This window comes from Pseudomonas sp. (assembly GCF_048269965.1).
Classification (GTDB): domain Bacteria; phylum Pseudomonadota; class Gammaproteobacteria; order Pseudomonadales; family Pseudomonadaceae; genus Aquipseudomonas.
Genome location: NZ_JBLWTV010000014.1, coordinates 1 through 54,297, shown reverse-complemented (window position 1 = coordinate 54,297; position 54,297 = coordinate 1). Strand labels below are relative to the sequence as shown.

The 54,297-nt window shown below is 63.0% G+C and carries 54 protein-coding genes, 2 pseudogenes and 1 riboswitch (1 of these 57 only partly in view); of the genes and pseudogenes, 23 read left to right on the top strand and 33 right to left on the bottom strand.

What is annotated here, in order from left to right; all coding sequences use genetic code 11:
* Positions 1-290, bottom strand: the 5' portion of a protein-coding gene (locus ACN0X6_RS16500) for a MerR family transcriptional regulator (RefSeq protein WP_417705543.1). 61 nt of this gene lie to the left of the window's left edge; only the first 290 of its 351 coding nucleotides appear in the window; the start codon lies at positions 288-290; its stop codon lies off the left edge, out of view.
* An 82-nt stretch (positions 291-372) separates the two neighbouring features.
* Here ACN0X6_RS16500 and ACN0X6_RS16495 point away from each other — a divergent pair, with 82 nt between their 5' ends.
* Both ACN0X6_RS16495 and ACN0X6_RS16490 read left to right on the top strand, forming a co-directional pair.
* Positions 373-789 (top strand): hypothetical protein, encoded by a 417-nt coding sequence (locus ACN0X6_RS16495; protein ID WP_417705542.1) that lies wholly within the window; start codon positions 373-375, stop codon positions 787-789.
* Between the two features lie 86 nt (positions 790-875).
* On the top strand, positions 876-1,340 hold the full coding sequence (locus ACN0X6_RS16490) for an REP-associated tyrosine transposase (RefSeq protein ID WP_417705540.1): 465 nt from the start codon (positions 876-878) through the stop codon (positions 1,338-1,340).
* Between the two features lie 77 nt (positions 1,341-1,417).
* Here the strand turns inward: ACN0X6_RS16490 and ACN0X6_RS16485 are convergent, their stop codons facing one another.
* The 9 genes from ACN0X6_RS16485 to ACN0X6_RS16445 all read right to left on the bottom strand — a co-directional run bounded on the left by ACN0X6_RS16485 (position 1,418) and on the right by ACN0X6_RS16445 (position 9,742).
* Positions 1,418-2,344, bottom strand: coding sequence for an ABC transporter permease (locus ACN0X6_RS16485; protein WP_417705538.1), 927 nt, complete (start codon positions 2,342-2,344; stop codon positions 1,418-1,420).
* A 95-nt stretch (positions 2,345-2,439) separates the two neighbouring features.
* On the bottom strand, positions 2,440-3,537 hold the full coding sequence (locus ACN0X6_RS16480; protein WP_417705536.1) for an ABC transporter permease: 1,098 nt from the start codon (positions 3,535-3,537) through the stop codon (positions 2,440-2,442).
* Positions 3,538-3,548: 11 nt separating this feature from the next.
* On the bottom strand, positions 3,549-5,096 hold the full coding sequence (locus ACN0X6_RS16475) for an ABC transporter ATP-binding protein (RefSeq protein ID WP_417705534.1): 1,548 nt from the start codon (positions 5,094-5,096) through the stop codon (positions 3,549-3,551).
* A gap of 250 nt (positions 5,097-5,346) precedes the next feature.
* The gene (locus tag ACN0X6_RS16470; RefSeq protein ID WP_417705532.1) at positions 5,347-5,907 is read right to left on the bottom strand and encodes an MFS transporter permease; all 561 of its coding nucleotides are present in this window, start codon (positions 5,905-5,907) and stop codon (positions 5,347-5,349) included.
* Between the two features lie 202 nt (positions 5,908-6,109).
* Positions 6,110-6,796 (bottom strand): SDR family oxidoreductase, encoded by a 687-nt coding sequence (locus ACN0X6_RS16465; protein ID WP_417705531.1) that lies wholly within the window; start codon positions 6,794-6,796, stop codon positions 6,110-6,112.
* A 45-nt stretch (positions 6,797-6,841) separates the two neighbouring features.
* Positions 6,842-7,411 (bottom strand): DUF922 domain-containing protein, encoded by a 570-nt coding sequence (locus ACN0X6_RS16460; protein ID WP_417705529.1) that lies wholly within the window; start codon positions 7,409-7,411, stop codon positions 6,842-6,844.
* Positions 7,408-7,992, bottom strand: a complete 585-nt coding sequence (locus tag ACN0X6_RS16455) for an IMPACT family protein (protein ID WP_417705527.1) — start codon at positions 7,990-7,992, stop codon at positions 7,408-7,410. The genes ACN0X6_RS16460 and ACN0X6_RS16455 overlap by 4 nt, the downstream gene beginning before the upstream one ends.
* Positions 7,992-8,654 (bottom strand): TetR/AcrR family transcriptional regulator, encoded by a 663-nt coding sequence (locus ACN0X6_RS16450; RefSeq protein WP_417705525.1) that lies wholly within the window; start codon positions 8,652-8,654, stop codon positions 7,992-7,994. The genes ACN0X6_RS16455 and ACN0X6_RS16450 overlap by 1 nt, the downstream gene beginning before the upstream one ends.
* A gap of 170 nt (positions 8,655-8,824) precedes the next feature.
* Positions 8,825-9,742: a LysR family transcriptional regulator gene (locus ACN0X6_RS16445; RefSeq protein ID WP_417705524.1), complete on the bottom strand. Its 918-nt coding sequence runs from the start codon at positions 9,740-9,742 to the stop codon at positions 8,825-8,827.
* A 182-nt stretch (positions 9,743-9,924) separates the two neighbouring features.
* Between ACN0X6_RS16445 and ACN0X6_RS16440 the strand changes: the two genes are divergently transcribed.
* Together ACN0X6_RS16440 and ACN0X6_RS16435 are read left to right on the top strand one after the other, a co-directional pair.
* The gene (locus ACN0X6_RS16440; RefSeq protein ID WP_417705522.1) at positions 9,925-11,271 is read left to right on the top strand and encodes an aspartate aminotransferase family protein; all 1,347 of its coding nucleotides are present in this window, start codon (positions 9,925-9,927) and stop codon (positions 11,269-11,271) included.
* Between the two features lie 110 nt (positions 11,272-11,381).
* Positions 11,382-12,878 (top strand): CoA-acylating methylmalonate-semialdehyde dehydrogenase, encoded by a 1,497-nt coding sequence (locus ACN0X6_RS16435; protein WP_417705520.1) that lies wholly within the window; start codon positions 11,382-11,384, stop codon positions 12,876-12,878.
* 122 nt (positions 12,879-13,000) lie between these two features.
* Here the strand turns inward: ACN0X6_RS16435 and ACN0X6_RS16430 are convergent, their stop codons facing one another.
* Positions 13,001-13,204, bottom strand: a complete 204-nt coding sequence (locus ACN0X6_RS16430; RefSeq protein ID WP_417705518.1) for a hypothetical protein — start codon at positions 13,202-13,204, stop codon at positions 13,001-13,003.
* 180 nt (positions 13,205-13,384) lie between these two features.
* On the opposite strand from ACN0X6_RS16430, the gene ACN0X6_RS16425 reads away from it, so the two are divergent.
* Positions 13,385-14,212: an arylamine N-acetyltransferase family protein gene (locus tag ACN0X6_RS16425; RefSeq protein ID WP_417705516.1), complete on the top strand. Its 828-nt coding sequence runs from the start codon at positions 13,385-13,387 to the stop codon at positions 14,210-14,212.
* A gap of 305 nt (positions 14,213-14,517) precedes the next feature.
* On the opposite strand, the gene ACN0X6_RS16420 is transcribed toward ACN0X6_RS16425, so the two are convergent.
* The 8 genes from ACN0X6_RS16420 to ACN0X6_RS16385 all read right to left on the bottom strand — a co-directional run bounded on the left by ACN0X6_RS16420 (position 14,518) and on the right by ACN0X6_RS16385 (position 22,288).
* A complete protein-coding gene (locus ACN0X6_RS16420; RefSeq protein ID WP_417705514.1) occupies positions 14,518-16,029 on the bottom strand; it encodes a SulP family inorganic anion transporter in 1,512 nt (503 codons plus the stop codon).
* 84 nt (positions 16,030-16,113) lie between these two features.
* Positions 16,114-16,845, bottom strand: coding sequence for a carbonic anhydrase (locus tag ACN0X6_RS16415; RefSeq protein WP_417705512.1), 732 nt, complete (start codon positions 16,843-16,845; stop codon positions 16,114-16,116).
* 305 nt (positions 16,846-17,150) lie between these two features.
* Positions 17,151-17,387, bottom strand: a complete 237-nt coding sequence (locus ACN0X6_RS16410) for a hypothetical protein (RefSeq protein WP_192980634.1) — start codon at positions 17,385-17,387, stop codon at positions 17,151-17,153.
* Positions 17,388-17,745: 358 nt separating this feature from the next.
* On the bottom strand, positions 17,746-18,450 hold the full coding sequence (locus ACN0X6_RS16405) for a lipopolysaccharide kinase InaA family protein (RefSeq protein WP_417705510.1): 705 nt from the start codon (positions 18,448-18,450) through the stop codon (positions 17,746-17,748).
* A gap of 285 nt (positions 18,451-18,735) precedes the next feature.
* The gene (gene groL, locus ACN0X6_RS16400) at positions 18,736-20,382 is read right to left on the bottom strand and encodes a chaperonin GroEL (RefSeq protein WP_417705508.1); all 1,647 of its coding nucleotides are present in this window, start codon (positions 20,380-20,382) and stop codon (positions 18,736-18,738) included.
* A gap of 49 nt (positions 20,383-20,431) precedes the next feature.
* Positions 20,432-20,725 (bottom strand): co-chaperone GroES, encoded by a 294-nt coding sequence (locus ACN0X6_RS16395; RefSeq protein ID WP_017675400.1) that lies wholly within the window; start codon positions 20,723-20,725, stop codon positions 20,432-20,434.
* Between the two features lie 313 nt (positions 20,726-21,038).
* Complete coding sequence (locus tag ACN0X6_RS16390) at positions 21,039-21,488, bottom strand: FxsA family protein (protein ID WP_417705506.1); 450 nt, start codon at positions 21,486-21,488, stop codon at positions 21,039-21,041.
* A 71-nt stretch (positions 21,489-21,559) separates the two neighbouring features.
* Positions 21,560-22,288: a HugZ family protein gene (locus tag ACN0X6_RS16385; RefSeq protein ID WP_417705505.1), complete on the bottom strand. Its 729-nt coding sequence runs from the start codon at positions 22,286-22,288 to the stop codon at positions 21,560-21,562.
* A gap of 266 nt (positions 22,289-22,554) precedes the next feature.
* Between ACN0X6_RS16385 and ACN0X6_RS16380 the strand changes: the two genes are divergently transcribed.
* A complete protein-coding gene (locus ACN0X6_RS16380) occupies positions 22,555-23,313 on the top strand; it encodes an SDR family oxidoreductase (RefSeq protein WP_417705503.1) in 759 nt (252 codons plus the stop codon).
* A 134-nt stretch (positions 23,314-23,447) separates the two neighbouring features.
* On the opposite strand, the gene ACN0X6_RS16375 is transcribed toward ACN0X6_RS16380, so the two are convergent.
* Positions 23,448-24,416 (bottom strand): polyprenyl synthetase family protein, encoded by a 969-nt coding sequence (locus tag ACN0X6_RS16375; RefSeq protein WP_417705501.1) that lies wholly within the window; start codon positions 24,414-24,416, stop codon positions 23,448-23,450.
* A 246-nt stretch (positions 24,417-24,662) separates the two neighbouring features.
* Here ACN0X6_RS16375 and rplU point away from each other — a divergent pair, with 246 nt between their 5' ends.
* From rplU to ACN0X6_RS16350, 5 genes are all read left to right on the top strand, one after another.
* Positions 24,663-24,974 carry a 50S ribosomal protein L21 gene (gene rplU, locus ACN0X6_RS16370; protein ID WP_004424548.1) on the top strand — a complete coding sequence of 104 codons (312 nt, stop codon included), beginning with the start codon at positions 24,663-24,665 and terminating at the stop codon, positions 24,972-24,974.
* A gap of 36 nt (positions 24,975-25,010) precedes the next feature.
* Positions 25,011-25,268 (top strand): 50S ribosomal protein L27, encoded by a 258-nt coding sequence (gene rpmA, locus ACN0X6_RS16365; protein ID WP_004424545.1) that lies wholly within the window; start codon positions 25,011-25,013, stop codon positions 25,266-25,268.
* A 140-nt stretch (positions 25,269-25,408) separates the two neighbouring features.
* Positions 25,409-26,629, top strand: coding sequence for an Obg family GTPase CgtA (gene cgtA, locus ACN0X6_RS16360; RefSeq protein ID WP_055986966.1), 1,221 nt, complete (start codon positions 25,409-25,411; stop codon positions 26,627-26,629).
* 80 nt (positions 26,630-26,709) lie between these two features.
* Positions 26,710-27,828, top strand: coding sequence for a glutamate 5-kinase (gene proB / locus ACN0X6_RS16355; protein ID WP_417705497.1), 1,119 nt, complete (start codon positions 26,710-26,712; stop codon positions 27,826-27,828).
* An 18-nt stretch (positions 27,829-27,846) separates the two neighbouring features.
* Complete coding sequence (locus ACN0X6_RS16350; RefSeq protein WP_417705495.1) at positions 27,847-28,308, top strand: CreA family protein; 462 nt, start codon at positions 27,847-27,849, stop codon at positions 28,306-28,308.
* A gap of 106 nt (positions 28,309-28,414) precedes the next feature.
* On the opposite strand, the gene mqo is transcribed toward ACN0X6_RS16350, so the two are convergent.
* Together mqo and ACN0X6_RS16340 are read right to left on the bottom strand one after the other, a co-directional pair.
* On the bottom strand, positions 28,415-29,914 hold the full coding sequence (gene mqo, locus ACN0X6_RS16345) for a malate dehydrogenase (quinone) (protein WP_417705493.1): 1,500 nt from the start codon (positions 29,912-29,914) through the stop codon (positions 28,415-28,417).
* A gap of 462 nt (positions 29,915-30,376) precedes the next feature.
* The gene (locus tag ACN0X6_RS16340; RefSeq protein ID WP_417705491.1) at positions 30,377-30,607 is read right to left on the bottom strand and encodes a hypothetical protein; all 231 of its coding nucleotides are present in this window, start codon (positions 30,605-30,607) and stop codon (positions 30,377-30,379) included.
* A gap of 166 nt (positions 30,608-30,773) precedes the next feature.
* Between ACN0X6_RS16340 and ACN0X6_RS16335 the strand changes: the two genes are divergently transcribed.
* Positions 30,774-31,358 carry a YajG family lipoprotein gene (locus ACN0X6_RS16335; RefSeq protein ID WP_417705489.1) on the top strand — a complete coding sequence of 195 codons (585 nt, stop codon included), beginning with the start codon at positions 30,774-30,776 and terminating at the stop codon, positions 31,356-31,358.
* 61 nt (positions 31,359-31,419) lie between these two features.
* Here the strand turns inward: ACN0X6_RS16335 and ACN0X6_RS16330 are convergent, their stop codons facing one another.
* Entirely contained in the window at positions 31,420-31,626 is a 207-nt protein-coding gene (locus tag ACN0X6_RS16330; RefSeq protein ID WP_004424534.1) for a hypothetical protein, read from the bottom strand.
* Positions 31,627-31,900: 274 nt separating this feature from the next.
* Here ACN0X6_RS16330 and ACN0X6_RS16325 point away from each other — a divergent pair, with 274 nt between their 5' ends.
* A complete protein-coding gene (locus ACN0X6_RS16325) occupies positions 31,901-32,176 on the top strand; it encodes a hypothetical protein (RefSeq protein ID WP_417705487.1) in 276 nt (91 codons plus the stop codon).
* A gap of 64 nt (positions 32,177-32,240) precedes the next feature.
* Here the strand turns inward: ACN0X6_RS16325 and ACN0X6_RS16320 are convergent, their stop codons facing one another.
* From ACN0X6_RS16320 to ACN0X6_RS16310, 3 genes and pseudogenes are all read right to left on the bottom strand, one after another.
* Positions 32,241-33,404: a 1-acyl-sn-glycerol-3-phosphate acyltransferase gene (locus ACN0X6_RS16320; RefSeq protein WP_417705485.1), complete on the bottom strand. Its 1,164-nt coding sequence runs from the start codon at positions 33,402-33,404 to the stop codon at positions 32,241-32,243.
* Positions 33,405-33,730: 326 nt separating this feature from the next.
* Positions 33,731-33,838: pseudogene (locus ACN0X6_RS16315) on the bottom strand (transposase); the annotation flags it as partial.
* A gap of 161 nt (positions 33,839-33,999) precedes the next feature.
* A complete protein-coding gene (locus ACN0X6_RS16310; RefSeq protein WP_417705483.1) occupies positions 34,000-34,719 on the bottom strand; it encodes a hypothetical protein in 720 nt (239 codons plus the stop codon).
* 240 nt (positions 34,720-34,959) lie between these two features.
* Here ACN0X6_RS16310 and ACN0X6_RS16305 point away from each other — a divergent pair, with 240 nt between their 5' ends.
* The 3 genes from ACN0X6_RS16305 to ACN0X6_RS16295 are packed head-to-tail and all read left to right on the top strand — an operon-like array spanning position 34,960 to position 36,047.
* Complete coding sequence (locus ACN0X6_RS16305; protein ID WP_417705481.1) at positions 34,960-35,142, top strand: CPXCG motif-containing cysteine-rich protein; 183 nt, start codon at positions 34,960-34,962, stop codon at positions 35,140-35,142.
* Positions 35,142-35,402 (top strand): putative signal transducing protein, encoded by a 261-nt coding sequence (locus ACN0X6_RS16300; RefSeq protein WP_160017232.1) that lies wholly within the window; start codon positions 35,142-35,144, stop codon positions 35,400-35,402. The genes ACN0X6_RS16305 and ACN0X6_RS16300 overlap by 1 nt, the downstream gene beginning before the upstream one ends.
* 27 nt (positions 35,403-35,429) lie before the next feature.
* The gene (locus tag ACN0X6_RS16295; protein ID WP_417705479.1) at positions 35,430-36,047 is read left to right on the top strand and encodes an SOS response-associated peptidase; all 618 of its coding nucleotides are present in this window, start codon (positions 35,430-35,432) and stop codon (positions 36,045-36,047) included.
* 93 nt (positions 36,048-36,140) lie between these two features.
* On the opposite strand, the gene ACN0X6_RS16290 is transcribed toward ACN0X6_RS16295, so the two are convergent.
* Positions 36,141-38,291: a methyl-accepting chemotaxis protein gene (locus tag ACN0X6_RS16290; RefSeq protein WP_417705477.1), complete on the bottom strand. Its 2,151-nt coding sequence runs from the start codon at positions 38,289-38,291 to the stop codon at positions 36,141-36,143.
* 191 nt (positions 38,292-38,482) lie between these two features.
* Here ACN0X6_RS16290 and ACN0X6_RS16285 point away from each other — a divergent pair, with 191 nt between their 5' ends.
* Positions 38,483-39,304, top strand: a complete 822-nt coding sequence (locus tag ACN0X6_RS16285; protein ID WP_417705475.1) for a M48 family metallopeptidase — start codon at positions 38,483-38,485, stop codon at positions 39,302-39,304.
* 53 nt (positions 39,305-39,357) lie between these two features.
* Here the strand turns inward: ACN0X6_RS16285 and ACN0X6_RS16280 are convergent, their stop codons facing one another.
* From ACN0X6_RS16280 to ACN0X6_RS16265, 4 genes are all read right to left on the bottom strand, one after another.
* Positions 39,358-39,801, bottom strand: a complete 444-nt coding sequence (locus ACN0X6_RS16280; RefSeq protein WP_417705472.1) for a ketosteroid isomerase-related protein — start codon at positions 39,799-39,801, stop codon at positions 39,358-39,360.
* 106 nt (positions 39,802-39,907) lie between these two features.
* Complete coding sequence (locus ACN0X6_RS16275; protein WP_417705689.1) at positions 39,908-40,489, bottom strand: TMEM165/GDT1 family protein; 582 nt, start codon at positions 40,487-40,489, stop codon at positions 39,908-39,910.
* 82 nt (positions 40,490-40,571) lie between these two features.
* A riboswitch (yybP-ykoY riboswitch) is annotated at positions 40,572-40,704 on the bottom strand.
* 37 nt (positions 40,705-40,741) lie between these two features.
* Complete coding sequence (locus tag ACN0X6_RS16270) at positions 40,742-41,737, bottom strand: methyltransferase (protein WP_417705470.1); 996 nt, start codon at positions 41,735-41,737, stop codon at positions 40,742-40,744.
* A gap of 120 nt (positions 41,738-41,857) precedes the next feature.
* The gene (locus ACN0X6_RS16265) at positions 41,858-42,823 is read right to left on the bottom strand and encodes a 2-hydroxyacid dehydrogenase (protein WP_417705468.1); all 966 of its coding nucleotides are present in this window, start codon (positions 42,821-42,823) and stop codon (positions 41,858-41,860) included.
* Positions 42,824-42,902: 79 nt separating this feature from the next.
* On the opposite strand from ACN0X6_RS16265, the gene ACN0X6_RS16260 reads away from it, so the two are divergent.
* Positions 42,903-43,532 (top strand): LysE family translocator, encoded by a 630-nt coding sequence (locus ACN0X6_RS16260; protein ID WP_417705467.1) that lies wholly within the window; start codon positions 42,903-42,905, stop codon positions 43,530-43,532.
* A 68-nt stretch (positions 43,533-43,600) separates the two neighbouring features.
* Here the strand turns inward: ACN0X6_RS16260 and ACN0X6_RS16255 are convergent, their stop codons facing one another.
* Positions 43,601-44,776, bottom strand: a complete 1,176-nt coding sequence (locus tag ACN0X6_RS16255; RefSeq protein WP_417705465.1) for a thiolase family protein — start codon at positions 44,774-44,776, stop codon at positions 43,601-43,603.
* Positions 44,777-44,966: 190 nt separating this feature from the next.
* Here ACN0X6_RS16255 and ACN0X6_RS16250 point away from each other — a divergent pair, with 190 nt between their 5' ends.
* From ACN0X6_RS16250 to ACN0X6_RS16230, 5 genes are all read left to right on the top strand, one after another.
* The gene (locus ACN0X6_RS16250; protein ID WP_417705463.1) at positions 44,967-46,649 is read left to right on the top strand and encodes a fatty acid--CoA ligase; all 1,683 of its coding nucleotides are present in this window, start codon (positions 44,967-44,969) and stop codon (positions 46,647-46,649) included.
* Between the two features lie 217 nt (positions 46,650-46,866).
* Positions 46,867-48,720 (top strand): DUF1302 domain-containing protein, encoded by a 1,854-nt coding sequence (locus tag ACN0X6_RS16245; RefSeq protein WP_417705461.1) that lies wholly within the window; start codon positions 46,867-46,869, stop codon positions 48,718-48,720.
* A 32-nt stretch (positions 48,721-48,752) separates the two neighbouring features.
* The gene (locus tag ACN0X6_RS16240) at positions 48,753-50,120 is read left to right on the top strand and encodes a DUF1329 domain-containing protein (protein WP_417705459.1); all 1,368 of its coding nucleotides are present in this window, start codon (positions 48,753-48,755) and stop codon (positions 50,118-50,120) included.
* Positions 50,121-50,270: 150 nt separating this feature from the next.
* Positions 50,271-53,009 (top strand): LuxR C-terminal-related transcriptional regulator, encoded by a 2,739-nt coding sequence (locus ACN0X6_RS16235; protein WP_417705457.1) that lies wholly within the window; start codon positions 50,271-50,273, stop codon positions 53,007-53,009.
* A 117-nt stretch (positions 53,010-53,126) separates the two neighbouring features.
* Complete coding sequence (locus ACN0X6_RS16230; RefSeq protein ID WP_417705455.1) at positions 53,127-54,068, top strand: alpha/beta fold hydrolase; 942 nt, start codon at positions 53,127-53,129, stop codon at positions 54,066-54,068.
* A gap of 104 nt (positions 54,069-54,172) precedes the next feature.
* On the opposite strand, the pseudogene ACN0X6_RS16225 reads toward ACN0X6_RS16230, so the two are convergent.
* A pseudogene (locus ACN0X6_RS16225) lies at positions 54,173-54,297 on the bottom strand (IS3 family transposase); the annotation flags it as partial.

Sequence of the window (54,297 nt, the reverse complement as noted above, 5' to 3'; positions counted from 1 at the left end):
AGTTCGTCGATGCGGCGCTCGATCAGCGCCAGCTTGTCCTGCAGCAGTTGGGTCACGGTCTGATCCGGGTCGCTGGCCTGCCACAGGCCGCCAACATGCTGGCTGATCTCGCCGAGGCTGAAGCCCAGGCGCTGCGCGGTCTTGATATAGGTGACCAGCTGCGCCATCTCGGCGGGGTAGTCGCGGTAACCGTTGGCGCTGCGCCGTGCGGCGATCAATCCGCGTTGCTCGTAGAAACGCAGGGTGTCGCGGCTTACTTCGCAGGCTTCGGCCAGTTCTCCGATTCGCATCTGTTCGCTCGGTGGGGTGTTGACCTTGGAGCATACTCCAGGCCTTAGCCTGGGTGCTCCTTCAATGACTGGAGCAACCCCCATGTGGACCCCCGAACACTATCGCCGCCTGGTACGGGCCAGTGGCTGGTACGACCTGCTGGTGGCCGTCCCTTTTGCCACGCCCTGGAGTTTCATGGCGCTGCACGGCCTGCTGCAAAGCCTGCACCACGGCCTCGGCCTGCCGGGCGCGCTACCGGCCTTCGAACCGATGCACATGTTGCTGGGCAACCTGATGGGCTCGATCATCTGCGTCTGGTCGGTGCTACGTATCCGCGATCCGCAAGCGGTGTTCGGCCGCTATGACGCGGCCGGTCGCCTGCTGTTCTCCACCTGGCAGATCTACGCCCTGATGCACGGCGCAACGCCACTGATCGCGATCTTCCTGGTCTTCGAACTGACCTGGGGCGTGGCGCAGTTGTGGCTGGTGAGATCGCCGCAGCAAGCTTTTCGCGGCTGAAGCCGCTCCTACGGGAGGTGCTGTAGGAGCGGCTTCAGCCGCGATCAACTGCTATACAGAACGGATCACGATCAGGAGGCAAAGGAATGTTTCGTTCAGACAAACCACATGCAGGCGCACTACGCCGTGGACGTTATTCCGAAACTGGTCGAGTCTACTTGCTGACAGCCGTACTGCATGGCCGTGAAGCGCTTCTCCAGGATTTCGCTCTCGGGCGGCTATTGGTCGCCGAGCTGCGCGAGGCTCATGAGATCGGCCTGGCGCACTCCCTGGCGTGGGTCGTGATGCCTGATCATCTGCATTGGATGGTGCAGTTGGAGAGCACGACGCTGAATGAGCTGATGCGCCGTGTAAAAGGCCGTAGCTCACGGCATATCAACCAGCGTTTGTCGCGAACAGGCCCGTTATGGCAGCACGGCTTCCATGACCGGGCTTTGCGCCAGGAAGAGGACTTACAGACTGTCGCACGATACGTGATTGCCAATCCTGTGCGGGCAGGCCTGGTGAAGCGGGTGGCGGAGTACCCGTTGTGGGATGCGATTTGGCTCTAGAGCGGATCGCGGCTGAAGCCGCTCCTACAAAAGGGTTGGCGTTCGCGTAGGAGCGGCTTCAGCCGCGATTGATTCGATTAATGCCCCGGCCGCCACGGCTGGCCCAGCGATACCGGCGCATACAGCCGGGTCTTGATCGCGTCGCGCGAGAGCAGCACCAGCACCACGATGGTGGCGACGTAGGGCAGCATGGCCAGCAGGTTCGACGGAATCGACAGGCCGATGCCCTGTGCCACCAGATGGAGGATGCTGGCCAGGCCGAACAGGTAGGCGCCGAGCAGCACGCGCAGCACGCGCCAGCTGGCGAATACCACCAGCGCCAGGGCGATCCAGCCGCGCCCGGCGGTCATGTTCTCTGCCCACATCGGCGTGTAGGCCAGCGACAGGTAACCACCGGCCAGGCCGGCCATGGCGCCGCCGAACAGTACCGCCAGAGTCCGCACGCGCAGCACCGGCAGGCCCATGGCGCTGGCGGCGTCCGGGTTCTCGCCGACGGCCTGGATGATCAGGCCGATGCGGCTTTTCAGCAGCCCCCAGGCCACCAGGGCGAACAGGGCGAAGGACAGGTAGATCAGCAGGTCCTGGGCGAACAGCATGCGCCCGATCAGCGGGATGTCAGACAGCAGCGGGATGACGATGGGCTCGAAGCCGGACAGCGGCTTGCCGACCCAGGCAGCGCCGACGAAGGTGGACAGGCCGACGCCGAAGATGGTCAGGGCCAGGCCGGTGGCCACCTGGTTGGCGTTGAAGCCCAGCGCCACGGCGGCGAACAGCAGCGACAACAGCATGCCGGCGGCGATGGCCAGCAATACGCCGAGCCACAGGCTTCCGGTGCTGAAGGCGACGATGAAGCCGATCACCGCGCCGAACAGCATCATGCCTTCCTGGCCGAGGTTGAGCACACCGCTCTTCTCGCACACCAGCTCGCCCAGGGCCACCAGCAGCAGCGGCGTGCCGGTGCGCACCATGGCGTAGAAGATATTGGTCAACAGATCGAGATCCATAGGGATTCCTTTGTATTCATGCTCTTTGTGGGAGGCGCTTCAGCGGCGAGCTTTTGTCGCGGCTAAAGTGGAATGCCGCCCAGCCACTCCCACCGTCAGGTTGTCGCTTCGGTGAGCTTCTCGCGCTTCACCCATTGCCACTTCAGCCGTGGCCGGTAGAGGATCAGCACGTCGCAGGCCAGCAGGTAGAACAGCATCATTCCCTGGAACAGCTGGGTGATCGCCTGCGGCAGGTTGAGGTTCATCTGCGCGTTCTCGCCGCCCAGGTACAGCAGCGCCATGAGCAGGCTGGCGGCGACGATGCCGAGCGGATTGAGACGGCCGAGAAAGGCCACGGTGATGGCCGCGTAGCCGTAGCCAGGCGAGACCTGCGGCACCAGTTGACCAATCGGCCCGGCCACTTCGCCGACACCGGCCATGCCGGCCAGGGCGCCGCTGACCAGCAGGGCGAACCACACCAGGCGCTTCTCGCGAAAGCCGACGAAACCGGCGGCGCGCTTGTCCAGGCCCAGTACCTTGATCTGAAAACCAAGAAAGCTCTTGTGCAGCAGCACCCACACCGCCACCAGGGCCAGCAGTGCCAGGTACAGGCCGCCATGCAGGCGCCCGTCCTCGCTGACCAGCGGCAGACGGCTGGCATCGCCGAACATGGCCGACTCGGGGAAGTTGAAACCAGCCGGATCCTTCAGCGGGCCATGCACGAAGAACAGCAGCAGGTTCAGCGCGATGTAGTTGAGCATGATGCTGGTGAGAATTTCGTTGGCGTTGAACTGCGTACGCAGCCAGGCGGTGAGCCCGGCCCAGGCAGCGCCGGCGCAGGTGCCGGCCAGCACCACCGCCGCCAGCGCCCAGCGGCTGTCCCAGTCGATCAGTTGCAGGGCCATGGCACTGCCGGCCAGCGCGCCGATCAGCAGCTGGCCTTCAGCGCCGATGTTCCAGATGCGCGCCTGGTAGGCCACCGCCAAGCCGAGCGCGCAGAGCAGAATCGGCAGCGCCTTGACCAGCAGTTCGGACACGCCGTACCAGTCGCTGACCGGGGCGATCAGCAGGGTGTGCAGGGTTTCCAGCGGGTCATGGCCGAGCAGGGTGAAAAGCAGCATGCCGCTGAGCAGGGTCAGTACGGCGGCCAGCAGCGGCGACAGCCAGAGCATGGGGCGCGATTGCTGGCCGCGCGGTTCCAGGGATAACAGCATGACGGGCTCCGTCAGCAGGCCGCAGCAGCGGCGGGTTGATCGAATTCACCGGCCATCCAGCGGCCGACTTCCACGGTATTGACCTGCGCGGTGTCGACCAGCGGCGACAACCGCCCGCTGCACAGCGCGCCAATGCGGTCGCTGATCTGGAACAGCTCGTCGAGGTCTTCGGAGATCACCAGGATCGCCGCGCCGGCATCGCGCAGGGCGATCAGCGCGCGGTGGATGGCGGCAGCGGCGCCGACGTCCACGCCCCAGGTCGGGTGCGCCGCCACCAGCAGTTTGGGCTGTTGCAGGATTTCCCGGCCGAGGATGAATTTCTGCAGGTTGCCGCCGGACAGGCTGCGCGCCGCCGTATCGGCATTCGGCGTCTTCACCGCGAAGCGGCGGATGATCTCCTCGGCCAGCGCACGTACCTTGCCACGCTGCACCAGGCCGCCCTTGACCAGGCCCTGGCCGAAGGCGGTGAGCAGGGCGTTGTCCACCAGGCTCATCTCCGGCACTGCGCCATGGCCGAGGCGCTCGGCGGGGACGAAGGCCAGGCCCAGCTGGCGCCGCGCATCGGGATGCAGATTGGCCACCGGCGCGGCATCCAGGCTCACTCGCTCACGCTCGCCACGCGGCAGGCGAGTTTCGCCGCTGAGCAGCGCGAGCAGCTCGTCCTGGCCATTGCCGGCCACCCCGGCGATGCCGACGACCTCGCCGCTGCGCACTTCCAGGCGAATGTGCTCGAGCGAGCAGCCAAAGGGGTCGGGGTTGTGCCAGCTGAGGTCATCGACGCGCAGCCGTGGCAGGCCGCCGCTGACTTTCGGGTAGCTGCTTTCCAGCCCCTCGGCGTTGCCGACCATCAGTCGCGCCAGCTGCAGATCGCTGCACTCGGCCGGTACGCAATGGCCGGATACGCGGCCGCTACGCAGCACCGTGGCGCTCTGGCACAGGGCACGCACCTCGCCGAGCTTGTGGCTGATAAAGAGGATGCTGCAGCCCTCTGCGGCCAGGCGGCGCAGGGTGACGAACAGCTCGTCGGCCTCCTGCGGGGTGAGCACCGAGGTCGGCTCATCGAGGATCAAGAGTTTGATGTCCTGCATCAGGCAGCGCACGATTTCCACCCGCTGGCGCTCGCCGATGGACAGGCTGTGCACCAGGCGAGTCGGCTCCAGCGCCATGCCGTAGCGCTGCGACACCTCGCGGATCTTCGCCTCCAGTTGCTTCGGCGTGCCGGCGTCGGCGCCCATGGCCAGGGCGATGTTCTCGGCGACGGTCAGGGTCTCGAACAGCGAGAAATGCTGGAACACCATGCCGATGCCCAGGCGCCGTGCCATGGCCGGGTCGCGCATCTTCAAGGCCTGGCCCTGCCAGCGAATCTCGCCGCTGCTGGGCTGAGTGACGCCGTAGATGATCTTCATCAGGGTGCTCTTGCCGGCACCGTTCTCGCCGAGCAGGGCGCGGATCTCGCCGGGGGCGATGGCCAGGTCGATACGATCGTTGGCCAGGCAGCCGGGGTATTGCTTGCTGATGGCGCTCAGCTGCAGGCGTGGGGCATCGGGTGAGGCAGACATGGAAGGCGCTCATGGCAATGACTGAGCGGGGCTAAAGCAAAAACCTGGCCAGGAGGTCAGAAAAGCTGGCGGCGGGCGTTTGCGTCTGCCGCCAGTCCTGGTTCATGCGCAGGATTGGTGCGACCCAACCCGTAGGGTGCGCCGTGCGCACCGCATTCGAGCGCACCGAGGTTGGCGACGATGCAACCCGGGAAAAGAGGCGCCATGTCTGAAGTGCCCGCTCGTTGGATACCCGGACGCGCTGGGGTTCTCAGACGAAGAATGCGCCCAGCAGGAACAGCCATAGCAAGGCGCCGGGGGCCATGCACAGCAGGTTGAGACCGCTGATAGAGGCGTTGCTCTGCCCATCGTCATCGCCGCTCGCCTGGTTGGCCTGTTGCTGGATCAGCGCCAGGGGCACGGCTGGCGCCATGATGATGGCGAACAGCATCAGCCATTCAAGACCGCCGCCTGGGCCATCGATCCGCGACAGGCGGTTGGTGACGATGGTTAGCAGCACGTAGGCCCAGGCGGTGCCCGAGTAACGCCAAGCCGCCCGACCCAGGCTCTGCTTGTGTTCGCTGATCAGCCTGCATAACGAATGGGTAAAAAATACCTGAAAGATCGAGCGCGCCGCTGGCCAGATCTTTTTCGGCAGCATTGCGCTGCGCTGGTTGTCCCACTGTTTGTAGAACCAATAGAAGGAGTACAGGCTGAAGGTGGTGAAGTACAGCAGGTAGAACTTCTTCAGTGAGGTGACGAAGAACGCGCTGCGGGCCTGAGATTGTGCGTCGAGCAGCTCGGCTTTGGGGGGCTGATACAGGTTGTCCATTGACCTAGTCCCGGATAGCGGTTGTGGGAGGCTCGCATCCTGCGAGTGTTCAGAGTGCGGCAGAGTATACGAATGTCAGGATGTTTTCGCTGTGCGTTGTGGCGCGAAATGGCGTGCTCACTCAGGCGAATCGCTCCCACGGCGAGCGTGAGAGCAATCGTGTTCGGCCCCCAGGTGGCAGGCCGATATCCAGTGCGGATACTTACCAGGGCAGCGGGTTGCCCTCGAAGTCCAGATAGCGCAGACCGGGTTGGCCGACGGCGGAGCTGACTTGTTCGACCATGCCCTTGCAGCTGCTGTCGATATCCAGCGGGGCGTCGGCGCCACCCATGTCGGTGCGTACCCAGCCCGGGTGCATCAGCAGCACGCCGAGGTGCGGATTGTCCTGAGTGCGCACGAAGCCCTGCACGAGGTGGTTGAGCGCGGCCTTGCTGGCGCCATATAGCGGCATGCCCAGGCCGGCACCCGCCTCGATGCTGCCGAGGATCGAGCTCATGAACACGATCAGCCCATGCTCGGCGGCCAGGTTCGGCAGCAGGCGCTCGGCCACGCGTAGCGGGGCGACGGCGTTGGTCAGGAACAGCTGACCCATTTCCTCGGCGCTGGCCTGTGCGGTGCTGTGGTGCGCGGGGCCGGCGACCCCGGCGTTGACGAAGATGACGTCGAACTGCTGGTCGCTCAGGCGCTTGGCCAACTGCTCGAGACTGTTCGGATCGGTCATTTCCAGTTGCTCCACGCGTACCCCGGGCAGCGCCTGCAGCGGTGCCTGCTGCGTGGCGCTACGCACGGTGGCGGTGACGCTCCAGCCCTGGGCGGCGAATTCACCGGCCAGACCAAGGCCGAGGCCACGTGAGGCTCCAATGATCAGAATGGATCGGGGCGCAGTCATTTCAAGCTCCATGGCGGCTAAGAAAGGCGGTCCAGCATAGCGCACTTATTCCGTCAGCCAGGCGCCCTGGCTGCGGCCGTGACCGGTTTGCCGGTCGTACTGTCGCTCCTGCTCTACATGGCGTTGCAGGATGGCGTTGGCGCGCTGGTTGGCCTGCTGTTGCAGCTCCGCGCAACTGGGGTACTCGGGCGCCTGCAGCAGGGCGGCGTCGATCTCGGCGGCGGCAGCCTGGCCGATGCGGTAATGGCCCAGCTCATGTTCGCGCAGTGCACCGAGGTACTGCTCGAAACGCTGGCGCTGCTGGGCGTCGCCGCCGCCGAGGCGGGGCAGGGTGATGGTGGCGTTCAACCGGGTACGGGTGAGGTCGATCTGGCAGCGGCCGTCACGTTGCTCGCGCCACCAGAAATTCCACTGCACCCGCCAGCGCGTGTAGGCGTGGTAGATCTGGCCGTTCTGGCGAATCGGCGAGGCCTGGTTGAGGGCGCGGCTGAGGGATTGGCCAGAGGCCACCTGCAGGTCGTAATACTGCTCCTGCAGGCGCTCCTGCACTTCGGCCGGGGCCGGTAGGGCCAGGCACAGCAACAGAGGCAGAAGGGTAATGATCGTCCGCTTCATGGTGCTCTCAGAGTCTCGCGGCCCCGGCTGATGTCGCCAAGAAGGCGCTCCAGCGCAGCGCGCTCGGCCGGCACGACGGCCAGTTGCAGGCGCGCGCCAGTGGCGTCGTAGTCCTCGCTTTCGATCAGGCTGTCGAACTCGTTCAGGCGCGCCTTGAACAGCGGCAGTTCGGCGAACTGCAAATGACAGGTGAAGGATTGGCGCAGTACCAGTTCGCGCCGCTCGCCGGCCTGCAGGCATTTGGCCGCGCTGCCACCATAGGCCCGAGCCAGGCCGCCGGTACCGAGCTGGATGCCGCCGTACCAGCGGATCACCAGCACCGCCACCTGATCGCAGTCCTGCCCCTCGATGGCGGCGAGGATCGGCCGCCCCGCCGTGCCGCCCGGTTCTCCGTCGTCGTTGAAGCGGTACTGGTTGCCGACCTTCCACGCCCAGCAGTTGTGCGAGGCGGCCAGGTCGCTGTGGCTGTCGATGAAGGTTTGCGCCTCGGCCGCGCTGGCAATCGGCGCGGCGAGGGCGATGAAGCGGCTCTTGCGAATCTCCTCGCGGTATTGGCAGGGACCGAGCAGGGTGAACGCCATCAGGCTTTGGCGGCAGGTGTCAGGCCGCAGCCCTTGAGGATGACCTGCACAAGCTGGTCGGATGCTTGCTCGAAGTCCTGCTTGGTCAGGCGCGAGCTCTGCTTCACGCGGCAGATCTGCGAGGCGAAGTCGGCATAGTGCTGGGTGCTGCTCCACAGCAGGAAGATCAGGTGAAGCGGGTCGACCGGGTCCATCTTGCCAGCGGCGATCCAGCCTTCGAACACGGCGGCACGGCCACGGAACCAGTCCAGGTAGTTCTGGTTGAAGTATTGCGACAGGCACTCGCCGCCGCTGATCACTTCCATGGCGAAGATGCGCGAAGCCTTCGGCTGGCGCCGGGAGAATTCCATCTTGGCGCGGATGTAACGCTCCAGCGCTTCGGCCGGGTCGTCATCGATGCTCAGATTGTTGAAGGTGCTGTCCCACAGTTCGAGGATGTTGCTCAGCACCGCCAGGTACAGCCCCAGCTTGTTGTTGAAGTAGTAGTGCAGATTGGCCTTGGGCAGGCCGACGTTCTGCGCGATGGTATTCATGCTGGTGCCCTTGAAGCCGTGCCGGGCGAACTCTTCCTCGGCAGCCTTGATGATGGCTTCTTCGTTCTTCTGGCGAATGCGCCCGGCGGGCTTGCCGCTGGCGCTGTGGGCGGGGACTTCGAAGGTCATGGGGTGATTCCGAACTGATCAGGGAGCCGAGCGATTGCACAGATACCCCAGCCTTGGCTGGGTGACAAGCATTACGGTGTGAAAAAGCCCGTTTGCGCCGGGCGCGTCACCCTGCACAGGCGATCTGCCCGCTTTTTCTCTCCGAGAAGGGGCACTTGCCAGTGCGCACCTCAGGCTTCGGCCAGGGCGTCGAGAAAGCTCTCCAGCACCAGATGTGCGCGGCGACCCTTGCGCGTGACCGCTGCCAGGTTGATGTCGTAGTAGCGCGTGGACGCCTTGAGCGCGCGCAGGCGCCCCTGCTGCACCCAGGCCTGGGCATAGTGGTCGGGCAGGTAGCCGATATAGCGCCCGGTGAGGATGAGAAAGGCCATGCCCTCGCGGTCCGAGGCGCTGGCGGTGCAGTTCAGCGCCTGGTAGTGGCTCTGCACCTCGGGCGGCACGCGAAAGGTCGGGGCGATGGCCTCCTGGGCGTTGAGTCTTTCGTCCTCGAGCTGCTGGTCATCGACGTAGAACAGCGGGTGGCCGACGGCGCAGTAGAGCAGTGAGCGCTCGTCGTACAGCGCCTGATATTCCAGGCCGGAGAGGGCACCGACCTGCGGCACCACGCCGATGTGCAGGCGGCCGTCGAGCACGCCCTGTTCCACTTCCGAGGGCGGCGTCATGCGGATGTGGATGCGCACGTCCGGCCCTTGCACCTTGAGGCGCGCCAGGGCATTGGTGATGCGCATGTGCGCGATGGTCACCAGGTTGTCGGTCAGGCCGATGTTCAGCTCGCCGCGCAGGTGCTGATGCAGGCCGTTGACCTCGGTGCGAAAGCTCTCCAGCGCCGCCAGCAGCTGCAGGGTGCTCTGGTACACCTCGCGGCCTTCCTCGGTCAGGGCGAAGCCGGCACGGCCACGCTGGCACAGGCGCAGACCGAGGCGCTGTTCGAGGTCGCTCATCTGCTGGCTGATGGCCGAGCGGCCGATGCCCAGCGCGCTTTCCGCCGCGGAAAAACCGCCGCATTCCACCACGCTGCGAAATAGCTTGAGCAGGCGGATTTCAAAGTCGCTGACCTGGGCCAGCGGATCGGGACGGCGGCTGCTCATCTGTTTAGTAGGCCTTGAACTGAAGATAAGAAGAGTGTTGTTTTACTGACTCTATGCCCGTGGCACCTTTGCTGGCAACAGACAGGATTTTGTAGGAGCGGCTTTAGCCGCGATTCGCACGCTGCCTATATGGTTCGTCGGATTACAAATCTTCCAAACGCCGCCAGCTCGAGGCCTTCCCAATGAACATGCCGCAGACCGCAACCCCGTCCCTGGCCAGCCAGCTCAAGCTGGATGCGCACTGGATGCCGTTCTCCGCCAACCGCAACTTCCAGCGCGACCCGCGCCTGATCGTGGCGGCCGAGGGCAACTGGCTGACCGACGACCAGGGTCGCAAGATCTACGACAGCCTGTCCGGTCTGTGGACCTGTGGCGCCGGTCACTCGCGCAAGGAAATTCAGGAGGCCGTGGCCAAGCAGCTGGGTACCCTCGACTATTCGCCGGGCTTCCAGTACGGCCATCCGCTGTCGTTCAAGCTGGCCGAGCAGGTCGCCGACCTGATGCCGGGTGAGCTCAACCACGTGTTCTTCACCGGTTCCGGCTCCGAGTGCGCCGACACCGCGGTGAAAATGGCCAAAGCCTACTGGCGCCTCAAGGGCCAGGCCTCCAAGACCCGCTTCATCGGCCGTGCTCGTGGCTACCACGGCGTCAACATCGCCGGTACCGCGCTGGGCGGCATCGGCGGCAATCGCAAGATGTACGGCCAACTGATGGACGCCGACCACCTGCCGCACACCCTGCAACCGGGCATGGCTTTTACCAAGGGCATGGCCGAGACCGGCGGCGTGGAGCTTGCCAACGAGCTGCTCAAGCTGATCGAACTGCACGACGCCTCCAACATCGCCGCGGTGATCGTCGAGCCGATGTCCGGTTCGGCCGGTGCTATCGTGCCGCCGGTGGGCTACCTGCAGCGCCTGCGCGAGATCTGCACGCAGCACAACATCCTGCTGATCTTCGACGAAGTGATCACCGGCTTCGGCCGCATGGGCAAGTGGAGCGGTGCGGAATTCTTCGGCGTGACCCCGGACCTGATGAACGTCGCCAAGCAGATCACCAACGGCGCCATCCCGCTGGGCGCGGTGATCGCCAGCAGCGAGATCTACAACACCTTCATGCAGCAGCCGTCGCCGGAGCACATGATCGAGTTCACCCACGGCTACACTTACTCGGCGCACCCGGTGGCCTGTGCCGCCGGTCTGGCCACCCTGGAGCTGCTCAAGCGCGAGAACCTGATCCAGCAGTCCGCCGAGCTGGCGCCGAAGTTCGAGGCTGCGCTGCATGGCCTGAAGGGCACCAGGCACATCGTCGACATCCGCAACTGCGGTCTGGCTGGCGCCCTGCAGATCGCCCCGCGTGATGGCGACGCGGTGATCCGTCCGTTCGAGGCCGGTATGGCCCTGTGGAAGGCGGGTTTCTACGTACGCTTCGGTGGCGACACCCTGCAGTTCGGCCCAACCTTCAACGCCAAGATGGAAGACCTCGACCGCGTGTTCAATGCCGTCGGCGACGTGCTGAACAGCTTGGACTAAGCGAACAGCGATCACTCGTAGGGTGGATGACGCTTTACCCATCCACCAATTAGCTAATCCCCAAGGTGGATGAAAACAGCATCATCCACCCTACGACTCTGGAGAGCCCCATGAGCCATATCCCGCACCTGATCAACGGCGAGCGCGTTGCCGGCAACGATCGCAGCGCCCCGGTTTACAACCCGTCCACCGGCGACTCCACCAGCGCCGTTGGCCTTGCCGACCGCGCCACCATGCAGCTGGCCATCGACGCCGCCAAGGCCGCTTTCCCGGCCTGGCGCAACACCCCGCCGGCCAAGCGCGCGCAGATCATGTTCCGCTTCAAGCAACTGCTGGAGCAGAACGAGAACGAGATCGCCGCGCTGATCAGCGCCGAGCACGGCAAGACTCTCGAAGACGCCGTCGGTGAACTCAAGCGCGGCATCGAGAACGTCGAGTTCGCCTGCGCCGCCCCGGAAATCCTCAAGGGCGAGTACAGCCGCAACGTCGGCCCGAACATCGACGCCTGGACCGACCTGCAGCCCATCGGCGTGGTCGCCGGCATCACCCCGTTCAACTTCCCGGCCATGGTGCCGCTGTGGATGTACCCGCTGGCCATCGTCTGCGGCAACTGCTTCATCCTCAAGCCGTCCGAGCGCGACCCCAGCTCCACCCTGTTCATCGCCGAGCTGCTGAATCAGGCCGGTCTGCCCAAGGGCGTGCTGAACGTGGTCAACGGTGACAAGGACGCAGTCGATGCGCTGATCGAAGCGCCCGAGGTCAAGGCCCTGAGCTTCGTCGGCTCGACGCCGATCGCCGAATACATCTACAGCGAAGGCACCAAGCGCGGCAAGCGCGTGCAGGCCCTGGGCGGCGCCAAGAACCACGCCGTGCTGATGCCCGACGCCGACCTGGACAACGCTGTCAGCGCGCTGATGGGCGCGGCCTACGGCTCCTGCGGCGAGCGCTGCATGGCCATCTCCGTGGCCGTGTGCGTGGGTGACCAGATCGCCGACGCGCTGGTGGACAAGATCGTCCCGCAGATCCAGGCGCTGAAGATCGGTGCCGGCACCTCCTGCGGCCTGGACATGGGCCCGCTGGTCACCGCCGCTGCGCGCGACAAGGTCAAGGGCTACATCGACGCCGGTGTCGCCCAGGGCGCCAAGCTGGTGGTCGATGGTCGTGGCCTGGTGGTGCCGGGTAATGAAAACGGCTACTTCGTCGGCGGCACCCTGTTCGACCAGGTGACCCCGGACATGACCATCTACACCGACGAAATCTTCGGCCCGGTGCTGTGCATCGTCCGCGTCGGCAGCCTGGAAGAAGCCATGCAACTGATCAACGATCACGAGTACGGCAACGGCACCTGCATCTTCACCCGTGACGGTGAGGCGGCGCGCCTGTTCTGCGACGAGATCGAAGTGGGCATGGTCGGCGTCAACGTGCCGCTGCCGGTGCCGGTCAGCTACCACAGCTTCGGCGGCTGGAAGCGCTCGCTGTTCGGCGACTTGCATGCCTACGGCCCGGATGGTGTGCGCTTCTACACCCGCAAGAAGGCCATCACCCAACGCTGGCCGGCGCGCAAGAGCCACGAAGCGGCGCAGTTCGCCTTCCCCAGCAATGGCTGAGTGAGCTGATGCGTTGAACGAAAAGGCCGATCACGAGATCGGCCTTTTCGTCATCCGGTGGCGCATTGTTCGCTGCAAGCAGCGCCCCGGTGGATGGAAATGCGCCCTGCACGAGGCGCCGGTCACTGCGCCTGATCGATGGCCTCCTGCAGGCGCTGAGTGTTCGCCGCATTGGCCTGGTCGATCTGCTGCTTGAGCTGCTCCATCTGCTGCTGAGCCTGTTTGGCCTGCTCAGCCTGGAGCGTCGCCGTGGCGGCCGTCTCACCGGCGCCGCAGCCGCCCAGGGCGAGTAACAGGGAAAGGGTGCAGCAACGGTGCAGGTGCATCATGGAATCCTCGGGCAAGCTCGGACGATGAGCGATAGATTGGCGCATTCGCGCCGGTTCGTGTGTGCTGGCTGCCGCAAACCGAAAGCGCTGATTCGAGCACGCCATGCCGCTCGTTGCATATCGTCCATCCACGGCCTCTGGTAAAACAGCCGGCAGGTAGAAAAAGGGAGATGCACGATGACCGAGCCATTCATGCTGGATCTACACAGATACCTCGGGCGACTGGGGCACTCGTCCGCGCCGCCACCGACTCTCGACACCTTGCGCGAGCTGCAGGCGCGGCACACCGCCGAATTCCCCTTCGAAACCCTGGCCAGCATGCTGCGCGTGCCGGTCGAGGTCGAACCCGTCGCGATCCAGGACAAGCTCCTGCGCCAGGGTCGTGGTGGTTACTGCTTCGAACTCAACCGCCTGTACCTGCTGCTGTTGCAGGCGCTGGGCTTCGACGCGCGCGGGCTGACCGGTCGCGTGGTCATGGGCGGGCCGGAAGATGCCCTGCCGGCCCGCACCCATATGCTGGTGCTGGTGACCATCGATGGCGTGCGCTACATCACCGACGTCGGTTTCGGCGGCATGGTGCCGACCGGCCCGTTGCTGCTCGACAGCGAGGCCGAACAGGCCACGCCGCATGAGCCCTATCGCCTGACGCTGGTGGACGGCACCTACACCCTGCGCGCACTGGTGGCGGGTAGCTGGCGGGCGATGTACGTGTTCGATCTGCAGCAAGTGGCGGATATCGATTACGTGGTGGGCAACTGGTACGTGTGCACCCACCCGGATTCGCCCTTCCTCGGCCAGATGATTGCTGCGCGCACCAGCCCAGGCTTGCGCAAGACCCTGAATAACGGCAGCTTCGCCATTCACCGCCTGGGGCAGGCGAGTGAGCGGGTGCAGTTGCACAGTGTCGATGAGGTGCTGAGGGTGTTGCGCGAGGAGTTTGGCATTCAGGTGCCGGAGCATCCTGAGCGGCGGGAGATCATCGAGCGGCTGATCGCGGGGGCGTGAAGGCAAGGGCGGCTGATAGCGCCATGCTCTTGTGGGAGGGGCTTCAGCCACGACCCGAAGCCACCCAAATCTGTAGGAGCGGCTTCAGCCGCGAAAATCTCGGAAGCCTCGAAGGCCCGCTGAGATTACTGATGGACCGCGATCAGCAAGTAGCCCGGATTTACGTAGGGTGGACAACGCGAAGCTTGTCCACCGTATCATTCAGGGACAGGACGCGTTCGCCCAGTCGGTTGGTCTGGTGTTGCAGACACACCTGCCCCCCGCTCTGGCTGCATGTACTCTTGGCTTTCGCCCGGCCCTGGCAATCAGGCCAGCGCCGTGCGCTGTCGGCCCTCTACCCGGCGTTTCAACGCCGCCCCTTCGACGATCTCCAGCCCACCACCTTGGGCGCGGGCGGAGCAGCCCCAGTCTTCCAGCAGTTCCATGCAGGCATGGTCGATGTAGCTGACCCGCGCCAGGCTCAGGTGCAGGCGTGTGCCCGGCTCGACACTGGCCAGCAGCTTGGCCAGTTGCGGCACACGGAGGAAGGTGGCGGCGCCGCTCATGCGCAGCTCGGCGCTGTTCGGGCCGGTGGGTACCAGTTTCACGCGCAGGCGCGAGGCGCTCCAGGCCAGTTTCAGCAGCGTCAAGCCGAAGCCCACCAGCACGCCGGTCAGCAGGTCGGTGAAGACGATGCACAGCGCCGTGGCGGCGTAGATGAACACCGGGGCACGGCCGTACTGGCCGAGGTTGCGCATGGCCTTGGGGTCGACCAGTTTGCAGCCGGTGTACACCAGCACCGCGCCGAGGCTGGCCACCGGGATGCTCTGCAGTACGACGGGCAGCAGAGCGACCAGGGCCAGTAGCCAGGCGCCGTGGAGGATGGTCGAGGTGCGGCCGCGAGCGCCGGCCTGGACGTTGGCCGAGCTGCGTACGATTACGCCGGTCATCGGCAGGGCGCCGACCGCGCCGCAGAGCATGTTGCCGATGCCCTGGGCGGACAGCTCGCGGTTGAAGCGCGCACGTGGGCCATCGTGCATGCGGTCGACGGCGGCGGCAGACAACAGCGTCTCGGCGCTGGCGATAAAGGCCAAGGCGAGGGCGGCGATCAGTAGTTGCGGATCGGCCAGGCTGGCCAGCCCTTGCGGGGTGATCCAGTCGATGGCATCGCCGAGGTTGGCCGGCAGTTCGACGCGCTTGACCTGCAGCGTGAGCCACAGGCTGGCCAGGGTGGCGAGCGTCACGCCGACCAGTGCGCCAGGCAGAAAGCGCAGCGGTGCCGGACGAAAACGCTCCCACAGCCAGATGCTGGCGATGGTGCCGAGGCCCACTGCACCGGCGATCATCGCGTTGCTGCCGAGCAGGCTCAGCGCATCACGTACGGCGCCGGGGAAGGCCAGCAGGTTGTCCAGGCCGGAGGCCTTGGGCGCGGCATCGATCATCACATGCACCTGCGACAACACGATCAGGATGCCGATGCCGGCGAGCATGCCGTAGACCACTGCAGGCGCGGTGACGCGAAACCAGCTCCCCAGGCGCAAGGCGCCGGCGACCAGCTGGATCAGTCCGGCCAGCAGCAGTACCGGGCCTAGCGCGGCCATGCCGTGCGTACGCACCAGTTCGAACACCAGTACGGCGAGGCCGGCAGCCGGGCCGCTCACCTGTAGTGGCGCACCGGCGATGAAGCCGACTACCAGGCCGCCGATGATGCCGGTGATCAGTCCCTTGGCCGGCGGCATGCCGGAGGCGATGGCGATGCCCATGCACAGCGGCAGGGCGACGAGAAAGACCACCACGGACGCCAGCGCGTCCCGGGGCAATGTGCGAAATGCATTCATGGGGAATCTCCTTGCCCATCTCGCGGGCAAAAGCAGCCCGTGCCCGCGCGCTCTGTTCGCGCCGGCTCGGGGGAAACGGATAGATCAGGCGCTGGCGTAGCGGGGTTGCGGTGTGGCGCAGGGCTGCTCGTCGCCGTCGAGCGCGAGGAAGTGACCCGAGGCGGCGTCGTAGGCGCGGATGCCGCCGCTGTCGATGTCGTAGACCCAGCCATGGATCTGCAACTGGCCGCTGGCCAGACGGGCGGCGACGGAAGGGTGGGTGCGCAGGTGGTCGAGTTGGGCCACCACGTTCTCTTCGGTCAGCACGCCGAGGGTTTCATGGACGCTGCCGCAGTTGCAGTTGTCCGCCACCACGCTGCGCGCCACTTCGGCATGGCGCAGCCAGGCGCGCACGGTGGGCATGCCGTCGAGGCTGGCCGGGTCGAGCACGGCCTTCATCGCACCGCAGTCGGAATGGCCGCAGACGATGATGTGCTGTACGCCGAGCGCCAGTACCGCGTACTCGATGGCGGTGGATACGCCACCGTTCATCTGTCCGTAGGGCGGGACCACGTTACCCACGTTGCGGGTGACGAACAGAGTGCCGGGGTCACTCTGGGTGATCAGCTCCGGCACGATCCGCGAGTCGGCGCAGGTGATGAACATCGCGCTGGGCGACTGCGCCGAGGCCAGACGCTTGAACAGCGCCTGCTGCTGTGGGTAGACCTCCTGGCGGAAACGCCGAAAACCCTGCAGCAGTTGTTGCAGGGCGGCCTGAGCGCTGTCCTTGGCTACGGGGCGCAGGGTGTTGCCGGTTCGGGAAGCGGTTGAGTTCATCGTTGCATCTCCTGTGATTTTCATCGGTGACGTTCTCGACTGCCAGCCAAACGCCTGTGACCAGTCGGTCACTTCCGGGGCAACGATAAGGATTCTTACTTAATCAAAACTGAATGAGAGGCTCTAAAACGCCACTATGCGGGCCCTTTCAGGGGTCGCCCTTGTGGCTGCCGGGCGGGCAATGGGGGATACGAATGAGCAGTGCGGTTGCGCGAGCTGCATGGGTGCCAGTGTCAGGAGCTGACGCCTGGCGGGCCACCTGCAGATGCAGATCAGCCCGCTTGGCGAGGCCTGATCGTGGGGGCTCAGTGCTCGCCCTTCATCGCGCCACTGAGGCCGAACATCAGCACCAGCAGGTTGGCGTCCGGGGTTGCGGAGGGCTGCACCTGCTTGCGCAAAGGCGCGGTTGAGCAGGGTTGCACAGCGGTGCAGGCCTGCGCTTCCAGCACGCGCGGGCCGGGCTCCTGCCAGGCTGCGGCAGCGATTGCCGTTACGCTGAGTGCGAGGCCAAGGAACAAACCTCGTGCTATTTCTAATTTCATTTTGCTAACCCCTTGAAAGCGCTGCCAAACGCTGTTCGCTAAACCTAGATCACCCATTGCCTTGTCGTCGTCTCATGCGACGAACGGTCTTGGCGCGTAGCTGACACCAGCCGGGGCTGTGCTGGGACACGGGCCTTGTTGGGTGGTTCAACAATGGTGCGGGTAACGTATCGACGTAACCTTAAGTGCCTGTTAAGGCCCCCTGTAACAGCCGGCCCTGGCAGTTGCAGTCGCCTGCAGCTTTTCTTGCTACCCAGCGCAAAGGTGCAAGGTAGAGCCACTTCCTGGTGGGGATGATGCGGATGGAACGAGGTGTTGCGGATAAAGCACTGCCGGCCCTGGGCCGGCAGCCGTTTACTCAGGCAATAGCCGTGCCGAGGCCTTTGACGCCGCCGGCGAAAATCTGGCGATGGCCCTGCAGCAGTCGCTGCCAGTCGTCGTCGGACCAGGGGCTGTGGCGTCGTAGTTGAGACAGGTCGTGCTGAGCCGCCCGGGCGCAAGTCAGGCGGCGCCGGCTTTTCTCCAGATCCAGCAGGGCAACCTGCGGCGTTTCGTCGGCCAGGTTGACGAAGATATGCTTGGCATACAGGCAACCGTGCTGCCAGCGCCCCAGGTGCATGCGCGCCAGCGTCGCGCCAACAAGCTGCAGCAACCGGGCGTGTACGGCTTCGCCACAGGCTTCGCGGCCGCCTTTGGCGTACCAGCTTTCGATATCGGTGAAGCCTTCGAGCTCGGCGGTCACCAGCAGGCCGCGCCAGCCTTGCTGTGGGTCGTGTTCGACGCCGCAGTAGATCAGTTGGGGAACGGGCACGCCGAGTGCATCCAGGGCCAGCAATGCACTGCGTTCGCGCAGTACGGTCGGGCGTCCTTGCGGGTGCAGCAGGCTGCGGTAGATGTGGCCGATCTGTTTCTTGGCGTAGAGCACGCCGGTTTCATCCAGCAGGCGCTGCACGCCACTCTCGCCGCCACGGCGAACGTTGGGCTCTTCGACCCAATCACCGTGCTGTTGCCACCAGTGTTGGAATGCCTGCTGAGGGATTTCACTCGTACTGCAAAGGGCCATGTTCTTGTTCTTCTTTTTGGAGGTTGGCGCAGCGCCCGTCTCGTGAACGGCTACTACGTCGTTCAGGGTGGTAACGAAACATATGCAAACAACGTTCCCGAGTCCACCGGCAATGGCATCGAATTTTTCGGTCTGTAGCGCTTTTCATCGGGCATAAAAAATTCCGGGAGAAATGTCTAACGTCGCGTAGCGACGGCCCGCAAGGTGGCCGCCATGGATGGCAGGCCATAAAAAAACCCCGCGACGGGCGCGGGGTTCTTGGTACTGCGTAGGGTGCCGGTCGGCTTACATCATGCCGCCCATGCCACCCATACCGCCCATGCCACCCATGTCAGGCATGGCCGGAGCCTTGTCGTCAGCCGCTTCGGCAACCATGGCCTCGGTGGTGATCATCAGGCCACCGATGGAGGCAGCAGCCTGCAGGGCCGAACGGGTGACCTTGGCCGGGTCGAGAATACCCATCTCGATCATGTCGCCGTAGGTGTCGGTAGCGGCGTTGAAGCCGAAGTTGCCCGAACCCTGCTTGACCTTGTCGACCACTACGCTCGGCTCGCCGCCAGCGTTGGCAACGATCTGACGCAGCGGTGCTTCGACAGCGCGACGCAGCAGAGCGATACCGACGTTCTGGTCTTCGTTGTCGCCTTTCAGCTCGTCGATGGCCAGCAGAGCGCGCACCAGGGCCACGCCACCGCCAGGTACCACGCCTTCTTCCACAGCAGCGCGGGTAGCGTGCAGGGCGTCTTCAACGCGGGCTTTCTTCTCTTTCATCTCGACTTCGGTGGCAGCGCCAACCTTGATCACGGCAACACCGCCAGCCAGTTTGGCCAGACGCTCTTGCAGCTTCTCTTTGTCGTAGTCGGAAGAGGTTTCTTCGACCTGCTTGCGGAGCTGTGCAACGCGGGCTTCGATGTCGACCTGGGCACCAGCACCATCGATGATGGTGGTGTTGTCCTTGTTCAGCACGACGCGCTTGGCGTTACCCAGGTGCTCCAGGGTGGCGCTTTCCAGGGACAGGCCAACTTCTTCGGAGATCACGGTACCGCCGGTCAGGATGGCGATGTCCTGCAGCATGGCCTTGCGGCGGTCGCCGAAGCCAGGAGCCTTGACGGCTGCGACTTTGACGATGCCGCGCATGTTGTTGACGACCAGGGTAGCCAGGGCTTCGCCTTCGACGTCTTCAGCCACGATCAGCAGCGGACGACCAGCCTTGGCAACGGCTTCCAGAACCGGCAGCAGTTCGCGGATGTTGCTGATCTTCTTGTCGACCAGCAGCAGCAGCGGGCCTTCGAGCTCGGCAACCATGGTGTCCGGCTTGTTGATGAAGTACGGCGACAGGTAGCCACGGTCGAACTGCATGCCTTCTACGACGGACAGTTCGTTTTCCAGGCCCGAGCCTTCTTCGACGGTGATGACGCCTTCTTTGCCGACCTTTTCCATGGCTTCGGCGATGATGTCACCGATGGAGCTGTCGGAGTTGGCGGAGATGGTGCCGACCTGAGCGATGGCCTTGGTGTCGGTGCACGGCTTGGCCAGTTCTTTCAGCTGGGCAACGATGGCGATGGTGGCCTTGTCGATGCCGCGCTTCAGATCCATCGGGTTCATGCCGGCAGCGACGGACTTCAGGCCTTCGTTGACGATGGCTTGAGCCAGAACGGTAGCGGTGGTGGTGCCGTCACCGGCCGCGTCGTTGGCCTTGGACGCAACGTCCTTGACCAGCTGGGCGCCCATGTTTTCGAAGGCGTCTTTCAGTTCGATTTCCTTGGCAACCGACACACCGTCTTTGGTGATGGTCGGGGCGCCGAAGGATTTGGCCAGTACCACGTTACGGCCTTTCGGGCCGAGGGTGGCTTTGACGGCGTCGGCCAGTACGTTGACGCCAACGAGCATTTTCTTGCGGGCGGAATCGCCAAACTTGACTTCTTTAGCAGCCATGTTGATCAGTCCTCAAATTCTTGAAGGTTAAAACGGAGATTCGTGGGAATCAGGCTTCGACGACAGCGAGGATTTCGTTCTCGCCCATTACCAGCAGGTCTTCGCCGTCGACTTTGACGGTGTTGCTGCCGGAGTACGGGCCGAATACCACCTTGTCACCGACCTTGACGGCCAGCGGACGGACTTCGCCGTTATCCAGAACCTTACCGGTACCGACGGCAACGACCTCACCCTGGTTCGGCTTCTCGGCGGCCGAACCCGGCAGCACGATGCCGCCTGCGGTTTTGGTCTCTTCTTCGCTGCGACGGATCACGACGCGGTCATGCAGAGGACGAAGCTTCATTGTCGATCTCTCCTAACAATTGAATGGCCAACTTGCCGACTCTTGATTGGTCGGCGGGTTTGTAAAATCCGGCGAGGCCGGGCGCGGCACGCTGGGCGCACCGCGAAAGTCGGACTGCCTCAGAGGGCAGGCACCTTGCGGTGACTGCTACATGTGGGCGGGCAAGGGTATTTCAAGGGGCGGGGGTGAAATTTTTTGCGCTGCGGAGGGGGGCGCGCTCTCGGCAAGCACCGCAGCCGGACGACTTTGCGTAGGAGCCGGCTTGCCGGCGATCAGCCAGAGAGAGATCGCCGGCAAGCTGGTGCTGTAGGTATCAGTCGCGACGCTCGTAATCGCCTTCGAGCACGTTGGGCCGAGTCTGTCCGGAGCGAGCGGCGGCATCGTCGAAGAAGGCGCGTTGGCGCAGGGCCTGCTCCTCGGCGCGGCGGCGAATCTTGCCAACCACGAGGCGACGGGTGAAGGGAATCAGGCAGAGCACACCGAAGATGTCGCTGATGAAACCCGGCAGCAGCAGCAGGCCACCGCCGACGGCGATCAGCAGGCCTTCGAGCATTTCCTGCTCGGGCAGCTCGCCGCGCGAGAGCCTTTCACGGGCGCGCCAGGCTGTGGCGACGCCGGCAATGCGCAGCAGCACGCTGCCGAGGATGGCGGTGCCGATCACCAGCATCAGCGTGGGCAGCACGCCAATGGCGCTGCCGACCTTGATCAGCAAGGCCAGCTCGATGATCGGGAACAGCAGGAAGAGAAACAGAAACACGCGCATTTTCAGAAAGTCCTTGGCGGAAGCGAGCTTCCAATAGGGAGTAAGTATGGGGTGATGGCCTGAATTCAAGCTTAAGCCAAACCATCGGTCGGCCAGCTCTCGGCGCGAGCCAGCTTTACCAGGGCTTCACGCACCTGTCCCGGGGTGTCGCAGGATGTCGGAAAGGCCAGCCAGTAGAGGCTCTGGCCGATGCGCAGATGGAAGCCTTCACTGTCGACACCGACCATTTGCGCGGGTTCGTGCTGCGGCAGGCCGGCCAGCTCGACGTAATGCGCGATGGCCTTGGCGTGATCGTCGTTCATGTGCTCGACCATGCTCGCTTCGCTGCCGTCTGTCGCGAAGGGATTGGCCAGGGCGACCTGGTCGAGCCAGTGAATGGCGCCGAAGCCGCCGATGAAGCGCCAGCGCACCGGCTCCAGGCGCCAGAAATCGAAATCATGCGCCCGATGGTAGTCGCGCGACTGGGGGAAAAAACGGTAATAACGCTGTGCGGCCGCTTCGATTGCGTCTTCGTCATGCAACTGTCGTGCTTCGGCGAGCAAAGTGAGGCGGCCGACCGCCTGCACATCCTCTGCGCCGCGTTCGCCGACCAATAGCGAGCATTTGGCGTCCTGCCCGAGATTATGGGTGTGCTGCGCGATGCGGCTGATCAGGATCAGCGGCCGGCCCTCGGCGTCCAGGCAGTAGGGCACCACCGATCCGAAAGGGAAACCCGGCATGGCCTTGGAGTGGGTGCTGAGCACGCCACGGTATTCCTTGAGCAGCAATTCTCGTGCATGCTTGCCGGCTTTCACGCTCACCTATATAGCTCCTCGCAAAGAATCCGTAGGAACCTGTTCACGATCAGCTGCGCGTCGGCGCTACTGCGTTAAAAACAGGCTCGGAATGCTCATTTACAACTCGTAAAGTCGTCCGCGACTCCGAGCGTTCCTCGCCTGTTTTTGCCTTGTATCGCTCTAGCTCGCAAGGCCGTGAACAGATTCTAATAAACGGACAGACGCCCTAGCATAGCGGTTAGCGGGCATCAGCGGGGTCGGTAAATGCTGCACCTTGAGGGGATAAAGCGATGCAACTGAAAGACAAAGTCATCATCATCACTGGCGGTTGCCAGGGACTGGGTCGCGCCATGGGTGAGTACCTGGCGGCCAGGGGCGCCAAGCTGGCGCTGGTCGATCTGAACCAGGAAAAACTCGACGAAGCCGTGGCCGCCTGCAAGGCCGCCGGTGGCGATGCCCGCGCCTATCTGTGCAACGTGGCCGATGAAGAGCAGGTGACCCATATGGTCGCCCAGGTAGCCGATGACTTCGGCGCCATCAACGGTCTGGTCAACAATGCCGGCATCCTGCGCGATGGTCTGACCATTCGCGTGAAGGATGGCGAGATGACCAAGATGAGCCTGGCGCAGTGGCAGGCGGTGATCGATGTCAACCTGACCGGTGTGTTCCTCTGCACCCGTGAAGTGGCGGCGAAGATGATCGAGCTGGGTAACCAGGGCGCCATCGTCAACATTTCCTCGATCTCGCGTGCCGGCAACATGGGGCAGGCCAACTACTCCGCAGCCAAGGCGGGCGTCGCTGCCGACACCGTGGTCTGGGCCAAGGAGCTGGCGCGTTACGGCATTCGCGTGGCAGGCGTGGCGCCGGGCTTCATCGAGACCGAGATGACCGGCAGCATGAAGCCGGAAGCGCTGGAGAAGATGACCTCGGGCATTCCGCTCAAGCGCATGGGCAAGCCGGCCGAGATCGCCCACTCGGTGGCCTACATTCTGGAAAACGACTATTACACCGGTCGCATTCTGGAGCTGGATGGCGGCCTGCGTCTGTAATCCGCCAGGCCTGAACGAAAAACGCCCCGACTGATTCGGGGCGTTTTCGTTTCCGACAGCTGGTGCGCACGGCGCACCCTACGGGCGGCGTTCTGTTTGTTTTCCGTGGGGTGCCGCCGTGCGCACAGCAGCTTTCAATGCGTGCGGGCGACAGCGAAACGGCTCAGCTCGACCAGCGCATCGCGATATTCACCGGCCGGCAGCACTTCCAGGCAGGCAATGGCGCGTTCGGCGTAGTCGCGAGCGAGCCTGGCGGTGTAATCCAGAGCGCCGGCGGCATCCACGGCGGCGCGGATGCTTTCCAGGTCTTCGATGCCGCCTTTCTGAATCGCGCGGCGTACCAGGGCGGCCTGTTCCTCGGTGCCTTCACGCATGGTGTAGATCAGCGGCAGGGTCGGCTTGCCCTCGGCGAGATCATCACCGACGTTCTTGCCCAGCTCGGCTGCGTCGCCCTTGTAGTCGAGCAGGTCGTCGACCAGTTGGAAGGCGATGCCCAGGTGATCGCCGAAGGTGCGCAGGGCTTCGCGCTGCGCTTCGTTGGCGCCGGCCAGTGCGGCGGCGGCATGAGTCGAGGCTTCGAACAGCATCGCGGTCTTGCCGCGGATGACTTCCATGTAGGTCTCTTCCGTGGTGCTGGCATCGCGCACCTTGGACAGTTGCAACACTTCGCCTTCGGCGATCACGCGGGTGGCGTGGGAGAGAATCTTCATCACCGGCATGGAGCCGAGCTCGACCATCATTTCGAACGAGCGTGAATAAAGGAAGTCGCCCACCAGCACGCTGGGTGCGTTGCCCCACTGGGCGTTGGCGGTGCTGCGGCCACGGCGCATGTCGGACATGTCGACCACGTCGTCATGCAGCAGGGTGGCGGTATGCAGGAACTCGATGGTGGCGGCCAGCAGGCGCAGGTCGTCGGCCTGATAACCCAGCGCGCGACCGCTGAGCAGCACCAGCAACGGGCGCAGGCGTTTGCCGCCAGCGGAGATGATATAGTCGCCGATCTTTTCCACCAGCGGCACGCGCGAAACCACCTGTTGGCGAATGATGCCATCGACGGCGGTGAAATCGTCCGCTACCACGCGGTAGAAAGCCTGGGGTTGCATCGGCGACAGGTGCTCCTTTGAGGTTGCGCGGCATGCTAGGTGGCGGGGTGGGGGCTGTCAAGGCGAGTGCCTGTGGGCCTTGCGAAGCGCTCTGCGCTTGCGTACAATCGCGCACCCTGAACTTCCCCCTGGGCATTTCCCTGCCTTACGCAATTGCAAGGGTGTCACTTCCGGCCCCAAGCAGCCATGCCAGCCAATAACGACTTTTCTAAAGCGCTGGGTGAGCAGGATCAACGGAGATTTACCATGTACGCAGTAATTGTTACTGGTGGCAAGCAATACAAGGTCACCGAAGGCGAATTCCTCAAGATCGAGAAGCTCGAAGTCGCCACCGGCGAAGCCGTGACTTTCGATCGCGTTCTGCTGATCGGCAATGGCGACGACGTTCAGATCGGCGCTCCGGTCGTAGACGGCGCTAAAGTGGTTGCCGAAGTCGTTTCGCAAGGCCGTCACGACAAAGTGCGCATCATCAAGTTCCGCCGTCGTAAGCACCACATGAAGCGTCAGGGCCACCGTCAGTGGTTCACTGAGATCAAAATCACCGGTATCCAGGCCTGATTCGTCGGCCCCGATCCTTTATAGGAGTATTGACTCATGGCACACAAAAAAGCTGGCGGTTCTACCCGTAACGGCCGCGATTCCGAAAGTAAACGCCTTGGCGTGAAGATGTATGGTGGTCAGGTCATCAAGGCCGGCAACATCATCGTTCGTCAGCGCGGCACCGAGTTCCATGCCGGTTTCGGCGTGGGCATGGGCAAAGACCACACCCTCTTCGCTAAAGTCGAAGGCGTGGTCAAGTTCGAAGTGAAGGGCGCTTTCGGCCGTCGCTACGTGAGCGTCGTTCAGGCCTAATCGCCTACGCGCTGGAAAAGCCCTGTCCGTAGGACGGGGCTTTTTTGTTTGTGTATCTTTGGTTCGCTTGCCAGATCCGCTAGTTCTGGATGATCCGGCAAGCGTTCCCCTAGCCCGCAGATGAAGCGGGAGGCATATCCATGAAATTTGTCGACGAAGTTTCGATTTTTGTAAAAGCCGGTGACGGCGGTAACGGCATGATGGCCTTCCGTCGCGAGAAATTCATCGAGAAGGGCGGCCCCAACGGTGGCGACGGTGGCGACGGTGGCTCGGTATTCCTCGAGGCCACCGCCAACCTCAATACCCTGATCGATTACCGCTACACGCGTAAATTCAACGCGCAGAATGGCGAGAAGGGCGGCAGCACCGACTGCACCGGCGCCAAGGGCGAAGACCTGATTCTGCCGGTGCCGATTGGCACCACGGTGATCGACGTGGCGACTCAGGAAGTGATTGGTGACCTGGTCAAGGCCGGTCAACGCCTGATGGTCGCCCAGGGCGGCTGGCACGGCCTGGGCAACACCCGCTTCAAGTCCAGTACCAACCGGGCGCCGCGCCAGACCACGCCGGGCAAGCCGGGCGAGTCGCGCGATCTCAAGCTCGAACTGAAAGTGCTGGCCGACGTCGGCCTGCTCGGTCTGCCCAATGCCGGCAAGAGCACCTTCATCCGCGCCGTTTCCGCTGCCAAGCCGAAAGTCGCCGATTACCCCTTCACCACCCTGGTGCCGAACCTGGGCGTGGTCAGCGTCGATCGCTTCAAGAGCTTCGTCGTCGCCGACATTCCGGGGCTGATCGAAGGCGCTTCGGACGGTGCCGGCCTGGGCATTCGCTTCCTCAAGCACCTGGCGCGTACTCGCCTGCTGCTGCACCTGGTGGACATGGCGCCGCTGGACGAGAGCGATCCGGCCGAGGCTGCACAGGTCATCATCGACGAGCTCGGGCGCTTCAGCCCGGCGTTGGCCGAGCGCGATCGCTGGCTGGTGCTGAACAAGATGGACCAGGTGCCCGAGGACGAGCGTGAGGCGCGCAAGGCCGATATCGTTGCCCGTCTGAACTGGCAGGGGCCGGTTTACGTGGTTTCGGCCATCAGTCGCGATGGCACCGAGCGTATCAGCCGCGACATCATGCATTACCTGGAAGTACGGGCCGAGCGCATCGCCGAGGACCCGGTATTCGCCGAGGAACTGGCCGAGCTGGATCAGCGCATCGAAGACGAGGCACGTGCCCGTCTGCAGGCACTGGACGATCAGCGTGCGCTGCGTAAATCCGGTGTGCGCAGTGTCGATGATATCGACGAGGACGATGACTTCCTCGACGAAGAAGACGACGATGGCCCGGAAATCATTTACGTCCGGGATTAAGCAAATTTCCAACGCCGCTTAATTGCGGCGTTTTTGTAGGTGGGGTGGACCCATCATTTTCTGGCTAGGGTTGGAAGATCATGCGTGACAAGGTGACTGGCGCACGGCGCTGGGTGGTGAAGATCGGCAGTGCGCTGCTGACCGCCGACGGGCGTGGCCTGGATCGTGCGGCCATGGCGGTGTGGGTCAAGCAGATGGTCGCGCTGCGTGAGCAGGGCGTAGAGCTGGTGCTGGTGTCTTCCGGCGCTGTGGCGGCCGGCATGAGTCGCCTGGGCTGGACCAGCCGACCTAGTGCGATGCACGAGCTGCAGGCCGCTGCCGCCATTGGCCAGATGGCCCTGGTGCAGGCCTGGGAGTCGAGCTTTGCCGAACACGGCCGCCGTACCGCACAGGTGCTGCTGACGCACGACGATCTCTCCGACCGCAAGCGCTATCTCAATGCGCGCAGCACCCTGCGCACGCTGGTGAATCTCGACGTGATCCCGGTGATCAACGAGAACGACACCGTGGTCACCGATGAAATCCGCTTCGGCGACAACGACACCCTGGCCGCGCTGGTGGCCAACCTGGTGGAAGCCGATCTGCTGGTGATCCTCACCGACCGCGACGGCATGTACAACTCCGACCCGCGTCACAACCCCGATGCCGAGCTGATCTTCGAAGCCCGCGCCGATGACCCGGCACTGGATGCCGTGGCCGGTGGCGTCGGCGGTGCGCTGGGGCGTGGCGGCATGCAGACCAAGTTGCGCGCCTCGCGGCTGGCTGCGCGCTCCGGCGCGCACACGGTGATCGTCGGTGGGGCCATCGAGCAGGTGTTGGCGCGGCTCAAGGCTGGCGAACGTTTGGGCACCCTGCTGGCCCCCGAGCGTGGCTTGCTGGCGGCGCGCAAGCAGTGGCTGGCGGGTCACCTGCAGACCCGTGGCACCCTGGTACTGGATGCCGGCGCGGTGAAGGCGCTGAGCCAGGACCGCAAGAGCCTGCTGCCGGTGGGCGTGAAGGCCGTGCAGGGTAGCTTCCGTCGTGGCGAGATGGTGGTCTGCGTATCGCCTGAGGGGCGTGAGATTGCCCGTGGCCTGGTCAACTACAGTGCGCTGGAAGCACAGAAGATCATTGGCCAGCCATCCGATGCCATCGAGAAGCTGCTCGGCTATGTCGATGAGCCGGAGCTGGTGCATCGGGATAACCTGATTCTGGTTTAGAGGCGAAAGGAGCAAACCATGCGTCTGTTCAAGGGATGTCTGCTGGGCCTGCTGATGCTGCCCGGCCTGGTACTGGCCGAAACCATCGGCGAGGTGTCGACGGTGTTCAAGTGGGTTGGGCCGAACGACAAGATCGTCGTCGAGGCCTTCGATGACCCCAAGGTGGAGGGCGTGACCTGCTACCTGTCGCGCGCCAAGACCGGCGGGGTGAAGGGGGGGCTGGGGCTGGCCGAGGATCGTGCCGAAGCCTCCATCGCCTGCCGCCAGGTCGGCCCCATTGCATTCAAGGACAAGCTCAAGGATGGCGAGGAAGTGTTCAAGGAGCGCACTTCGCTGGTGTTCAAGACCATGCAGGTGGTGCGTTTCTTCGACAGCAAGCGCAACACGCTGGTGTATCTGGTTTACAGCGACCGAGTGATCGAGGGCAGCCCGCAGAATGCGGTGACGGCCATTCCTATCCTGCCCTGGGGCCAGCCGTAGGCTGCGCGGTGCGCACCGAGCAGCCCATGCAGGAGCAGGTGCGCACGGCACACCCGGCGTCCAAAAGAAAACCGCCCCGAAGGGCGGTTTTTTTATGGGCTGCCGATCAGGCGCCAGTCACGTCCAGTTGCAGGCGCTGGTTCGATTGCGTTTGCACTTCGTGGTAGCGCGCGGCGTCCTTGGACAGAACATCGGCCATGGCCGGGAAGATCTCGTCCAGCTTGCTGCGCCAGTCGTCGCTCTTGGCCTGCTCGGGGAAGCAGCGGTGGATCAGGTCGAGCATGATCGACACGGTGACCGACGCGCCCGGCGAGGCGCCGAGCAGAGCCGCGATGGTACCGTCGGCTGCAGCCACCAGTTCGGTGCCGAACTGCAGCACGCCGCCGTTCTTGCTGTCCTTCTTGATGATCTGCACGCGCTGGCCAGCGACTTCCAGGCGCCAGTCCTCGGCCTTGGCTTCGGGGTAGAAGCCGCGCAGGGTATTCAGGCGCTGTTCCTCGGACTGCATCACTTCCTTGACCAGATAGCGGGTCAGGTCGAAGTTGTCACGCGCCACCGCCAGCATCGGGCCGAGGTTGTTGGGGCGTACCGACAACGGCAGGTCGAGGAACGAGCCGTGCTTGAGGAACTTGGTGGTGAAACCGGCGTAGGGGCCGAACAGCAAGGATTTCTTGCCGTCCACCACGCGCGTATCGAGGTGCGGCACGGACATCGGTGGCGAGCCCACGGCTGCCTGGCTGTAGACCTTGGCCTGGTGCTGCTTGACGATCTCCGGGTTGTCGCAACGCAGCCACTGACCACTCACCGGGAAGCCACCAAAGCCTTTGCCTTCGGGAATGCCGGACAGTTGCAGCAGCGGCAGTGCACCGCCGCCAGCGCCGAGGAAGACGAACTTGCTCTTGAGCTTGCGCGTGGCGCCGGAGCGGGTGTCCTTGATGTCCACCAGCCAGCCTTCACCGTCGCGCTTGAGGTCGGTGACCTTCTGGTTGCAGGTGACCTTGGCGTCGGGCTGGGTGGTCAGGTAGGCGAGCATCTGCTCGGTGACCGCGCCGAAGTTGACGTCGGTACCGGCCTGTACGCGGGTCATCGCCAGCGGCTCGTTGGTGTCGCGGCCCGGGATCAGCAGCGGCGCCCATTCGGCGATGGTGGCGCGATCCTCGGTGTACTCCATCTCGGTGAAGGCGTGATGCTGACGCAGGGCCTCGAAACGCTTCTTGAGGAAGGCGATGCCGCTGTTGCCGCGCACGAAGCTCATGTGCGGGACCGGGTTGATGAAGGTCTTCGGCGAGTTGATCGCGCCTTTTTCGATCAGGTAAGCCCAGAACTGCTTGGACTCCTCGAACTGGGCGTTGATGTTCACCGACTTCTTGATGTCGATGCTGCCGTCAGCGCCTTCCGGGGTGTAGTTCAGCTCGCACAGCGCGGCGTGACCGGTGCCGGCGTTGTTCCAGGGGTTGGAGCTTTCCACTGCGCCGGACTCGCGCAGCTCTACCACTTCCAGCGTGATGCCGGGGTTGAGTTCCTTGAGCAACACGCCCAGGGTCGCGCTCATGATGCCAGCGCCAACCAGCACCACATCTACGCTTTGGTAATCGTTATGCGCCATTAACCTCTCTCCAAGAAAAACTGCACCAGATGGACGGCCGTTCGGCCTTTCAGGGCGATACCGGCAGACTCAGGCGTGATGCCCTGTCGTTCGGCGGGGAGGGTCAAGGCTGGGATTTGCGGACGCAAAACTGTTCATTTGTTCGCCACACTCTTGTGAAGTTGTAAAAACCGTTTTTTCACGCTCTTTTGGAGCGGTGAACCTCAAAAGCTCGACTGCCTCGGCACGCTTTTGCCCGTGCAAATCATGCAACGCATGGCTGCTATCGGCTCTGCATATGGGCTGAAAGCGGCTGGCCGGAAGCGGCAGCTCGAAGTGGGCGACTCTCTGGGGCGGGGCGATGACGTTGCATCGGCGAGGTCGTGCGGCCCGATCAGGAGACGTCCTTATAATCGGGGCGCGATTATAACGGTGAATGAGGGGAAATTGGTCGCTCCTGCGTGACTTTTATTCTTCCGCCGGTCAGGCCGCCAACGGGCGAGCGGCTGGTGCGTGTGTGACGACCGGGGTGATCCGGGCACCGGCGGGCAGGTGGCAGCCCAACCAGGTGATGCTCGGCTCGTGAACTTCCACCCAGCCAGCCTGGCTCGGGTGTTCCTGCATCTGCCGCAGGGCGCGGCAAAGCCCTTCACCATCGATCAGGGCAAAGTGGCGCATCGGGCGAGCGCGGCTGAACAGGCGGCGCAAAAGCATGGCGAAGGCTCCAGCGAATTGACAGGTGCCTTTATGCCAGGGCGCGGTGACAGGCTGATGACAGGAACCGCGACGCTGTGCTGAGGGTCCTATGCGGCACTACTGTCGGCCTCAGTCCACGCTGGGTATACTGCCGGCCACTTTTACCTCACTCGGAGAGATGAGCATGCTGCACCGTGCGTTGATCGCCTTGCTTGCTGCCGCCAGCCTGACTCTGGCCGGTTGCGCCCTCAGCCCTCAGCAACTCACCCCGCAACCCAAGCTCACCAGCTCGCTGACGCCTGTGGGTCAGGGCCAGCCGGTGGTGGTGCGCGTGGTCGATGGCCGTCCTTCGCCGGTGCTTGGCACCCGCGGCGGCCTGTATCCGGAAACCAGTTCGATCAGCGTCAGCCCCGATTATGTGCTGCCCAGGCTGCAGGCTGAGGCCGAGGCTGCTGTACGTCTGCTCGGCTTCACACCGTCGGCCAACGCCTACAACGCGCCGCAACTGACCATCACCCTGGCGGAACTGAAGTATCAGTCGCCCAAGGAGGGTATGTACGTCACCGAGGCAGATATATCGGCCTCCATTCGTGCCGACGTGCAAGGCGGCAGCCGCCGTTATACCGGCCGTTACGGCGCCTCGCTGAACCAGCGTTTCGGCACCGCACCGAACCAGCAAACCAACACCAAGCTGGTGGGTGACGTGCTCAGCGACGCGCTGACCCGCGCGTTCAAGGACCCGACCATCGGCCAGGTTCTGCTGCAGTAATTGCTGGCGACGCGACGAAAAACGCCCCGCATCGCGGGGCGTTTTCATTTGTCCTGGGGCTTCATGCCGCTTCGGCGTAGAACTCCGGCAGGCTCATGCCGGTGCGGTTGTCGATGTCCGGCAGGTCGTAATGCTCATGGCCACCCAGGGCGCAGTACACCAGCCAGTGCTGGTCCTGCACGTTGAAGGAAAGTTCGTCGACCACGGCGTCCACTTCATCCAGCGAGTCGATCAGGTAATCGCGATCCAGCGGTTGTGAATTGAGCATGGCAGGTCCTCCAGGGACGTTGGGTTTTGGCTCCAGCAACAGTCGTGACTGCTTGGTCACTATTGGAGATACAAACCCTAGGCCAGGCATATGACAGTTTTCAGACGATTTCGGGATAGCGAGCTGCGTTCGTCGGAAACGAAGCTTATAAAAGCGCTATTTCAGTACACTGCGCGACGACTTTTCGAGGGCCGAGACGCACCGTTTCTCGGCCGAAATCCCCATTCTGGTGCAGTGGCGGGGTTGCTGCACCATGCTGTTTCCGAGGTGTTGCATGTCGCTGCAGGTGTTGTGGTCGCTGTTTCTCGCCCATCCGGCCGGAGCGGTGAATTCCTTGGCATTGTTCTTCGCTGTGGCGGGGGCCTGGCTGTGTCTGATGACCCGCTTGCGTGAGCAGCGCGGCATGGCGCGAGTGCTGGCTCAGGGCGAGCTGGATGAAGCCGAGATTCAGGACGAGCGCACCCTGCGGATCAATCGCTTCTTCTATCGTTTCGGTGCCGTCTGCCTGGGCGCAGCCCTGATGCTGTCCTGGGCCAGCACGCGGCTTTGATGCTTGAGCGATAAACGAAAACGGCAGCCTGATGGCTGCCGTTTTCGTTCGTAGCGCGGGGCTGTTAGAGGGGGAGCCCCGCCTTGATCCGGTACTGGTTCCGCACCGGATTGGCGTACTGCAGGATCAGGAAGGGTTTTTCCTCGGCGCTGCAGGCGACCAGGCGTTTGTTCCACTGCGCTTCGGCCTTGGCCAGTTCTGCGGCATCGAATACCTCGCTTGCCGCTGGCACGTTGAGCTCGGCCTCGCGGCCTTCCCACATGGCGTAGGCCAGGTAGTGCACGGGGAACAGGCGATACTGGCCGAGAATGTGACGATCCATCTCCTGAGCTAGCTGCTTGGTGTCTTCCAGGCCAGCGACAGGCGGACTGAAGTGCAGGTGCACGCGCCCTTTGTAACCGGTGATGCCCAGGGCGATGCTGGCGTCGTCTTCGCCCGGCGCCTTGGTATAGCTGCCCGTGGTGGCACGCACGCACAGTTCGCGGGCCTTGGCCAGGTCGCAAGGATCGTACTCGTAGCTGATCGACACCGGGATCAGGTTCAGCGACGCGATCACCTCTGCGAACGGTTCGTCCTTGCGGCTCATGTGGAACATCTTGAGGATGGCCGAGTCGGTACGGTCGTCACCGTCCTTGGCGCGTCCCTCGGCCTGGGCGATCCAGATCGACTCGCCATCATTGCGGATCGAGTGGTTGATATAGGCCGAGAGCAGTTGATAGGCCGCCAGCTTCTCGCGTCGCCCGCTGATCGAGCGGTGCACGATGAAACTCTTGTTCAGGCGCATCAGGTCGCTGACGAAGGGACGCTGCAACAGGTTGTCGCCGATGGCGATACGTGGCGTCTGCAAGCCGGCATGGTAGACGGCGTAGTTGACGAAGGCCGGGTCCATGACGATGTCGCGGTGGTTGGCCAGGTACAGGTAGGGCTTGCCGGGCTGCAGGTGTTCCAGGCCGGAATAGCTGATGCCGTCACTGGCGTGCTCGATGGTGCGGTCGATGTAGGGCTCGATCTTCTCTTGTAGCTTGGTGACCGAATCGACGCTGGCGAACTCGCTGCGCAGCCGTGCGGCGATTAGCGGCTTGAGCAGCCAGCCCAACGGCCCGGCCAGGCGCGGGAAGCGAAAACGGGTGAGGGTGCCGAGAAACGCCGGGTCGGCGAGCAGGCGCGCCAGTACGGGGCGCACTTCTGCATCGGCATAGGGTCGGATGGCATCGAATGCGCCCATCATGCTCTCTTGTTCTAGAACGGCTAAGGTTGAAAGGGTGTCTGCTTAAACAGGGTGAGCAGTAGACCGGCGATTATACCGCCAAGTCACAGCGAATCGGCGCAGCCCAGTAAAGACGCGGGCCTCGAGGGGCAGCACGGGGGGCTACGTGACCTGTACACAGCGTTGGGGGTTGTACGAAAAGTCGTCGAGCCAAGGTCAGGCGATACCGATGGCGGCCCCGCAAATACGGGTGGGCAACGGACTGGGCTCGCACTCGAGTTTACGAGCTGTAACTGAGCATTCCGACGGGGCGTGCAGCTCGGGCTGGCGTTCCAGCCCGTTTTTAACGAAGCATCACCGACGGCATGCTTTCGGCACAATTTCTTCACCGATACACCGGCCTCGACGTGCCTGAGGAAGTGGAGCATCTGCTCTTCGGTGAAACGTTTTTTCATTGCCGTCTCCTGGTCGGAAAACGGACGCTACTAAGTTCAGCGTGGTACTGAAATCGGGGAGCCGGTCCGGTTGGCCGCTTTCACAATCATCAGAAGCTGAAGTCGGCCAGAACTACAGGACTCCTTCAGACCTTACGTGTGATCGACCCGTTCATGAGGACTCACTTTTTTAGTGCATTCCTCTCCAACTGGCTTGAAATGTTTTTATTTGATTCCAGCCAACTGAAGTCCTTGCCCCAGGCCTGCTTGAAGTCTTCTGCGGCTTGCGAATTATCTAATAATTCCTTGACGTCGATGATCGTGAGGAAGTTGCTCTCATTCACCTCGTATTCTGACCACCCCCCAGCGTCCATGGCCAGATATTTCAAGAATCCGGATTTAAAGTCCTTGGCGGCGCTGGCAAACGCTATGTCAGTGTCAAATTTTTCCGCTATAAAAGATTTTCTGTCATCGCTGAGCTGACCTGTAATTTCGAGCTCACCCGATTCATTGATGGCGATGCCCCAGTCCCCATTGGCCAATGTCGGCTGCTCGGCAGCTATCTCTGCCATGATTGCCTCATAGCGCGAGAACATCGTTTCAATGGACTTAGGGACTTCTCCGCCAGGCATGTAAAGATTGACCGTTGCCACCCAGATATTATTTAGCGCTTCTTGCTCGATTTCCGGGCTCGAGAAGACATTGGTCGATGTCATGGTAATTGATTGGCTGTAAGTCGGAACGGGTTCTTGCTGCTCGTGTTTGTGATAGATATCGTCGGCGAGCTTCCGCAGCGCAGTATCCAATTGCTCTTTACTGCTGGCGGGCTGCTTGATCTCCGGCGCCCGACTGGTCGAAGTCGCTGGGTAGGCTTGAGTTGTATTCTGTGAGTTGACCTTCACGTCACGTTCCTTGTTCTTTTCGCCATCAACCTGTTGTCGGCAAGCCACACTTTTACTTTAGATCAACTCTGCAGAAGCCTTCCCTAGGCCAGATGCCGATTTGGCGACTACAGACCGGTATCCCTTGGGGGTTTGTTGGGGATCAAGGCAAGTGGGTGGGTATATCTCCCTGTGCTATAAGGAATTGCGAGCCCTTGTCAGGTTCGTCAGGTCATACCGCCCAGTCACAAGGAGGCCGCGATGCTGGAAAGCGAGTCGTATCATTGCCCCTATTGCGGCGAGCCGGCCGAGGCGCTGCTGGATCTGTCGGGCGGGGACCAGTCTTACATCGAAGACTGTCCGGTATGCTGTCGGCCGATTCAGTTCGAGCTGCGCACGGACGGCGCCGAGTGGGAGTTGGACGTTCGCGGGGAGAACGACTGATGCAACGAATCTACGAACCGGAAAACCTCCTGGAAGGGCAGATGCTGCTGGACATGCTGGCCAGTGAGGGCGTCGAGGCGCACCTGCTCGGGCAGCATCTGGTCGGGGCGGTGGGGGAGTTGCCGGCATGCGGGCTGCTCGGTTTGGTCGTCGCTGATCCGTACGCCGAGCGCGCGCGTACGCTAATCGCTGAGTACAATGCGGCGCAACCTGTGCCTGGCGATGAGCCAGAGTCCTTTCAGGGCGTGTTGCTCTGTTGACGCGCCCCCTGCCTGTCGAGTCGTTTCATGTGTGGACGTTATGCCCTGTTCCGCTGGTCGCCCGCCTTTGCGGCGTTGCCCGGTTTTCCTGCTGACCAGAAGCCCCACTGGAACCTGGCCCCCATGGGCCAGGTGCTGATGCTGCGCGCTGGCGCGCAAGGGCCGCAAGCGGCAGCGGCGCGTTGGGGGCTGACGCCGGCCTGGCTCAAGGATCTGTCCAGGACGCCGGCCCATGCGCGTGCCGAAACCCTGGCCGAGCAGCCGATGTTCCGCGAGCCCTTTCGTCAGCGCCGTGCGCTGCTGCCGGCCAACGGCTTCTATGAATGGCGCGGGGGCGCGCGCAAGCGCCCCTACTGGATGAGCAACGGTGACCCGCTGATGTATTTCGCGGCGTTGTGGGAGCTTTATCCGGTGGGTGGGCAGGAGTACCTGAGCGTGGCGTTGATCACTCAGGAAGCCGCCACGCTGCGGCGGCCGTTGATTCTGGGTGAGCACGAACAGGCATTGTGGTTGAGCAATGACACGTCGCCCGAGCAACTGGCGGCGCTGCTGGCCAAGCCGCAGATAGCCTTGCGTGAACGCGCGCTGGCAACGCTGGTCAACGACCCGCAGCTGGATGCGCCGGAGTGCCTGACGCCGGCTTGAGCTTGCGTAGGGTGTCGCGTTACAGCCCGGGTCGTGCGCACTGCGACTGATGCGAAAGCGGTGCGCGCGGCGCACCCTAGCTGATGAAACCCCTTACACCTTGAACTGGTTGATCAGCCGGCGTTGCTGTTCGGCCAGCTTGGTCAGTTGGGCGCTGGCCTGGCTGGCTTCGTCGGCACCGCCGGCCACTTCGTTGGCGACCTGGCCGATGTTGGTGACGTTGCGGTTGATATCCTCGGCCACGGCACTCTGCTCTTCCGCTGCGCTGGCGATCTGCGTGTTCATGTCATTGATCACCGACACCGCCTGGGTGATGGACTCCAGCGATTGGGCCGCCTGGTTGGCGTGCTCCACACTGTCATCGGTCTTGCTCTGGCTCTGCTCCATCACCTTGACCACTTCGCGTGTGCCTTGCTGCAGTTGCTGGATCATGTTCTGGATTTCTTCGGTGGCCTGCTGGGTCTTCTGCGCCAGGTTGCGCACCTCGTCGGCGACCACGGCGAAGCCGCGACCCTGTTCACCGGCGCGGGCTGCCTCGATGGCGGCGTTGAGTGCCAGCAGGTTGGTCTGCTCGGCAATGCCGCGAATGGCGACGAGGATGGCGTTGATGTTCTCGCTGTCCTTGGCCAGGTTCTGCACCACGCCCACGGCGCGGCCGATCTCGCTGGCCAGGGCGGCGATGGCGGTCGAGGTTTCCTGTACCACCTGCTTGCCCTGATTGGCCGCGCGGTCGGCGTGGTTGGCCGCCTCGGCAGCATGAGTGGCGTTGCGCGCGACGTCCTGGGCGGTGGCCGTCATCTCATGCACGGCAGTGGCCACCAGCTCGATCTCGGCCAGTTGCTTCTGTACGCCCTGGTTGGTGCGGATGGCGATGTCGGCAGTGTGCTCGGAGGAGTCACTGACCTGCTGTACCGAAGTCACCACTGAGGCGATCATGCTTTGCAGCTTGCTCAGGAAGGCGTTGAAGCCGGCGGCGATCTGGCCGAGTTCGTCCTTGCGATCAACCTGCAGGCGCACCGTCAGGTCGCCGTCGCCCTTGGCAATGTCATCGAGCATGCCGACCATCTGCCGCAGCGGACGGGCGATGCCGTAGCCGACGAACCAGATCACCAGCAGGCCCAGGCCGGCGATCAGCAATCCCACGAGTGTCATGCCCAGCGTGTCGCCGTTGCGTTGGGTGACAAGCTCGGCCTGTAGTTGGCGCAGGTCAGCCATCACGGTGTCCAGCGGCAGTACCAGCATCAGCACCCAGCGCGTGTCGGTCTGGCCGATGGTGAAGCTGAGAAACAGCTCGATGTGGCTGTCGGCGGGGTCGTCCTCGACATGCACGTCGTATTTCGGCAGGCCTGGCTGCAGGCTGCTCAGGTTGGCCAGCTCGTTGGCGTCGAGCAGCTCGGTGGCTGGCTCACCGAGTTTTTCCGGCGCCTGGGTTGAGGCGACTATACGGCCATTGCTGGCGATCAGGGCGATCTCGCCGGCGCCGCCATAGAGCTGGGCGTCGGCCTTGACCAGCAGTTCCTGGATGAAGTTGACTGCCAGATCGGCGCCGGCGATACCGCGAAACTCGCCGTTGACCAGAATTGGCGAGGTAAAGGAGGCGAGCATGGTCATCTTGCCGCCGACATCGTAGGGAGCCGGATCGATCACGCAAGGGCGTTTACGTTCCTTGGGGCACAGGTAGTACTCGCCGGCGCGCACACCGGTCGGTAGTAGCTCCTCGCTTTCGGTCGAGCCAATGGCGTCGACACCCAGGCTGCCGTCGGCATTGCGGTACCACCAGGTCAGGAAGCGGCCGGTGCCGTCGTAGCCATTCTCCTTGCTGCCGGCGTACATATCGTCGCTGGCGTCGAAGGCGTTCGGCTCCCAGCCCAGGTAGCTGCCGAGCAGCTTGGGGTTCTGCGCCGTGGTTTCATGTACCAGGTTGGCCAGCTCTTCACGGCTGATACTGAGCAGTGGGCTGCCGCCGGCATCGGTCATGCCGAGCATGGCATTGACCCGCGCCAGATCGGCGGTGATCTGCAGGGGCGCCTCCAGTTCACGCTGAATTTCGCTGACTTGCGCATGCGCCAGTGAGGAAAGGCGCTGTTCGATACTCTGCTCGAGCAGTGCCTGGGTGCGTTGCTGTACCAGATTCTGGGTGCGGTCGCTGGCGAACAGGGCATAGAGCACAAGCGCCGCGACCACCGCCAGCACACTGGCACCGGCGAGGAATGCGACGGAAAACTGGATCGACTTGAACTTCATGGGAGCTCCCGAGCGCAGTGTGTCCTGTTACGGGCTATCGGCCATGACAGGGCAAAACCTTAATGGGCTGATGCGAAACATCTGGCTGCTGCATTTAGCAAAGATGGCGCACGGCCATCGCGCAAGTGATGCGGTTGCTCGTGCCACCGGCGCGGCCTAGCATAGGGCGTTCGATTCAAGGAGATGGCTCGATGAGCAAGGTTCTATATCTGAGTGGCCTGGCGGCGGCCGTGCTGCTGGCTGGTTGTCAGGCCGTCAATACCACGAGTGGTGGTGCGGTTGGGGTGGAGCGCAAGCAGTACATGTTCAGCATGCTCTCAGCCGAAGAAGTCAATCAGATGTACGCGCAGTCCTATCAGCAAACGCTGAGTGAGGCCTCGGGCAAGGGCGTGCTGGACAACAGCAGCGCTAACGCCAAGCGTCTGCAGACCGTCGCCGGTCGCCTGATTCCGCAGGCGCCGCGTTTTCGCCCGGATGCGGCCAACTGGCAGTGGGAGGTCAATCTGATCAAGAGCCCCGAGCTCAATGCCAATTGCGGCCCGGGCGGCAAGATCATCTTCTACAGCGGCATCATCGAGCAGCTGAAGCTGACTGACGATGAAATCGCCGCGATCATGGGCCACGAGATGGCCCATGCCCTGCGTGAGCACAGCCGTGAGGCGATGTCCAAGGCCTACGGTATCGAGGTGGCGAAACAGGGCGCCAGTGCCTTGCTCGGTCTCGGCGATAGCGGCATGGCACTGGCCGATACCGTGGTGCAGTACAGCCTGACCCTGCCCAACAGTCGGGGTAACGAGAACGAAGCCGACCTGATCGGTCTGGAACTGGCTGCCCGTGCGGGTTACAACCCGAATGCGGCCATCAGCCTGTGGCAGAAGATGGAGGCCGCCGGTGGTGGTGCACCGCCCGAGTTCATGAGTACTCACCCGGCGTCCAGCAGTCGCATCGCTTCGCTGCAGGCGGCGATCCCCAAGGTGATGCCGCTGTACGAGCAGGCCAGGGCCAGGCGTTGATCCCGGGCCAGGAAACGGCGCGACGTGATGGTTCACGGCGCGCCGTTTGCGTTTCAGGGCAGGGCGGTTTCGGCCAGTGGACGGGTTTGCAGGCCCAACTGAGCGCGGAAGCTTTCCATGTCGAACATGGTGCAGATTTCCTGGACTTCGTTGCCGGGGGTGAGCGTCCAGAACGCCATGGCCGAGATGCTCAGCACCTTGTCGCTGGGCGGGTAGCCCAGCGCTGGCTTCTGGATGGTGCCGATCAGCGTGCTCCAGGTCACCACCTTGTAGCCCTCGGCGATGCACTCCTCGACCACCACCTGCAGGTCCGGCATTGCAAGGCGGATGTCCTGCACCATCTGCGCGAAGCCGGCGCTGCCCAGTGGCCGGCCAATGAATGAGCTTTTATAGAGAAAATCGCGGCTGTGCAGTTGTTCAGCCAGCGCCAGGCGTCCCTTGTTCCAGGTCAGGTCGATGTGCTGACACACCACCTTCTTGCGATCATCCAATGACATGCTGCCCTCCTGACTGCAGGCCTGAACCAGTGATATGGCACTTTAGCATCGGGCAGGAGGGGGCTGGGATTGGCCGAAGTGCCGGTCTGTTGACGTCGGCGATTCGTCAGGTCAGGCCGCTCAGTTTCAGCGCCTGGTAGCCGGCATAGATTGCCAGAGCGGCGAAGGCGCAGGCGGCCAGGCGCCGGATCAGGGTCAGCGGCAGGCGCTCGGCCGCGAAATTGCCCGCCAGCACCACCGGCACGTTGGCGATCAACATGCCCAGGGTAGTGCCGACCACCACCAGGATGAAGTGCGGGTACTGCGCGGCCAGCATCACGGTCGCGACCTGCGTCTTGTCGCCCATCTCGGCGAGGAAGAAGGCGATCAGGGTGGTGAGGAAGGGACCGTATTTCTTCAGGCCGGATGCCTCGTCGTCGTCGAGTTTGTCCGGTACCAGGGTCCAGGCCGCTACGGCGACGAAACTGGCAGCAAGAATCCAGCTCAGGGTGGCGGGGGAAAAGAAACCGGCGACCCAGTTACCCACGGCGCCAGCAGCGAAGTGGTTGGCCAGGGTGGCGACGACTATGCCCCAGATGATCGGCCAGGGTTTGCGAAAACGTGCAGCCAGCAGCAGGGCGAGTAGCTGGGTCTTGTCGCCGATTTCGGCGAGGGCAACGATCAGGGTGGGGACGAACAGCGATTCCAGCATCAGGTTTCCTACAGGGGGCGGGTCGACACGGCTTATGACACGAACGACCTTCCCGCCCCGGGTATAGGTTGTGCGTGTCATAGGTCTTGTCAAACCGCAGGCCTCTCTAGGTAGGCCTTGGGTCGTATACGCCATGCTCTGCGGAGCAAGTGTGTTGACGTATACCGGGCGAGCAGGGCGCTCGCGGGAGACTACTCCCCTAGGACGGGCGCAATTGTGCCCAAGCGCCGCGTTGGCAGCAACCCCAATTCAGCGACGGGCGCTGTAGATGCGGAAGCCGTCAGCGTCTGCCAGGGTGCGGCAGGGGCCGAGATGACGCTCGATCAGTGGCGGGTACTTGAGAAAGCTGTTGGCCACCAGGCGCAGCTCGCCACCTGTTACCAGGTGGCGAGCTGCCTGTCTCAGCAGGTTTTCGCTGGCCTGGTAATCGGTGTGCACGCCTTGATGGAACGGCGGGTTGCTGACGATGGCACTGAGTCCCTCGGGCGCCGATTCGATGCCCGTAGCGGCGATCAGGTTGGCTGACAGGCCGTTGCGCGCGAGGGTCAGTCGGCTGCTTTCCAGGGCGAAGGCGTCGACATCCAGCAGGCTCAGCTCGCTGTCTGGATAACGTCGTTTGAGCGCGGCGCCGAGCACGCCAGCGCCGCAGCCGAAGTCCAGCAGGTGGCCGCTCGGCAGGTCATCCAGATGCTCGAGCAATAGCGCGCTACCTCGATCAAGCCGGCCATGGGCGAACACGCCGGGCAATGTAACGATCTCCAGTGCTCCATCGGCCAACTGCAATGGATAGCTCTGCGCCAGAGCGTGCAGGTCGGGTACTGCTGGCGCCTGTTCCACCGCGACGCACCAGAGTTGGCAATGTCTCGCGCTGTCGAGCTTGCGCGGCTTGCCATAGGCGGCCAGCTGTTTCGCCGCGCGTTCGATACCGCCCCGTTTTTCACCGACCAGGTACAGCGGTTTGCCTGCCAGGTGCGAGGCCAAGGCGTGCAGCAGGTAGTCGGTCAGCTCGCGTGACTTGGGCAGGAACAGCACAGCGGCGCGGTAGTCGCCTTCCGGCATGCGTGTATCGAAGTGGCTGCGACCGGCAAAGCGCGCAGCGAGCAGTGCCTGATCGCCCGCATGCCAGTTCCAGCCATGTGCCTGCGGCAGGGCGCCGAGCAGGTCGTCAGCCGGCAGCCCGGCCAGCAGCAGCTCGCCACCGAACAGTTCGGCCTGACGCAGGAGAACTTCGCTTCGCGGGTCCATGGTGCTTCCTGAAATCTGTGATGCGGAAAGTAAGAGGGGGAGCGATCTCGGCTCGCGAAACCTGGGCATCGCTGTTAAAGCGCAGCGCTGGCCCGTCGCTCCCTGAAAAAGCTGCGCAGCTTACCCGACGACTCGCAGCGGCGCACCGGCGAAGAAGCCGGCGGCGCTTTCCACGACCTGGCCGACGATGCGCTGGCGCGCTTCCTGGCTGCCCCAGGCGCTGTGCGGGGTGACGATCAGGCGTGGAATGTCGGCAGCCAGCAGCGGGTTGCCGTCCTTCGGTGGCTCCTGCAGCAGCACGTCGGTCGCCGCGCCGCCCAGGTGGCCACGGCGCAGGGCATCGGCCAACGCCTGTTCATCGACCAGGCCGCCGCGTGCGGTATTGATCAGGAAGGCGCGCGGCTTCATCAGTGCCAGCTCCTCGGCGCCGATCATGTTGCGCGTCTGCTCGTTGAGCGGGCAGTGCAGGGTCAGCGCATCGACCTGGGGCAGCAGTTCGCGCAGTGGCAGGCGATCGGCTCGCGCCGGGCGGCCGGGCAGTTGGCCAAGCAGCACGCGCATGCCGAAGGCTTCGGCCAGACGAGCAACGGCGCCGCCCAGTTCGCCATGGCCGAGCATGCCCAGGGTCTTGCCTTCGAGTTCGACGATGGGGTGGTCGAGCAGGCAGAACTGGCTGGCCTGCTGCCAGCGACCTGCGGCGATGTCGCGCTGGTAATCGGGCAGACGCGTGGCCAGGGCCAGCAGCAACATCAAGGTGTGTTGTGCCACGGACGGGGTGCCGTAGCCCTGGCAGTTGCAGACGGTCACGCCATGGGCACTGGCGGCTTTCAGGTCGATGTTGTTGGTGCCGGTAGCGGTTACCAGAACCAGTTTCAGGTCAGGGCAGGCGGCGAAGGTGGCGGCGTCCAGCGGCACCTTGTTGCTGATGGCGACCTGGGCACCTTGCAGGCGTTCGGCGACCTGATCCGGACGCGTGTGCGCGTGCAGGGTCAGCTCGGCGAAGGCCTGATGCAGCGGTTGTATGTCAAGGTCGCCAAGGTCGAGGGAGGCATGGTCGAGGAAGACGGCGCGTGGGCTGTTGCTCATCAGCTGTACCTTTTCGCAGGAGGGTCGCAAGAGTAGATTGGCGAGCCTACCAGACCTTTACCCTCGATGCGGAGCCGCCATGTACTGGACTGAATTTCTCACCGTTGCCCTGATTCACCTGCTGGCGGTGGCCAGTCCGGGGCCGGATTTCGCCATCGTCGTGCGCGAGAGTGTTGGCCATGGTCGCCGTGCCGGGTTGTTCACGGCGTTCGGTGTGGGCACCGGGATTCTGGTGCACGTCATCTATTCGTTGCTCGGTATCGGTCTGATCGTGTCGCAGTCCATCGTCCTGTTCAACGCGCTGAAATGGCTGGCGGCTGCCTATCTGCTGTATATCGGCATCAAGGCCCTGCGCGCGCGCCCGGCCGACCCGGCCAGCGCCGAGCTGAATCTGGCAGCAGGCGAGCGCAGCGGGCGTGGCGCCTTCGTCACGGGGTTCATCACCAATGGCCTGAATCCCAAGGCGACGCTGTTCTTTCTTTCACTGTTCACCGTGGTGATCAATCCGCATACCCCGATGGCGGTTCAGGCCGGTTACGGCCTCTATCTGGCTCTGGCGACTGCATTCTGGTTCTGCCTGGTGGCCTGGCTGTTCAGCCAGCCACGCGTGCGCGCCGGTTTCGCCCGCATGGGGCATTGGTTCGACCGGCTGATGGGCGCGGTGCTGGTGGGGATCGGTGTGAAGCTGGCGCTGAGCGAAATGCGCTAGCCGGCAGTTTTCAACGCCTGTTAAACGAAACAGCCCCGCACCTGCGGGGCTCTTTCCTGAGGGGCTGCTTACAGCAGTTCGATGGCGACTGCGGTGGCTTCGCCGCCGCCGATGCACAACGAGGCGACCCCTCGCTTGCCGCCCTTTTTCTGTAGCGCGTTGATCAGGGTGAGGATGATCCGCGAGCCGGTGGAGCCGACCGGATGACCCTGGGCGCAAGCACCGCCGAAGACGTTGACCTTGGCATGGTCCAGGCCGTGCTCGCGCATGGCCAGCATGGTCACCATGGCGAAGGCTTCGTTGATCTCGAACAGGTCGATCTCGTCCTTGTTCCAGCCAGTCTTCTTCAGCAGGTTGCTCATGGCGCCGATGGGCGCCAGGGTGAACTCGCTCGGGTCCTGGCTCTGGGTGGCATGGGCAACCACCTTGGCCAGTGGCTTGAGGCCGCGCTTGGCGGCTTCATCGGCAGTCATCAACAGCAGCGCGCTGGCGCCATCGGAAATCGAGCTGGCGTTGGCGGCGGTGATGGTGCCGTCTTTCTTGAAGGCGGGTCTGAGCGCAGGAATCTTGTCCAGATTGGCCGTCAGCGGCTGCTCATCGTCCTTGACCACCACTTCGCCCTTGCGCGAGGTGACGGTGATCGGAACGATTTCAGCGTCCAGCAAGCCGTCCTTGATTGCCGCCTGCGCGCGGCGCAGCGATTCGATGGCATAGGCGTCCATTTCCTCGCGGGTGATGCCGTGCTGGTCGGCCGTTTCCTGGGCGAAGGAACCCATCAGGCGACCCGTGCGCGCGTCTTCCAGGCCGTCGAGGAACATATGGTCCTTGATTTCGCCATGGCCCATGCGCAGGCCGGTACGCGCTTTCTCCAGGACATAGGGCGCGTTGGACATGCTTTCCATGCCACCGGCGATCATTACCTGGTTGCTGCCGGCCTTCAGCGAGTCGAAGGCCATCATCACGGCCTTCATGCCCGAGCCGCACAGCTTGTTGATGGTGGTGCAACCGGTGGCGGAGGGCAGGCCGGCATTGAGCGAAGCCTGACGGGCCGGGCCTTGCTTGAGGCCAGCGGGCAGGACACAGCCCATGATTACTTCCTGCACGTCGGCTGGCTCGATACCGGCGCGCTTGACTGCCTCACGAATGGCGGCAGCGCCCAGCTCGACGGCTGGCACGCTGGCCAGGCTGCCTTGAAAACCGCCCATGGGAGTACGGGCGCCGCTGACGATGACGATATCGGACATGGTGTTACCTCGAACGAAAGAGTGGCTCGGTGAAGTGTGTTTCTAGACTGACTTGCTGATCGGATTCTAACCTGTGACCAAAAGTGGCTATAGGGTCACGCGGCAAATCATTCTTTGGGCTGATTTCGCTATGCAGGCGCCGCTCTAGAGTCGCTGCATACCTATTCCTCGCGTGCCTCAAGGTGACTTCATGCTGCAGACTCGACTGATCCCTCCCGCCAACAATGCCCACAGCTATCCGTTGCTGATCAAGCGCCTGCTGCTCTCCGGTAGTCGTTACGAGAAGACCCGCGAAATCGTCTATCGCGACAAGCTGCGTTACAGCTATGCGACCTTCAACGAACGTGTCGCGCGCCTGGCCAACGTGCTCAGCGAGGCAGGGGTCAAGGCCGGCGATACCGTGGCGGTCATGGATTGGGACAGCCACCGCTACCTCGAGTGCATGTTCGCCATTCCCATGCTCGGCGCGGTGCTGCACACCATCAACATTCGCCTGTCGCCGGACCAGATCCTCTACACCATGAACCACGCCGATGACCGCTTCGTGCTGGTCAACAGCGAGTTCGTGCCGCTGTACAACGGCATTGCCGAGCAGTTGACCACGGTCGAGAAGACCCTGCTGTTGACTGATGGCGAGGACAAGAACGCCGACTTGCCGAACCTCGTTGGCGAGTACGAGAGCCTGCTGGCCGCAGCCAGCCCACACTACGACTTCGCCGATTTCGACGAGAACTCGGTGGCTACCACCTTCTATACCACTGGCACCACCGGCAACCCCAAGGGCGTGTACTTCACCCATCGGCAACTGGTGCTGCACACCATGTCCATGGCGGCCACCATGGGTGGCCTGGACAGCATCCGCCTGCTGGGCAACGACGATGTCTACATGCCCATCACGCCGATGTTCCACGTGCATGCCTGGGGCGTGCCGTACGTGGCCACCATGCTTGGGGTCAAGCAGGTATATCCCGGCCGCTACGAGCCGGACATGCTTTGCCGTCTGATCAAGGACGAGAAGGTCAACTTCTCGCACTGCGTCCCGACCATCCTGCAGATGGTGCTGAGCGCGCCGGGCGCGCAGGGCCATGATTTCGGTGGCATGAAAATGATCATTGGCGGCAGTGCGCTCAATCGCTCTCTTTACGAGGCAGCCAAGGCGCGCGGTATCCAGCTGACGGCGGCCTATGGCATGTCCGAGACCTGCCCGCTGATCTCCTGTGCCTACCTTAATGAAGAGCTGCGCGCCGGTAGCGAGGACGAGCGCACCACTTACCGGATCAAGGCCGGTATTCCGGTGCCGCTGGTGGAAGCCGCGATCATGGATGCGGACGGCAAACTGTTGCCGAGCGATGGTGAATCCCAGGGCGAGCTGGTGCTGCGTGCGCCCTGGCTGACCCAGGGCTATTTCCGTGAGCCCGAGAAGGGCGAGGAACTCTGGGCCCACGGCTGGCTGCACACCGGCGATGTGGCGACCATCGATGGTATGGGCTTCATCGAAATTCGGGATCGCATCAAGGATGTGATCAAGACCGGGGGCGAATGGATTTCCTCGCTGGAGCTGGAGGACCTGATCAGCCGTCACTCGGCGGTGCGCGAGGTGGCGGTGGTGGGGGTGCCCGATCCGCAGTGGGGCGAACGCCCGTTTGCGCTGCTGGTACTGCGTGAAGAACAAGGCCTGGATGCCAAGGACTTGAAGGAACATCTCAAGCCTTTCGTCGAGCAAGGCCACATCAACAAGTGGGCGATTCCCACGCAGATCGCCCTTGTTACTGAAATTCCCAAGACCAGCGTCGGCAAACTGGACAAGAAGCGCATTCGCGTCGAAATCGCCCAGTGGCAGGAGGCTGGCAGCGCGTTCCTGTCCACGCTGTGAGGTGCGAACTGGCTGGGCGGTGAAAGTGACCGCTCAGTCAAACAAGCGTTTGGCTTGCTAATTGCTGTTTCACGTCCATGCTTGGCTAGGGGCAGGGCCTGAAACCTGCGAGCCAGAGTGCCTGGGGGCTGCAAATCACACTTTCGAGGGATCAAGCAGTACCACCTGCTGGCTATAGTCCAAGCATCCATAACAAAAAACACATGGAGTAGCGTCGATGACAACAAAAACAAAACCCTACTGGCGCCTGGCAAAACTGCCGCTGGCCGTCAGCCTCGCTTCCACCCTTGCCGCTCCGGCATTCGGCGTCACTTTCAATATCGGCGAGATCGAAGGGCAGTTCGACTCGTCGCTGTCGGTCGGCGCCAGCTGGTCGACTGAAAGCGCGGATAAAGATCTGATCGGCGTGAATAACGGCGGTCGTGGTCTGTCGCAGACCTCCGATGATGGTCACCTGAACTTCAAGCGTGGTGAGACCTTCTCGAAAATCTTCAAGGGTATCCATGACCTTGAACTGAAATACGGTGACACCGGCGTATTCGTGCGCGGTAAGTACTGGTATGACTTCGAGTTGAAAGATGAGAGTCGTCAGTTCAAGGACATCAGCGACAGTAATCGCAAGGAGGGTGCACAGGCCTCTGGCGGCCAGATACTCGATGCATTTGTCTATCACAACTATGCCATCGGTAACCAGCCGGGTTCTGTCCGCTTGGGTAAGCAGGTCGTAAGCTGGGGTGAGAGTACGTTTATTGGCAATAGCATAAACTCCATCAACCCTATCGACGTTTCTGCTTTCCGTCGTCCCGGTGCGGAAGTCAAGGAAGGTTTGATTCCGGTTAATATGTTTTACGTCTCGCAAAGTCTGACAGACAATCTTTCTGCTGAGGCTTTTTATCAAATCGAATGGGATCAGACCGTTATCGACAACTGCGGTACATTCTTTTCCCAGGCAGATATCGCCGCTGATGGATGCGACGACAACCTTCGAGTGTTGAACAAACGTTCTACATTGAGTGGTCCTGCTCTTGCGGGACTGGCCTCCTTTGGCGTCGATGTAAACGAAGAAGGCGTTCGTGTCGCCCGTGCAGGTGATCGCGATGCCCGCGATAGCGGTCAATGGGGTGGTGCCTTCCGCTACTTTGCCGAAAACATTGACACGGAATTTGGCCTTTACTTCATCAACTACCATAGTCGTGCGCCGATTTTCAGTGCTACAGGCGCACCTGCATCCCTTTACACGGCTGTGGCAGCCAGTCCACTTGCTCCGCTTATCATTGCCGGTAATTCCTCTTACTTCATGGAGTACCCGGAGGACATCCAACTTTACGGCCTTAGCTTCTCCACCACGCTACCTACGGGGACCGCTTGGAGTGGCGAGTTCAGCTACCGTCCAAATGCGCCAGTGCAATTAAACAGTACAGATATTCTGTTCTCGGGCCTGACGCCTTTGCCCGGTCGTAGCGGGGTGTCTTTGCTGCAAGGGATTCCTGGACAGGATCAGCATGGCTACCGTCGCAAAGAGATAAGTCAGTTCCAGACGACCTTTACTCACTTCTTCGATCAGGTCATGGGTGCGTCTCGCTTGACTCTGGTGGGTGAGATCGGCGTTGTTCATGTTGGAGGCTTGGAGAGCAGTTCAGATGTTCGCTACGGGCGTGATCCCGTTTATGGTCCGGGGCCTCTCGCCGGTGCAACTTGCCAAGGGTTGAACGCCAACACCGTTGCAGGTGCGGGAGCCGGTGCTTCTTCTGCGAACGTTTCTAAGTACTGTGAAGACGATGGTTTTGTCACCAGTACTTCCTGGGGTTACCGTGCCCGGGCCATTTGGAACTACCCGAACGCTATCGCCGGCGTCAACCTGAACCCCAGCGTCGCCTGGTCTCATGACGTAGAGGGTTATGGCCCCAATGGACTGTTCACCGAAGACGCCAAAGCGGTCAGTCTGGGTCTCAACGCCGAGTACCAGAACACCTACACGGCCGACCTGTCGTACACCAGCTTCTTCGGTGGCAAGTACAACACTTCGGTTGACCGTGACTTCGTCGCGCTCAGCTTCGGTATGAACTTCTAAGCGGCCAGGAATTTCGAGGAATCATGATGCAAATGAAAACAACAAAAAAACTGTGGCAAAGCGGTGTCCTGACCCTGTCTCTGCTGGCGAGCAGCGTGATGGCGGCAGTGTCGCCCGACGAGGCGGCGAAGCTGGGTAGTACCCTGACTCCGGTCGGTGCCGAAATGGCAGGCAATGCCGACGGTTCGATCCCGGCCTGGACCGGCGGTTTGCCGGCCAACGCCGGTGCGGTCGATCCGCGAGGCTTTTTGGCCGATCCGTTCGCCAACGAGCAGCCGCTGTTCACCATCACCGCGCAGAACGTCGACCAGTACAAGGACAAGCTGACCCCTGGCCAGCTGGCGATGTTCAAGCGCTACCCGGAAAGCTACAAGATGCCGGTTTTCCCGACTCACCGCTCGGCCAGCCTGCCGGCTTCGGTGCTGGAGGCGACCAAGCAGAACGCGGTGAACACCAAGATGGTGGAAGGTGGCAACGGCCTGGAGAACTTCCAGACCGCCAACCCCTTCCCGATTCCGCAGAATGGTCTGGAAGCGATCTGGAACCACATCACCCGCTACCGCGGTGGCAGCGTGCGTCGTCTGGTGACCCAGGCGACTCCGCAGGCGAACGGTTCCTACTCGCTGGTCTACTTCCAGGACGAGTTCACCTTCCGTGATGCGCTGACCGACTTCGATGCGAGCAAGGAGAGCAACGTACTGTTCTACTTCAAGCAGCGTGTGACGGCTCCGTCGCGTCTGGCCGGTAACGTGCTGCTGGTGCACGAAACCCTCAACCAGGTGAAGGAGCCGCGTCTGGCGTGGCTGTACAACGCCGGTCAGCGTCGCGTACGTCGTGCTCCGCAGGTGTCCTACGACGGTCCGGGTACCGCCGCTGACGGTCTGCGTACGTCTGACAACTTCGACATGTACAACGGTGCGCCGGATCGCTACGACTGGCAGCTGGTCGGCAAGAAGGAGATCTACATCCCCTACAACGCCTACAAGCTGGACTCGCCGAGCCTGAAGTACGCCGACATCATCAAGGCCGGCCACATCAACCAGGACCTGACTCGTTACGAGCTGCACCGCGTATGGCACGTGACCGCGACCCTGAAATCGGGCGAGCGTCACATCTATGCCAAGCGTGACTTCTACATCGACGAGGACACCTGGCAAGCCGCTCTGATCGACCACTACGACGGCCGTGGCACCCTGTGGCGTGTCGCTGAGGCGCATGCCCAGTACTACTACGACAAGCAAGTGCCGTGGTACACCGTGGAAACCCTGTACGACCTGCTGTCCGGTCGCTACCTGGCCCTGGGTATGAAGAACGAGGAGAAACAAGCCTACGACTTCAACTACAAGGCCGCTGGCAGCGATTACACCCCGGCTGCTCTGCGTCAGGCTGGCGTTCGCTGAAACCTGCCTCAGGCAACACGACGAAGCCGGCCTTGTGCCGGCTTTTTCGTTACGGACTGTAGCGGGCGCTTCAAATGGCCATTGCAAGTCGCTAGGCTGGGTTCAGATCGAGCCCGCCGATGCACCCAGAAGACTTCCAAGAATAGGCCGATGACAGATTTCTCCCGCTCGCCAGGTTTTCCCTACACGCCGGCCACACCGGTTGAAGCGCGTTTCTATCGTCCGCCACTACCGGCAGGACATATGCCGCGGCCCAGGCTGTGCGAGCGTCTCGAGGAGGGCCTGCAAGGGCGCCTGCTGCTGGTCAGCGCGCCAGCAGGTTTTGGCAAAAGCTCACTGGCCATCGAATTCTGCGAACGACTGCCCGATCACTGGCACAGCCTCTGGCTCGGGCTGAGCGAGCGCGATCATGATCCGGGGCGATTCCTCGAGCGTCTCCTGAATGGGCTGCAGCAGTTCTACCCTGGCCTCGGCGAGGAAGCGCTCGGGCTGCTGAAGATGCGCCAGCGCCACCAACCCTTCGCATTCGAGCAGTGGCTCGACGGCTTGCTCGATGAGCTGACCCAGCAACTCGATGATGGTCAACCGCTGTTGCTGGTGCTGGACGACTACCATCTCGCGCAGGGGCCGGTGCTGGACCGTTGCCTGCAATTTCTCCTCAACCATTTACCCCCTGGTGTGCTGCTGTTGGTCACCAGCCGTCAGCGGCCTGACTGGCATCTGGCGCGCCTGCGTCTGTCGCGACAGTTGCTGGAGCTCAACGAGCAGGATCTGCGTCTGACGGCTGCCGAACTCGACGCGCTGTTGGCGAGTCAGGGCGCGCGTCTCGAGCAGCAGCAGGTCAGCGGCATACTGCAGCGCAGTGAGGGTTGGATCGCTGGCTTGCGTCTCTGGCTGTTGGCTGTCGAGGAGCTGGCCGACGCTGGCGAGGCACTGCAGTTGCACGGCGGTGAAGGGCTGATCCGTGAATACCTGCTCGAGGAAGTCATCGAGCGGCAGCCCGCCGAGGTGCAGCAGTTCCTGTACGACACCGCCTGCATGGAGCGCTTCTGCGCTGAGCTGTGCGATGCGGTTCGTGACAGCCATGACAGCGCCGCGATCATCCGTCATTTGCAGGCCAATCAGGTGTTTCTGGTGCCGCTCGATGAACAGGGGCACTGGTTTCGCTATCACCACCTGTTCTCCGACCTGCTCAATGCGCGCCCTGCCGACGGCTTGAGTCGTTCGCACGGTAGTGCTCACCTGCGTGCCTGTCGCTGGTTCGCTGCGCAAGGCATGCTGGATGCCGCCATCGAGCAGGCGCTGCTGGCGGGGCAGGCCGACGTGGCCGCCAGCCTGGTGCAGAACCTGTCCGAGGAGCAGATGCTGGCGGAACAGAACATCGCCATGCTGCTGCGCTGGAAAACCAATCTGCCGGACGATCTGCTGGCCAGCACACCACGGCTGATCATGCTCTATGGCTGGGCCCTGGCGTTGGCCTGCCAGCTGGATGCCGCCCAGGAACTGCTTGATCAGCTCGCACGCTTCCTGCCGGCTGCCGAGCCTGCCGCCCAGCGCAGCCTGCTGGCGCAATGGCAGGCACTCGATGGGGTCATCGCCCGTGGCCGGGGCGATGGTGCGCGCGCCGAACTGCAATGCAGCGAAGCCCTGGCCGGTTTACCGGCGGAGCGTTATGGCCCGCATTTCATGTGCCTGTCGGCGCTGTCCAATCTGGCCATGGTGCGGGGTGACCTGTGGCGTGCGCGCGGGCTGAACCGCGACGCCCTGGAGCTGGCACAGCGTATCGACAATGCCCTGCTCGAGGCGCTTGCCCACTACGAGCGCGCCCGCGTGCTGCAGGCCCGTGGAGAGGTGCTGCGCGCACAGGATGAGGTGCAGCAGGGATTGCTGCTGGTGCAGCGTCTGCCTGCACAGCGCAGTTACTCGGTGCGGGCGCGGTTGACGATTTATGAGGGCTATCTGCTCAGCCTGCGTCTGCAGCCTCAGGCCGTTGAGCGCATACGGGTGGGGATTGCCGAAGCCAGGGCCTGTCGTGACGTCGGTGCGTTGATCGGCTATTGCGTGCTGGCCAGCCTGGAAGGGCGTGATGGACGGCCTGCCGAGGCGTTTGCCCTGCTGGGTGAGGCCGAGCGCTTGATGCATGTCTGGGATGTGCCGGCGATCTACTACCTGGCGATGATCACGCTGATCAAGTGCGAGCTGTGGCTGCGGCAAGGGCAGGTCGAGTTGGCTGCCGCCTGGTTGCCTCAGTTGGCGGAAACCTATGGTGAGCAGGGGCGAGCACTGGCACCGGAGTTTCACCCGCAGCTGGCGTTGCATATCGACCTGCAGCTGGCGGCTCTGGAGCGTCTGCAGGGCGAGCTGGGGCATGCGGAGCGCCGTCTGCGTGCATTGCAGCAGCGTGCACAGGGGCTGGGTGGTCACTTGGTCGCTCTGGGGGCGCAGGCGCAGCTTGCCCAGTTGCTGAAGCAGACCGGGCGAGAGCGGGAGGCGCAGCAGCAGCTCGACAGTTGCCTGGATCTGGCGCAGGGCGGGGCGCTGCTACCTTTCATCGAGTTGCTGCAGCATCAGCCGCAGTGGCTGCGCGAGCGCCTGCAACTGCGCTCGATCTGTCCGCTGCGCGATGCGCTGCTCGCCCAGTTGCCGGGCAGCCGGGATGCGCACGAGGAGGTCGCGGAGGCGGGCGGCCTCGCGGAAAAACTCAGTGGCCGCGAGTTGGCCGTGCTGCAGTTGATCGCGCGCGGCTGTTCCAATCAGGAGATCAGCGAGCGTCTGTTCATCTCCCTGCACACGGTCAAGACCCACGCCCGTCACATCAACAGCAAGCTTGGCGTCGAGCGGCGCACTCAAGCTGTGGCGCGGGCCAAGGGCCTCGGTCTGCTGCGCTGATGCAGGCATTGCAGCAGCCGATCAAGACGGTGCCTGGCTCAACCTAGGTTGGGCAGTGTTGGGCGCCTACTCATGCTCTGATCACGGATACCTATTGCAAGAATCAAGGTATCGCGCATGTCTGCCAATAGACTGTCTCTGCAACCACCGTTGGCTGCCGGCTTCTCACGTCTGGGCTTCGGTTCTTTGCCGTTGGAGCGTTTGAAATCGCGTTATGGCAACGCGACTCAGGGGGCTCGCTATGTCGAGATCGACGGCTTCAATGTCCATTACCGTGACGAAGGGAGTCGTGACAAACCGGTGTTGCTACTGATCCACGGCGTCGTCGCTTCGCTGCACACCTGGGACGGGTGGGTGCAGGCCTTCGCCCCGCATTACCGCATCATCCGCTTCGACGTTCCGGGGTTCGGCCTCACCGGTCCGGCGCGCGACGGCGTCTATTCGGTCGAGCGCATGATGCATGTGCTCGGTCAACTGCTCGATTACCTGCAGGTGGGCAAGGCGGATATCGCCGGCAACTCCCTTGGCGGCTATATCGCCTGGAACTTCGCCCTGGCGCAGCCGCAGCGCGTCGGCAAGCTGGTGCTGATCGACCCGGCCGGCTATCCCATGCACAAGGTGCCGTGGATGATCGCTGCGGCGGCGCTGCCCGGCGCTACTGTCGCCCTGCCGATGTGGATGCCGCGCGCCCTGATCGCTCAAGGCATCAAGGAGGTCTACGGTGAGCCAGGGCGAATCAAACCAGGTGTGGTCGAGCGCTACTACGACCTGTCGCGGCGCCCCGGTAATCGTCGTGCCATGATGGATATCTTCCGCGTGCTGCTGAAGGTCAACCAGGAAGAGCTGCACACGACGCCAGAGCGGATCGCGCTGATCAAGGCGCCAACCCTGCTGATGTGGGGCGATCGCGATCGCTGGATCTCACCCAAACATGTGCTGCATTGGCAGCGCGATCTACCGGGTGTTCAGGTCAGGGTCTATCCGGGTGTCGGGCATATCCCCATGGAAGAGATTCCCGAGCAGAGTGCGGCCGATGCAATGAGATTTCTGCTGGGTTGAGTGGGCCCTGGAAAGGCCCAGAGAAAACCCGGGCCACGAAACAAGCCCGGACAGATTCCGTAATGCTGTTCACTTAAGAAACGGTCGAGCTCGATCTGTAGTGGTCAACCCATCCCGGACAGTGGGTTAAGTTTTTCTTCGGCCACCGCAGGCGGTAGCCCATCGTTGAATTGATGTGGCCTGATCCAGTTGTAGCGGTGCATCAGGTAATGACTGATGTCCCGCTGAG

Bases quoted from the DNA above. Each gene is read 5' to 3' on its own strand.
- ACN0X6_RS16495 (WP_417705542.1), top strand. From the start codon at position 373: ATGTGGACCCCCGAACACTATCGCCGCCTGGTACGGGCCAGTGGCTGG.
- ACN0X6_RS16490 (WP_417705540.1), top strand. From the start codon at position 876: ATGTTTCGTTCAGACAAACCACATGCAGGCGCACTACGCCGTGGACGT.
- ACN0X6_RS16485 (WP_417705538.1), bottom strand. From the start codon at position 2,344: ATGGATCTCGATCTGTTGACCAATATCTTCTACGCCATGGTGCGCACC.
- ACN0X6_RS16480 (WP_417705536.1), bottom strand. From the start codon at position 3,537: ATGCTGTTATCCCTGGAACCGCGCGGCCAGCAATCGCGCCCCATGCTC.
- ACN0X6_RS16475 (WP_417705534.1), bottom strand. From the start codon at position 5,096: ATGTCTGCCTCACCCGATGCCCCACGCCTGCAGCTGAGCGCCATCAGC.
- ACN0X6_RS16470 (WP_417705532.1), bottom strand. From the start codon at position 5,907: ATGGACAACCTGTATCAGCCCCCCAAAGCCGAGCTGCTCGACGCACAA.
- ACN0X6_RS16465 (WP_417705531.1), bottom strand. From the start codon at position 6,796: ATGACTGCGCCCCGATCCATTCTGATCATTGGAGCCTCACGTGGCCTC.
- ACN0X6_RS16460 (WP_417705529.1), bottom strand. From the start codon at position 7,411: ATGAAGCGGACGATCATTACCCTTCTGCCTCTGTTGCTGTGCCTGGCC.
- ACN0X6_RS16455 (WP_417705527.1), bottom strand. From the start codon at position 7,992: ATGGCGTTCACCCTGCTCGGTCCCTGCCAATACCGCGAGGAGATTCGC.
- ACN0X6_RS16450 (WP_417705525.1), bottom strand. From the start codon at position 8,654: ATGACCTTCGAAGTCCCCGCCCACAGCGCCAGCGGCAAGCCCGCCGGG.
- ACN0X6_RS16445 (WP_417705524.1), bottom strand. From the start codon at position 9,742: ATGAGCAGCCGCCGTCCCGATCCGCTGGCCCAGGTCAGCGACTTTGAA.
- ACN0X6_RS16440 (WP_417705522.1), top strand. From the start codon at position 9,925: ATGAACATGCCGCAGACCGCAACCCCGTCCCTGGCCAGCCAGCTCAAG.
- ACN0X6_RS16435 (WP_417705520.1), top strand. From the start codon at position 11,382: ATGAGCCATATCCCGCACCTGATCAACGGCGAGCGCGTTGCCGGCAAC.
- ACN0X6_RS16430 (WP_417705518.1), bottom strand. From the start codon at position 13,204: ATGCACCTGCACCGTTGCTGCACCCTTTCCCTGTTACTCGCCCTGGGC.
- ACN0X6_RS16425 (WP_417705516.1), top strand. From the start codon at position 13,385: ATGACCGAGCCATTCATGCTGGATCTACACAGATACCTCGGGCGACTG.
- ACN0X6_RS16420 (WP_417705514.1), bottom strand. From the start codon at position 16,029: ATGAATGCATTTCGCACATTGCCCCGGGACGCGCTGGCGTCCGTGGTG.
- ACN0X6_RS16415 (WP_417705512.1), bottom strand. From the start codon at position 16,845: ATGAACTCAACCGCTTCCCGAACCGGCAACACCCTGCGCCCCGTAGCC.
- ACN0X6_RS16410 (WP_192980634.1), bottom strand. From the start codon at position 17,387: ATGAAATTAGAAATAGCACGAGGTTTGTTCCTTGGCCTCGCACTCAGC.
- ACN0X6_RS16405 (WP_417705510.1), bottom strand. From the start codon at position 18,450: ATGGCCCTTTGCAGTACGAGTGAAATCCCTCAGCAGGCATTCCAACAC.
- groL (WP_417705508.1), bottom strand. From the start codon at position 20,382: ATGGCTGCTAAAGAAGTCAAGTTTGGCGATTCCGCCCGCAAGAAAATG.
- ACN0X6_RS16395 (WP_017675400.1), bottom strand. From the start codon at position 20,725: ATGAAGCTTCGTCCTCTGCATGACCGCGTCGTGATCCGTCGCAGCGAA.
- ACN0X6_RS16390 (WP_417705506.1), bottom strand. From the start codon at position 21,488: ATGCGCGTGTTTCTGTTTCTCTTCCTGCTGTTCCCGATCATCGAGCTG.
- ACN0X6_RS16380 (WP_417705503.1), top strand. From the start codon at position 22,555: ATGCAACTGAAAGACAAAGTCATCATCATCACTGGCGGTTGCCAGGGA.
- ACN0X6_RS16375 (WP_417705501.1), bottom strand. From the start codon at position 24,416: ATGCAACCCCAGGCTTTCTACCGCGTGGTAGCGGACGATTTCACCGCC.
- rplU (WP_004424548.1), top strand. From the start codon at position 24,663: ATGTACGCAGTAATTGTTACTGGTGGCAAGCAATACAAGGTCACCGAA.
- rpmA (WP_004424545.1), top strand. From the start codon at position 25,011: ATGGCACACAAAAAAGCTGGCGGTTCTACCCGTAACGGCCGCGATTCC.
- cgtA (WP_055986966.1), top strand. From the start codon at position 25,409: ATGAAATTTGTCGACGAAGTTTCGATTTTTGTAAAAGCCGGTGACGGC.
- proB (WP_417705497.1), top strand. From the start codon at position 26,710: ATGCGTGACAAGGTGACTGGCGCACGGCGCTGGGTGGTGAAGATCGGC.
- ACN0X6_RS16350 (WP_417705495.1), top strand. From the start codon at position 27,847: ATGCGTCTGTTCAAGGGATGTCTGCTGGGCCTGCTGATGCTGCCCGGC.
- mqo (WP_417705493.1), bottom strand. From the start codon at position 29,914: ATGGCGCATAACGATTACCAAAGCGTAGATGTGGTGCTGGTTGGCGCT.
- ACN0X6_RS16340 (WP_417705491.1), bottom strand. From the start codon at position 30,607: ATGCTTTTGCGCCGCCTGTTCAGCCGCGCTCGCCCGATGCGCCACTTT.
- ACN0X6_RS16335 (WP_417705489.1), top strand. From the start codon at position 30,774: ATGCTGCACCGTGCGTTGATCGCCTTGCTTGCTGCCGCCAGCCTGACT.
- ACN0X6_RS16330 (WP_004424534.1), bottom strand. From the start codon at position 31,626: ATGCTCAATTCACAACCGCTGGATCGCGATTACCTGATCGACTCGCTG.
- ACN0X6_RS16325 (WP_417705487.1), top strand. From the start codon at position 31,901: ATGTCGCTGCAGGTGTTGTGGTCGCTGTTTCTCGCCCATCCGGCCGGA.
- ACN0X6_RS16320 (WP_417705485.1), bottom strand. From the start codon at position 33,404: ATGATGGGCGCATTCGATGCCATCCGACCCTATGCCGATGCAGAAGTG.
- ACN0X6_RS16305 (WP_417705481.1), top strand. From the start codon at position 34,960: ATGCTGGAAAGCGAGTCGTATCATTGCCCCTATTGCGGCGAGCCGGCC.
- ACN0X6_RS16300 (WP_160017232.1), top strand. From the start codon at position 35,142: ATGCAACGAATCTACGAACCGGAAAACCTCCTGGAAGGGCAGATGCTG.
- ACN0X6_RS16295 (WP_417705479.1), top strand. From the start codon at position 35,430: ATGTGTGGACGTTATGCCCTGTTCCGCTGGTCGCCCGCCTTTGCGGCG.
- ACN0X6_RS16290 (WP_417705477.1), bottom strand. From the start codon at position 38,291: ATGAAGTTCAAGTCGATCCAGTTTTCCGTCGCATTCCTCGCCGGTGCC.
- ACN0X6_RS16285 (WP_417705475.1), top strand. From the start codon at position 38,483: ATGAGCAAGGTTCTATATCTGAGTGGCCTGGCGGCGGCCGTGCTGCTG.
- ACN0X6_RS16280 (WP_417705472.1), bottom strand. From the start codon at position 39,801: ATGTCATTGGATGATCGCAAGAAGGTGGTGTGTCAGCACATCGACCTG.
- ACN0X6_RS16270 (WP_417705470.1), bottom strand. From the start codon at position 41,737: ATGGACCCGCGAAGCGAAGTTCTCCTGCGTCAGGCCGAACTGTTCGGT.
- ACN0X6_RS16265 (WP_417705468.1), bottom strand. From the start codon at position 42,823: ATGAGCAACAGCCCACGCGCCGTCTTCCTCGACCATGCCTCCCTCGAC.
- ACN0X6_RS16260 (WP_417705467.1), top strand. From the start codon at position 42,903: ATGTACTGGACTGAATTTCTCACCGTTGCCCTGATTCACCTGCTGGCG.
- ACN0X6_RS16255 (WP_417705465.1), bottom strand. From the start codon at position 44,776: ATGTCCGATATCGTCATCGTCAGCGGCGCCCGTACTCCCATGGGCGGT.
- ACN0X6_RS16250 (WP_417705463.1), top strand. From the start codon at position 44,967: ATGCTGCAGACTCGACTGATCCCTCCCGCCAACAATGCCCACAGCTAT.
- ACN0X6_RS16245 (WP_417705461.1), top strand. From the start codon at position 46,867: ATGACAACAAAAACAAAACCCTACTGGCGCCTGGCAAAACTGCCGCTG.
- ACN0X6_RS16240 (WP_417705459.1), top strand. From the start codon at position 48,753: ATGAAAACAACAAAAAAACTGTGGCAAAGCGGTGTCCTGACCCTGTCT.
- ACN0X6_RS16235 (WP_417705457.1), top strand. From the start codon at position 50,271: ATGACAGATTTCTCCCGCTCGCCAGGTTTTCCCTACACGCCGGCCACA.
- ACN0X6_RS16230 (WP_417705455.1), top strand. From the start codon at position 53,127: ATGTCTGCCAATAGACTGTCTCTGCAACCACCGTTGGCTGCCGGCTTC.